This is a genomic window from Sinorhizobium mexicanum (assembly GCF_013488225.1).
Lineage (GTDB): Bacteria > Pseudomonadota > Alphaproteobacteria > Rhizobiales > Rhizobiaceae > Sinorhizobium > Sinorhizobium mexicanum.
In genome coordinates, this window is record NZ_CP041239.1 from 171,738 (window position 1) to 228,938 (window position 57,201).

Below are 57,201 nucleotides of genomic sequence, written 5' to 3' on the forward strand. Positions count from 1 at the left end.
AGCCGATTTGTCCCCGTTCGTCAGGTCCGCGATGCGCCGGAGCAGCGCATCGACCTTTTCGTCCGACAGGTCTGCGCGGCCCGCACCCGGGAACCAGACCGCCCCGGGAATAGAGCGGTGTGTTGGCTTCCAGATCGTCGAAGGGGGGAGGCCGTTCGGCTTCCGGTCTGCGGGACCTACGTCCACCAGCAGTGGTTTTTGCCGCAACAATGCCTCCAGCGTGGGGACGTCGATCACACGTGCGCCTTCGAGTGTTGCTGGCGTGTCACTCACCATCGGGCCGGTCCAGAGCCCCGGTGGCTCCGGGACGGCAGCTTTGTCTTGCGCGGCCGCAACGGGAAAGATCATTAGGACCGCCAAGATCGCGGCCGGCAATGCCCGGATTCCGGCGCGGATCATTCGTCCATCCTCACGGGCGCCCCAACCGATCCCTTCCAGCTGACACCTTTCGTATCGCTCGCGTGAACGGTGAATTCGCCGTTCTCGGACTGATCGTACGTAAACCCGATCACTGGGTCCGACGAGAGCGAGATATCGCCCGTAAGTTCGAAAACGGTCTGCTCGCCGTAGCTAACCCTGATCCGGTCGAGGTACCGGGCCGGCGTGTGAAGTCGGGTTACCTGGTTTATCTGCATGCCGCTGAAGTTTGGATGGCGGATCATCAACGTTGCCTCGTTCGGATGGTCGCCGCCGCCGAACTTCATCTTCATGCGACCGACGTTTTGCAGAGCTTCCGCGTCACTCACTCCGATGGGAGCCGTGCAGCCGCCCGACGCCTTCACGAACGTCCTCGTCTGATAGAGCTCTCCATCGCTGGTCTCGGCAACCGCATGCACGTTCGTATAGTCGTTGACCCTCACTCTGAGCTTGATCTCGCTTGGATCCCCCGCCGGGCCGAAGCTGATCTTCGCTGCGTATGGTGACGGATTGTCGTCAATCACGAGATGGACGGCCCGCACCTCATCCTTTCTCAAAACCCTTACAGTGATCGGAACGAGGGCCGGATCCTGAGCACGGGCTGGCGCCTCGATCGTGATCAGGTCGTCTCCCGCCTCGATCGGGCGATCGCCGAAAATATACGCGCTTATTTCCTGCCAACGTGCCTGCCGTTCGGGCTCGCGGCCGTCGATCGCCGAAACGCCGGCCGACACCGCAGCAGGGTATGTTGCGGCAATGCAAGCAGCCGTTATGAGGTCTCGCAGAAGCTTCATTTCAAGCTCTCCAATCGCGGATCTCGTCTTCTATTCCCACTCAAGTTCCTTGTAGGCTTGGGTGACGTTGCGGCCATTGTAATCGTCAAACAGCGCCCATCGGCCGCGTTCCGATTGTGCCACGGTTTCGATCGCCTCCTCGATCGTCACGCCGGCCTTGATCGCCTTGCGGGTCTCGTCCCTGAGCGTCTCCAGATATCGTTCCAGGTTGGCAAATGCGGTTGCGGAGTCCACCACAGCAGGGCCGTGCCCCGGCACCGCCCTCGTTGCGCCAAGGGACTGCAGCCTCTGCATCTCGTCGAGCCAGCCGTGCAGGCTACCATCCAGCGAAGGCACGCGTCCCACAAAAAGCAGATCGCCGGCAAACAGAAGACCGGTGGCCGAATCGAGCAGGGAAAGGTCGCAATCGGTATGCGCTGTTTTGTGGGCCGTGACTCGGATGATTCGGCTCCCCAGTTCTATCTCGGCGCCATCGCCGTCAATCTCCTGTGTTGGCAGCACAACATGCCCCACTTCCTGTGGGCCGAGCACCTCGACGAGACGCTGGCGGTAGAATCCGCCTCTCGCCTGAAGTGCGGAGCCCAGCCTGTGATGGCCAACAATGGCCGGCATGTCCTCTTTGAACGCGGCCGCGCCGAAACAATGGTCGGGGTGCACGTGCGTCACCACCACATGCCTGATCGGCCTTTCGGTTCGTTTCCTGATCTCCGTGCGCAGCCATCGCCCGTCGGCAAGACTGCCGCCGGGATCGGTTACAAGTACTGCGTCCCGTCCGATGACGAATCCGACATTTGCAATGCCATTGTGGTTGCCTGGGGTTACTTCCACGTCAGGACCACGCCGGACGAAGACACCGTCGGCAATCTCCTCCACGCCCACTGCTTCAGCGGCAAACCCGATTTGCGGCATGCAGCAGACGCAGAAGCCTGCAAGCAGGTCGCGCCGCGATATCGAGGGCGGGCGGGGCCCGTCTATCGGCGAATGCGATGGCTCCTTCATGGCGCCTCCCACAATGCAGGGCTGTGTCAACTGTCAAGCTGCAGGCAAATAGACGTGATTGTCAATGTACAGTGGCGCGAGCACCGACCCCGCGAGGATGCGGGCTCCTTGATGATGTTGGGCAAGACACCGAATGTGGCAGTGCCAACGAAGGCGATCCGCAGACGGCCTGCAACCCCTTCGCCGATGCGCCTTACCTCGCGCTCGGTCTGGTCGACACACTCCAGTATTTCCCTTGCCCGCTCCTGAAGCAGTTCGCTGGCTTGTGAGCCTGATCTGGCTGCGGCTGCGATCGAACAGGACCGCGCCAATCTCCTTTTCAAACTGAGCTATGGCGACTGACCGGAGGTTGGGCAGTACCGAGCCGCGCAAACGCCCGGGCGGCCCTTCTTTCAGGGACGTCGCGAGTTAGTTGCTGCCCTGGCTTCATCCAGCTACTACAGCTTGTAGCCGATCTTTCGCAGCAGGTCTTTCCGCCACGCAATGTCTGTGTCGGTTTCGACACCTAGCGGTGAGGCGCCATCCACCACGCCGAGCACGCCGCGGCCCAGTTCCGTTTGCGCGACGATCACCTGTGTCGGGTTGGCCGTCGCGCAGTAAATGCGGCAGACCTCTGGTACTGCACGTACCGCAGACAGCACGTTGACGGGAAAAAATCCGTCGCCCAGAAAGATCAGGAAAGTGTGGCCAGCGCCAATGGCCAACGCGTTGTCGCGGGCGAGGGCGATCACGGCTTCGTCATTACCGGACCAGCGCACGAGCCGCTTTCCGGAGGCCTCGCAGAAGGCCAGCCCGAAGCGAATGCCTGGAACCGCGCCCACCAGCGCTTCGTGGAGGTCTTCCACAGTCTTGATGAAATGCGACTGGCCAAAAATGAAGTTGGAGGTGTCCGGCTTGACGATGGGCACCACGGTAAGCTCCATGGCTGCGCTCCTTCAAGGTAGGCAACGCAATGGTAGGTAGGCGGACGAGAGGCGATTTCAAGCCGCCACAGGCGGACCCGGCGCGGCCACCCTCGCTTCCTCGCTGCGGAAGGAGGGGCGCTGCCAGCTGGTCGACTCCGAAGAACAGGGAGGGGTGCTGAGCCGACCCTGCTTCGAAGAACATCGCCTCGGATAGGAGCGATAGCGCCAAACGCAGGGCTCCTCCGATTGTTCCGATAAATCAGGCCATCTTTGGCACTTTCTTTCGAGGGGCGCTGCCATCTGCGCCACCATCGCCGTCGTCATCCCGCCACCAGCCTGATACTCGGGCTTGGCGACGGTTCAGCTCGGCCTGAGGCGGCCACAGCGGCAGCTTCCAACCTCTATTCGGCAAGCTCGAGGTGCCCGGATAAGGCGCGGGTGTGTGCGACAAGTCACAGTCCGGGATGCTAAGGGGTGCCCCTGCGGGCGGGGGTCATACCACTAAACAGGAGACTTCTCGATGAGCAGAACTGTCACTAATGCCTCGGGCGAGCCGCTGTCCTATAGCGGCGGTTCTACGGCATGGTTTTCCGCCAGCGGGTCCGGATCGGTCCTCTACGGAACCGCCGGCAACGATTCGATGTGGGGCGACAGTTCCGTCAATGTCACCATGATCGGGGGCAGGGGGGACGATATCTATTATCTCTATTCAGGGGACAACCAGGCCTCTGAGGCGCCCGGCGAGGGTGTTGATACTATCAGCACCTGGATGAGCTATGCGCTGCCGGAGAATTTCGAGAACCTGACGGTCACCGGCGACGACCGTTTTGCCTTCGGAAACAGTGCTGACAACATCATCACCGGCGGCGCGGGCAGCCAGACGCTCGACGGCGGCGCCGGCGACGATGTCCTTACTGGCGCGGGTGGTCAGGATACGTTCGCTTTCAAGAACGGCAACGGCAGCGATCTGATCAGCGACTTGGGTGCCGACGATATCGTCAGGCTCGAGGGCTACGGCTTCACGTCTTTCGAGCAGATCCTGTCAAACTTGGCCCAGGAAGGCGCCAATCTCAAACTGAGCCTCGCCGATGGAGAAAGCCTCGTCTTTGCGAACACCACCGCCGATCAACTGCAGGCGAGCCAGTTCAGCCTGGCGCTGGACCGATCCGTTCTGACGCAGACCTTCTCGGACGACTTCAACACGCTTCAGCTCAACGACGGCACAAGCGGTGTGTGGGACCCGAAGTTCTGGTGGGCACCGGAGAAGGGATCGACTCTCACCGGAAACGACGAATTGCAATGGTACATCAATCCTGACTATCAGCCGACCGCCGCGGCCAATCCTTTCTCGGTCACGGACGGAGTTCTGACGATCACCGCCAAGCCGGCGTCAGAGGCGATTCAGGCCGAGACCGACGGCTATGATTACACCTCCGGCATGCTGACGACCTACTCTTCGTTTGCCCAGACCTATGGCTATTTCGAGATGCGCGCCGACATGCCGGACGACCAGGGGGCATGGCCAGCCTTTTGGCTTCTGCCGGCCGACGGTTCCTGGCCGCCGGAACTGGACGTCGTGGAAATGCGCGGCCAGGATCCGAATACTGTCATCACCACCGTGCATTCCAACGAGACCGGCTCGCAGACCAGCATCGCGAGCGCGGCCCAGGTCACCGATACAAGCGGCTTCCATAAGTATGGTGTACTTTGGACGGAAGAGGAAATCGTCTGGTACTTCGATGATGCGGCGATCGCCCGCGCCGACACCCCCTCGGACATGCACGATCCGATGTATATGCTCGTCAATCTCGCCGTCGGGGGCATGGCAGGTTCGCCGACCGACGGGCTCGTCGACGGCGCCGAAATGAAGGTCGACTATATCAAGGCCTATTCGCTCGACGCCGACTGGCAGATCTGAGCGGCGAACGGAGCGACCGGGCCGGGCTTTCCCTGATCGACCTGAAAGGCAAGTGCCCGCGCGGGGGACCAGCGCGGGCACTCATAACAGGCTGAGACCTGACGCCGCTGAGGGACGGCGCGACACGTGGGAGACGTCGCTTCCTTTGCCAGCTTCATCTCATGGAACCGACCTGGATCGCGCCGAGCGGCTCGAAGCCGTAGCGTCTGTAGAACGGAATGTTGCGCGGGTTCGAGGATTCCAAATAGGCTGGCGCGTGATCGCGATCGCACCGTGCGAGTGCGTGCGCCATCAGGGCGTCGCCGTGACCTTTGCCTTGATGTGCCGGGTCGACGCCGATCAGGGGCAGGTACCAATGTGGTTCGGTTGGGTGGTACGTGGCCATCTGCTCGAATATGGCCGTGGTTTCGGGGGGCAAGAGAGCGCGCAACCGTGCTCTCGAGCACCGCACCAAGCCCTTCCTCGTCCGAATGCACACCGGGCGATAGCCACAGCGCCGTCCCGGCGTAGCCGTCGGTGCTAAGGCGCTTCCGTTAGGGAATGCGCTGCTCCCCTCGTGACACCGTCCAATCGGTCTGGACTAGGCATCGCACGATTTGACGATCGGCAGGCAGAGCGGTGTGCCGTCGACCGGATTCGATACGACTACTGCGTGGATGCCGAAGACCGCCTTGATTAGATCGGGTGTCAGGAGTTCGGTCGGGCGTCCGGCGGCATGGACGCCGCCGTTCGCGACGGCGACGATATGATCGGCATATTGTGCGGCGTGGTTCAGATCGTGCACGACCATGACGATCGTGCGGCCTTGCTTCCGGTTCAGGTTCTTCAACAATTCCAGCACTTCGAGCTGGTGGGCAATGTCCAGATACGTCGTCGGCTCATCGAGCAGCAGGATCGGTGTTTCCTGGGCGAGCGCCATGGCGATCCAGGCGCGCTGCCGTTGGCCACCCGAGAGCCGCTCGAGCGGTCGTTCGGTGAGGTCGGCAAGACCGGTTGCGGCGAGCGCTTGTTCGACGACTTCTTCATCGTGCCTTGTTGCGCGTGACAGCATGCCCTTGTGCGGGTGACGGCCGAAACGGCAGAGTTGCCGCACCGTCAGCCCGTCCGGCGAGACGGGGCCTTGTGGCAGAAGCGCCAGAGTGCGGGCGATATCACGGCTCGACCAGCCGGCGATAGTCTTTCCGTCGAGGAACACGGTCCCGTCGATCGGCTGGAGAATTCGGCCGAGTGTTTTCAGGAGGGTCGACTTGCCACTGCCGTTTGCGCCGATCAAGGCTGTAATCTTGCCGTTCGGAATGGCGATGTCGACATGCTCGAGGATCTTCGCCGTCGCGTAGCCAAGGCTCAGATCCTTGGAGGAAAGGCGGGATGGGCCAGAATCGGCTGAGGGCAAGTCACTCATGACGGCCGGCCTCCTTGATGAGCAGGAAGATGAGGTAGGGACCGCCGATCACTGCTGCGATGATGCCGGCAGGGATTTCGTTCGGCAGGGCGACGATGCGGCCGACGAGATCGGCAGCAGAAAGCGTGAGCGCGCCGATCAGCGCGCTGACCAGAACGAGATGGCGGGCGCGGGCGCCGACCAGAAGACGGGCGGCATGCGGCGCAAGCAGGCCAAGGAAACCCATGCTGCCGACGCTCGCCACTGCACCGGCAGTGAGCAGTACGGAAACGACGATCAGGCCGCCGCGTAAAAGACCGGGCGAGATGCCGAGGCTGATCAGCGTATCGTCGCCGAACCCGCCGGTATCGAGCTTCAGGCTTGCGGCGACGATCAGCGGCAGGCAGAGGGCAAGCCAGATCGTCAATGCGATCACTTTGACGCTGGTGCTGCCGTAGACGCTGCCGGCAAGCCAGACCATGGATTGATCGGCACGGGTCGGGAAGAGAACCATGACATATTGCATCAAAGCCTGCGCAAAGAGACCGAGCGCGACACCGACCAGCGCCAGCGCACCGATGCCGCCGCCGAAACTGCGGCCTATCGAAAGCAGGATGAGCGCGCCGATCATCGCGCCGGCGACCACGCCGGCCGGGATCGACCAGATCGCCCAAGCGGGCGGAGTGAAGAGGCCCGCGAGGAAAGCGCCGAGACCGGCGGACTTGCTGATGCCGACGACATCGGGCGAGGCGAGCGGGTTGCGCAGCGCCCCCTGCAGGAAGACGCCTGCCACGCCGAAGGCGGCGCCGGCAAGGATGGAGATCACCACGCGCGGCGCGCGGTATTGTGTGACGATGAAGGCGTTCTTGCCGCCGACCAGTCCATCGAGAACCTGGCCGATCGATAGCATGACGGCGCCGATGGTCATGCCGAGCACTGCGACGGCGAGGATCAGGCTGAAGAGGACGAGGCTGGTCGTCAGCATGCGAAGGTCGGCCCGGTTCGTAACGGTGGCGCTCATTTCGCCCTCTGCTTCCAAAGGATGATCAGGAATGCCGGCGCGCCGATCAGTGCGGTGACGATGCCGACCGGGGTTTCGGCGGGGAAGGCTGCAACGCGGCCCAGCAGATCGGCACAGTTCAGCAGGAGGGGACCACAGATGACGCTGAGTGCCAGCACAGTCAGGTGGTCGCCGCCGGCCAGCCGCCGGACGATATGCGGTACCAGCAGACCGATGAAGCCGATCGGGCCGCTGACGGCGACCGCCGAACCGGCGAGAATAACGATCAGAGTGGCCGCGAGCCCGCCGACACGCTTCGCGTTCTGGCCGAGCGAGATACCGGTCGTTTCGTCGAGCGCCAGGACGTCGAAATGCCGTGCGCCGATTAACGCCACCGCTCCGCCAGCCAGACTGAAAGGCAGGATGATCCAGACCTTCGACCATTGGGCGCCGTTCACCGAGCCGGCGAGCCAGTAGACGATGTCCTGCGCCGCGTTGTTGGCGATAAGGATTGCTTGAACTACGGCAGCGAGCACGAGCTGTATCGAGATTCCGGCAAGGGCCAGCTCCATGCCGCCCATCGTGCCGGAGGCGGAAAGCGCCCACATGACAAGACCGATCGCGGCAGCGCCGGCAAAGGCCGGCCAAACCATGCCGGCGCCACGGATGTCCGGCCATGCGATCAAAGCGATAACGATGATGAGCGAGGCACCGGCATTGATGCCGAAAGTTTGAGGCGAGGCTAGCGGATTGCGGGTCAGTGTCTGGATCAGCACGCCGGCGATGGCAAGATTGGCGCCGACCGCGACTGCAAGTGCTGCGCGGGGCAGGCGGACGTCCCAGACGAGCGCGCTCGCGGCCGAGCGGTCCGGAGAAAACAGCAATTGCAAAGCGCGGTTGATGGGTAGATCGGAGACGCCGAAGCCGATGCCGGCGACGATCGCGATGGAAAGCAGGACAAGAAACACGGCCCCGATCGCAAAGGAATTTGTGGGGCGCTGCTGTGTCTCGGCCTTCGTGACAGTTACGTCCACGGCTTACTCGACCTTGTAGACCTTGGCGAGGATTTCCTGGACCATTAGTTCAGCCGTCTTCAGACCGCGGAAGCGCGAGAACTGGTTGCGGTCGACCTCGAACACCATGCCGTTTTTTACGGCTGAAATGTTCTGCCAGGCGGCATTGCACTTCCATTGGTCGAACACCGTTCCAGGCTTGTCGGTCGCGACCAGAAGCACGTCGGGGTTGACCGCGACGAGCCGCTCGAGACCTGCGCCGCTTTCGACTGCATCCTTGGAGTCGACCGCTGGTATCAGCCCGATGGCCTGGAAAACGGAGCCCGAGAAGGAGGCGGAGGTGTGCAGGCTCATGGTGTCCGGGTTGGCGACGGCAAGCAGGAAGCGGCGCTTCTCCCCGGGCGGGATCTTGTCGATCAGTGCCCTGATGCGGGCCTCATGTGCCGCGATGATCTCATCGCCCGTTGTCTTTTCGCCCAGCGCATCGGCAATGGTTACGACCGCTTCCTTGATCGTCTGGTAATTGCCCTCCCAGCTGTTCAGCACGATGGTCGGCGCCAGTTGGCTGAGCTGCGAATAGAGCGCGGCGTGCCGGATGTCGTCGGCGATGATCAGGTCGGGCGAAAGCGTGCTGACCAGTTCGAGATTGGGCTCCAGGCGCGTGCCGACGGATGAGTAGTCGATCTTCCGGCCGACGAGCTGTTCGATGCGCTTCGGCTGGTTGTCGTCGGCGATGCCAACCGGAGTGACGCCCAGCACGTCGAGTGCCTGCACGAAGGAGAACTCCATCGCGATAACCCGGGTAGGGTGGCCGGCAACCTGCGTTTTGCCATGTACATGGTCGATCGTACGGGTTTCCTCAGCCCGGGCGGACTGCGACGTGTGGGCTACTGCCGTGGCCAATGCCAATACGAGAGCAAAACCAAAATTGCGTCGGGTCGTATTCATCTCAAACCGTTTCCTTCAGTGGTCTCGCGTCCGGCCCTGGCCGGCCGCAATCTCGTGGAAATCTGCCTAGAAGGCAATCGAAGCATTGACGAAAAAGGTTCTCGGCTGGCCGACGAACTTGCCGCCATTGTTATCGGTCGAGCGCGTGAAATACTGCTTGTCGAACAGGTTTTTCACGCCGAACGCCAGTTTGGGCGCGTTCTTGTTGTCTTCCGGCTGGTATGCGACGCGAAGATTGACGACACCGTAACCGGGGATATCGCCCAGGCGACCCGTAGGATCTTCGTCGGTCACATAAGTGCCACTATCGGAATTGCCCGGGGAGTGCTGGCCGGACTGCGCGAAGATGTTTGCGTCGAAGCCCCAATCCTCGTAGCGGTAGTTGGCGCCGATCGTTCCGACGTGATGGGAATAGAACGGCAAATCCCGCCCCTTGAAGCCGCCGGCCTCGTAGGTCGCCTCGGTGTAGGTGTAAGTCGCATAGAGCGACAGGCCGTCCAGCCATGGCGCGACGCCGCCCATGTCATAGCGCGCCGCCGCCTCGATCCCCTGGTGCCTGGTTGCGCCAAGGTTCGTCCAGATCCCTTCACCGACGATGTTTCGACCAAGATACAGCTCTTCATCGAAATCGATGTAGAAGGCTGTCAGTTCGCCGCTCAAGTTGTCACCCTGATAGTGGGTTCCGATCTCGTATGTCGTCGCCTTTTCCGGATGCAAGCCGTCGGTCGTCGAGGCGAGATGGCTGTATTGCTGGGGGCCGAAGGAAACGCCGACGTTGGCGAATACAGTCCAGACGTCGTTGACCTCATAAGCGGCCGAAACTGTAGGCAGAACTTCCCGGGCGTCGATTGCGGGATTGGAGGCGCTCGTTGCTACTCCGCCGGTAAAATTCGTCACGTCATTATGTGTGCTGATGATTTCGTAGCGGACGCCCGGCGTGATCGTCCAATTGCCGATCTCGATCTTGTCGTCGATGTAGAAGGCGTGAGCGGTCGTGCCGCCGCTGCTCGTCTGATAGGTGTTCATCGGCAGGCTGTCGGGATTGATGCCAGTCGCGCGATCGTAGAAAGTGGTGCGCGCGGCGACCTCCGAGCTTTCCTCCCAAAGGAAGCGATAGCCGACGGTCAATTCATGGTTCGTATCGCCCAGTTCGAAAAGGCGGGAGTATCGCGGCTCGATGCCGAAGTATTCATAGTTGCGTGGTGCGGACGTCAGACGGTAAAGGCCGGCGTTTGCACCCGTCCCCTGCTGCTCCACATGGCTACCGCGGAATGAGTTCACATAGTAGGAGAGGACCTCGAAGTTGTTCTCACCGTCATTATGTTGATAACGCAACGAGATGTCGTTGCGACGTCCGGTGAAGTCGTCCCACCGGCGCGTCGACTGATAAGGGTCGTCTGCATATTCGGCGGTTGTCAAGCCGCCCGGCATCTCGCCTTCACCGCTATAGTGGTGGAACTGAATGCCGAGCGTATCCGTATCCGAAAGCTCATACTTGCCCTTCAGGAAGAGATCGTCGATATCGGAGCGATCGTTGCTGTCTCGATATCCTTCTCCGTGGATGCCAGAGTAGAGAAGGGCTCCACCTAGGCCATCGTCGTTGGTGCCACCGACAAGGAACGTGGGCGTTGCTTTGAGGTGACCGTTGTTACCGGCGACTTCCGCACCGGACCCCAGCCGCACGGTGAAGTCATCCGGGATGGGATGCGTCACGAAATTGATGATCCCGCCGACATTTTGTGGCCCGTAACGCACCGATCCCGCACCACGAACGACGTCGATTGTGTCGACGTTACCAAGAGTCAGTGGAAACAGCGACAGCTGCGGCTGGCCGTAAGGCGCATAGGATAGCGGAATTCCATCCATGAGAATCGTGGAGCGCGGCGAGAGCCGCGAAGTCAGACCGCGTACGCCGACGTTGAGCGACACGTCGCTGCCGCCGGTGCCGTTGCTCTCCTGCACCTGAACGCCGGGGATTTGATTGAGTGCGTCACGGATATCCTGGGCGCCGCGCTCCTCGAAATCCTTTCTTTCAAGGATGGTGCGCGCGCCGGGATGTTTGAGGACCTTTTCCTCGTTAGGTGATCCAGCCAATTGCCCGTAACGACGAGTGGCGACAGCGTTGTTTCGGCTTCCTGAGCGAAGCCGTGGGCGGGTGAGAAAAAGACGGCTGCAAGCAGTGCCGTTTTGAAAGCCCCGTTTCGATTGAGCATCGATATCCCCCGATATCAGTTGAACGCATAGGACATCCGCCCGCGCTACGGCTTCGCGCGGATCGATCTGGCGAAAGATGGTTGAGAGGTTCAGTCGCTGTTCGGACGGTTGGCGTCCATCCCGGCGACTTGATTTTAAAAGCCTGGCGGCGGATGGAGGCGATTCATGGCTACCTGCAGTTCGCTGGCGATCGGATCAATTGGATTGTCGGATCTACTACAGGAATGAAGTCCGCACTTCAATAAAAGATTACTGTGTCAGTCATGTTTTTTTGTTGAATGCCTCAATCTGCAATGCCCACGCGACTCCTGAGGTCGGCAAGCCTTTTCTTCGCTGCAAGCGCCTGCTCGCGGTTTCGTACCGCCACGCTATAGGCGAGGATATCCGCGATCGCGATCGCGCTCAGATTCCAGCTGGCAAGCTTGGAACGAACACCGAGGCAGGTCAGCACAGCGGACACTTTTCCTCGATAAGCCTCTCGCAGTTGAACACCGCAGACGAGGATGACTTTGCACCCTATCGCACTGATTTGATCAACGATGAGCTTGAGTTCGGCCACATCCCGCAGCGCATGAAACAGTACGACGACGTCTTTCTGACGCAGATCGATGAGTTCGTTGGCAAGAGTGAACCCCGATGCGCCGGAACAACGTGTCCTCATTCCCACTCTCCTCAACGCTGTCGCACAATGCCTTGCCGGAGTTTCGGATGTACCCATGCCCAGGCACCAGACCGTATCGGACTCTTCGATGATCCCGACTGCGCAATAGAGGGACTGTTCATCGATCTCGTCCTTAGTCGAGGTCAGAGCCTCACAGGCTTCGGAGAATATCTGACCAGCAACTCTCACAAGATCATCACCAGTGGCGCGGAAACGTTGTTCCAGCCGGTTCACCGCGGGAGTGGTTTTTGCCATCACGCGGCTGCAAATACGCTTCAGTTGCGGCAACCCGCTGAACCCGAGCCGCTTTGCAGTTCTGATTACGGTGGCGTCGCTCGTTCCGGTTTCGACCGCAATTTCCTCGGCGCTTCGGAAGATCAGAACATCGATTGGCATCGTGAGAAGGTGCTCGGCGACCGCGAGCTCCGACCGGCTGAGGCTCGAACGATGACGGTCGAAGTGCTCCTTGAGCACTTGGGATGTTCGGTCCGTGGCTTCCATCGGTGCAGTCACTCCGTTTTTGAATCTACGCCCATACCGTATCAGAGGACACGAGGAAACAACGCCCACATGCATTGTATATAGAGAACGGGTCTTCAGGTGTGCCGGCAAGGGTTTGCTGCCCGGGGAAAACTTCGTCTTCGTGAAAGCTGCAGCGTGACCGAGCCGGCCGTGGCCAACGCAGCGAGACGAGGCCGCCCCGGCGGGGAGGCGGCCTCGGTGGACCAACTGTCCGCGCTGCTTCGGCGGGGAGGGGGAAAACACCGAAGCCAGCAACGCGCCGTGGCGCGTAGTCCGCTTAGTCGAGGGGAACGACTTCGCTGCCGACGAGAGAAAGCTACCATCGACCGCCGCCACTTTGAATTATACTCGAGTTTGACGGAGGGATACTTTCGTCAGGGTTCACGACGCAGCCTATACCCGTCCGCGATACCGAGGGGGCTCTGTTGTGTCCGAATTGAAGAACCCGAGGTCAATCTATCCATCAGGCCCTTCAATTCGTGATGAAGGACGTCGACGACCGTGGATCGGTTGAAGACGATGGAGGTTTTCGTAAGGTGGTCGGCTGGAAGCATTTCTAAGGCCGCCGCGACGCTTTCTGCGCCGAGCTCTTCGGTCACATGGCGCTCAACCGGCTCGAAAAGCACCGATCCTCATGCTGCTCCAGCGAACGACAAGAAAACCTCGGCCTAACGGCAGATGGCGAGGCATACTATGAAGAATGCCGTCGCGTCTTGCACGACATCGATGCCGTTGAGGCAAACCTCCGAAGGGACTCAAAATCCTTGGAGGGACGGATTCGAGTCGATGTGCCAGTGCCGATCGGGACGTCGGTCATCTTACCTGTTGGAAGCTCATCTACTCGCCGCCTCAGCGGCGAGTTCGATCAACAGTTGGCGCATCAGAGCAGCGGCTTGGCGAGCTTCGGGACCAAGACCGTGGCGTTCGGCAATCGTGACCGGATCGATATGCGTGATCCAGATCTCGCCGCGGCTATCCTGATAGACGAGCACCTTCAGGGGCAGATCGAGCGCGCTCGTCTGGACATCCTGCAGGAGATGGGTGCCTATCGTCGGGTTGCCGAAGATTATTATAGCGGTCGGCCGCAAATCCATGCCAACGCTTCCGGCGTCGGCGGCGAAATCGATAGTAGCGAAAATTTTGAGATGCCGCCGTGTTATGCCATGGAGAAGTCGCGCCAAGGTTTGCTCGAACGACAGGTGGCTAGCGATCCCGTTTTCGAGGTCACTTGGTACCATCGGGGTTCTCCACTCTCTTGGCGTCTACCTTCGCCGGGATGCAAACTGCACGCATTTCTACGTCCGCCATCGCAAGCGCAAGCTCACTCGGATCGAGGATGCCCTTATCGAGAAGGACGTCCGAAATGGCGGAAATAGAACGTTCGTATTGACTTAGCCCATCGGCCCTCCGAGCAATGGATGTGTTTACGCGCTGGTTCAATTCTTTGGTGGTCACGATCTGATGGAGATCTAGGAGGCCTATCAAAGCGTGGCAGCGCTGCTCCCATGGCCGGAGGGCAGGGATAAAGCTGTTGCCCGCATCGCCGAGCCGGGAGATGGAATCCTGCCGACCAATGATCGCGATTTCGGCCTGAATTTTGAGCGGGACAAGATTGGTAAGCGTCTTGTTTGCCAGCAGTTCGCGAATTGCCGTCTCCTTCACCTCGTAGAAACAGGGGACGTGGGCGGCGGATACGCGCTTGTCGCCGACGAGGGGCTCGCCATCGATTTCGACGCGGTGCGGGACGGCGGGCGCATGGCATACCGCGCTTACCGGTTTACCTTCGTTGTAGGATTCTTCGATCAGCTTGATGGACTTCGCATCTTCGGCGAGGTTCAACATCGGTCCATGACCGCCGGGGCGGAAGATCGCGGCGAAGTCGCGAGAGTTGACATCGGAAAGACGCAAGGTGTTGGCAAGAGCCTTCTGGGCGGCCGGATCAGCCTCGAACCGCTCAATTAGAGGCATCTTGCCTTCCGGAGTGTCGCTCTTCGGATTGATCGGCGGCTGGCCTCCCTTCGGCGACGCCAGGGTGATTTCCGCCCCGGCGTCGAGGAAGGCGTAGTAGGGAGCTGCAAACTCCTCGAGCCATAACCCGGTCTTCTTGCCAGTATCGCTCAGCGTATCGTGCGACGTCAGGACCATCAGAATTCTCATGACCGTTTCCTCTTTGCATTTTCTCTTTGGAAGGCGCGGTGAAGCTCTTCGTGTCAGGCAACGGTGACTTTGATTGAAGTGTCACTCGAGTTGGACGTGTGCGGATCGTGCCTTGGCTATCGCAAACGCTTTTGAACGCGCCGACGATCTCTTGAACCGCCCGACGGGGCTTCAGCCGGACCCTTCAATGGTTTCCAATTCGTTCAATACACGGGCGATAGACAGTCGGAAGGTCGCTTGCGAGCCTACTTGGCGACGAGATAAAAGGTGTCCCCCATGAAGCCCTTGGCAGCTGTCGCCCGCATTGGGGCGTCGTCGATGTTAAGGCGCCGGGCGAGTTCTGCTCCATAGGCTGCGTACTGATGTCCGTCTCCTTTCGCCCTCATATTTGCCGGGGCAGACAGGTCGATGTCCATTATACCGGCGTACATGGCGGCCGGGATAACGTTCATTTGCGCGTGTGCAACGTCTGTACGATCAAGGGGTGGCCCCGTGTAACGTTGGAGCTTTACCGGAAGCGGCAACTGCAGATCGTCCGCTTTTATTCGAACGTCAGTTCTCGCTAATATCATTACGTTCCAGGGAGGTAAGCGGGATTGACGCGGTGGAAGAGATTCTTCCCGATGCCGGCGCTGACTACGAGCTCTGTGGCGTTTAGGCGCCCACCTTGTCTGAGATAGAGCGCGAAGCGCACCGTAAATGCCGCCCAACTTGATGCAAGACGGTTGAGTGAAATGCCGCCTCTAACAGCGGCCTCGCGTGCGCGGGCTCGCGTTTCACCTGTAAAATCCTGACATCGGATGTAGGGCGGATTGCCGACGAAAGCGTCGAACGCCGGTTCAGGCTCAACGACAAAAAAATCGGATTGCCTGATAAAGGCGTCGTCACCGGCTTCACGACCCTTTTCGGCAACATCTGCGCTGTGTGGGCATGGATCTCTACGCCATGAATGCTCGGACGTGAACCCGCATCCGGTGCGAGTTCGCGAAGGTGCCACCGCAGCGACAAGAAACGCAGCGTCGCCGGCAGTGGGTTCCACTACTTGATCGCCGGTCGCGCGAATGACCCATCTGGTCAAGAACCGGGCGAGGCGAAGTGTCGCATATGGCGGAAGCTGCCCAATATGCACCAGGCATTTGAACCTATGCTCTCGAGCTAGCTTGCCCCTCCGGGGCATACGCGATCAAAGCGATCCGAAAACACCAAGCCGTCGCGCGACATTGCCGGATTGGGCCCGCGCGACGATGCCCAGAAAAGTCGCCCCGGCCCTTGTCGGAAAGAAGTCACCGACATACGTCCGCAGATTGTATGCGGACGGATCGCCGAAAAAGCGAAACCAATGGACTTGCCGCAAGCTCAACGCCCTATGTCTCTGTAGGTGCATTCCAAGATTGGAGTGATCGCAATGACAGTTTCAAGGTCCGGGGATGGCAGAAAGCGACCGCGCTCTGCCTCGTCGGAAGATTTACGTGCTCTAAGGGATGTGCTGAATATCATCCCGCTACCAGTTTTTATTAAAGATACGAATTCCCGTTTTCTCGCGCTGAACGAGAGCATGTGTGAGTTCATGGGCCGATCCCATGAGCAGCTTGTTGGCAAGTCCGACTATGACTTCGTTTCCAAGGAGCTTGCGGACGGATTCAGGCACATTGATCGCCAAGTGCTGCTGAGCGGCGAAGTCGATGAAAGCGAAGAGTTACTGCCACGCGACGGCAAAATCCGCTCCATCGTGACCCGAAAGAAGCGCGCCCGCTTGCCGGATGGCACCCCCACTATCGTCGCGTGCATCTCGGACGTCACCGAACTGCAGCAGCGGAAGACATGGTGGAAGCTGATCTTCGATCAGAATCCCATTCCCATGTGGGTCTTCGACAGAAAAAGCCTGCAGTTCCTCGCGGTGAACCAAGAGGCAATCAACCATTACGGCTACAGCCATGAACAATTCATGTCGATGACTCTCGTGGATATCAGGCCACCGGAAGACGCCGCGGCATTTCGTGAGGCGGTCGGCGCGAATCGCGGTTCCTATCAGGGAAGCCGAGTTTGGCGTCACATAAAGGCGGACGGAGCCCTAATTCATGTGATCCCCTATTCACGATCATTCGAACTTGAAGATCGTGAAGCGGTGCTCGTCGCACTGCACGACGTAAGTGACCTGAAGCGCGCAGAAGACCACATCTTGCATTTGACGACGCATGATGGGTTGACCGATCTACCGAATCGCGTGGCTTTCGATGAGTATCTGAGATTTGAACTGGAGCGGACTTCGGTCACCCGCGAACCCTTTGCGGTCTTGTGTCTCGATCTCATCCGCTTCAACGACGTCAATGATCTGTTTGGCTACACTGTGGGTGACCAGCTGCTACAGGAGGTGGCCATTCGTCTCAACCGTGCAGCGGAAGGCGCATTTCTAGCGCGGATCGGAGGGGATGAATTTGCAATAGTGGTGAACGGTGAACTCCCGAGTTTGGCAGCTAACGTCGCAGATCGCCTGTTATCAGACCTGGCGGAGGAGGTGGAGTTAGATGGTCGGAGGCTGAGTGCCGAAGCATGCATCGGCATTGCCTTCTACCCCAACGACGGCCGCGATGCGGCCACGCTGCTTGCAAACGCAGAGGCAGCCCTTTCTAGGGCCAAAGCTGACGGCTCGGGGGTGTTTCGGGCATTCGAGACAAATGTCGATCGCGGGCTGCGCGATCGCCGCGTCCTCAAGCAGGACCTGCGCGCGGCCATCGAGCGAAATGAATTGAAGCTATTCTACCAGCCACAGGCAGATGCAAGCGGTGAAATCCATGGCTTTGAGGTCTTGCTCCGATGGCAGCATCCCGAGCGCGGGCTTGTGCCGCCTGCAGTTTTTGTCCCTTTGGCTGAGGAAAGCAAACAGATCGACGCGATAGGCGAGTGGGTCCTCACACGAGCCAGCCAAGAGGCGGCACGCTGGCCAAAACCGATGCAAATTGCTGTTAACCTCTCGCCAGTCCAACTGCAGAATGACGGTCTGCCCACGTTTGTAGCTCAGATACTTCGGGAGACTGGACTTGCCCCCGAGCGGCTGGAGCTGGAGGTCACCGAGACCGCGCTGTTTGATGACTTTGCCCGAGCGAACTCGACACTCCAGCGATTGCGCATCCTAGGCGTAAAGATCGCCATCGACGATTTCGGAACCGGATACTCTTCTCTGGCGTATCTCCAGGAGTTTCCGATCGATAAGATCAAGATCGACAGGTCATTCATTTCACGCGTGCAGGAAAACAACAGATCCGCGGCGATCGTTCGTGCCATCATCCAGCTAGGCCTGACGCTCGGGATGAAAGTCACCGCCGAAGGCGTGGAAAATGAGGATCAACTCAACTTTCTTCGTGGTGAAGGCTGCCCCTCGGTTCAAGGATACCTAATTGGCAAGCCGTTACCGATCGGCGAGTACGCGCATCTGGTGGGCGGCTCAAGAGCGTGAGCCGATCGGACGGCGGTGCCGTGATGCGCGGAACACCATGGACGTTTTTGGGCTCATTCGCGGTTGTACCCGGGCCCCTCGATCATCGCCCAACTCTCAATTTGGCGTCTGCAGTGACGCTCGGGTACGGGGGGCTTCCTGCAAAACGAAATCGCTCTGAACCGGAGTTTATCGTTCCCGAACTGCGTTGTCGCGACAACAGCGCAGAGGCGACGACCCGACGAACGACGTACCTCCTCCTCGGATCCCTCAATCCATACCCAATCTCTTGCGCAACTCGGCATTCTCCGCGCGCAGTCTGTCGGCCAGGATCTTTCGAAGCCGCTTATTTTCCTCTTCGAGTTCAACGAGGTCCTTGAGATCGTCGATTTGCCGCTCCGCCGCATCCTTAGAAGTGGGCTCCGCGGCTTTCTTCCAGTTGTAGTAGGTTTGCTCCGTGATGCCGGCCTGCTTCAATGCGTCCTTGAGGGTCCCCTTGCCGGCGGAAAGCAGGCTCTTGATTAGGACGAGCTTCTCCGCCCGCTCGCCTTCGGAGTATTTCCTTATCTTATGCGTCGGTGCTTTCGCGGCAGGAGCACTTGGCGTTGCCTTGGCCGCCGCCTTCGTCTTCTTGCGTTGAGCCGCAGGCTTTGCGTTTACCTTCTTGGGTTCCGTTCCTGCCTCTTGCGCCTCGGTTTTCACGGCATTTTCCTCTGCCATATGTCTTTCTCCCAGTTAGAGTTTTCGCAGTTTTTAGCGAGCAGCGGTAAGAGTCAACTCAAGCGTTTTGAGGACCCTTAATCGATGATTGCATCCTCTAACTGAACGGCGGCACCTGGGCGTGGATGCCAAGCAGAAACCCATGAACGCTGAGTCAGTATGCTCAGCCTGTTGAAAGATGGCCGCGAGAAGGCTAGGGAAAACGGACGCTGGTCAGCAGTTCTGACTTCCGGATCGATCGCACCTGGTCTGCATTTCAATGTTCACACGAAGGGTTCTATGAAAAGGCCACAAAGGAACTTCCAGGTTGAATACAAGACAAGCCGTCGGCAAACAAAGCCACGGGCGAATTCCATTTGGGGGGACGTCGACCTCAAGGCCATGGCCAGTGGGCTAGAGGATCAATCGCACCCAATCTTCACCAGTGGTCGGTCTTTGGATGTGACGGTCGGTGGCGGCGAAACTGAGCCGGTAAATAGCGATGATCCCCGTAAACTCTATGTTGACGGGCGCGCGACAGTCTCATCATCGTCATCGATTGGCGACAATGCGTTCGAAGCACAGGAGAGGCAGGAGTCGGAAGATCTGGCCAACCCTGTATTGACTGTCGTGCAACATGTTAGGCGAACCAGCAGGCAGGCTGCAAAGGCATCCAATAAGCCGCGCCCGGAGCGCGGCGAGCCCGTTGTCCCCGGATCACGTGAGATCGACGAGCTTGGCTTGCTTGAGGCAGAAAACAACCGCCTGAAGAGATTATTGGTCGAGCGACTCCGCACGGAGAACGCGCAGCTGAGGAAAATGCTTGAGCGTTTTTGATCTGGTCCCCGGATTGCAGTTTGCCTTGGCTCAGCTCCGGAGAACGCCAGTTAGCCGGCGGTTTCTCCTGCGCGCGCACTAGCCGGTAGCCGTCGGGATGCCGCCGCCTGGGTGCTGGCGTTCATAGCGCCGGATCGGTTCGGCGGGCTCCAGGGCGCTGAGCTTGTTCAAGCCCAACCGACGGAGAACCCGGCTGACCGTGGCCGGGGAGACACCGGTTTCGGCAGCGATCTGCTTGCCCGTCCAGCGCTGGCGCCGCAGCCGCTCGATTTCCGCGACAACCGTCTGCGGCGTCGGCCGACGCAAGCGATGCGGCCGGGAAGAGCGATCCCGCAATCCCGCCAGTCCTTCGCATCGATAGCGATCAACCCATTTTCGCGCCGTGCGCGGGCAGACGCCTGCGGCTTCGGCAACGGCCTGCGGCGACTGCCCCTCTCGACCTGCATGACATTGCGCTCTCGACCACGCGGCGTCAGACGGGCATTCTTATGGATGTTCATCCGGTCCCCAAGGAATCACTGAAGCTTCGACAACCGCAGCTTTCCCGGTCCGGACCGGATGGACAACCTGCTGCCCCGTCAGCCGTCGGCCCGCGATGTTCTCAGTTAGTCGCCGCCAATTGGCAGATCTTCAAAGCAACTTCCAACGACCTTTCGAAGGCCGGTACCGGCAGAAACTCGTAGCGTGAATGGAAGTTGTAGGCGCCGGTGAAGAAGTTCGGTGTCGGTATTCCTCTGGCCGAGAGGACCGCGCCATCGGTGCCGCCGCGCATCGGGATCACTTTCTTCTCGATCCCGAGTTCCTCCATGGCCTTGAATAGAAGAGCGACGGCACGATCATCACGAGCGAGGCTCGTGGAGATGTTTCGATAGGTGTCGGTGACCTGGTACCGGACGTTCCCGGTGGGATAACGGAATCGCATTCGTTCCGCGACCTCGGCGATCCGGCGCTTGCGCAGATTGAAGCCGTCGGTGTCGAAATCCCGCATCAGCGCGGTCAATCTCGCTTCGCTGTCGTTGGCGATGAGATCCTTGAACCAGAAAAATCCTTCGCGATCCTCCGTGCATTCGGGCGTCTCCTTGCGGTCGAAGTGAGAGATGAAGTCCATTGCCATCAGCAACGGATTGACGAGCGTTCCCTTCGCGGCCATTGGATGCGCACTGACGCCGTTAAAGACGATCTCGCAGGATGCGGCGTTGAATGTCTCCAGGACCACCTCGCCAAGTTCGCAGCAGTCGATCGTGTAAGCAAAATCACAAGGGAAGCGGGAGAGATCCATCGCCTTGGCTCCTCGCAATCCGATTTCCTCGTCCGGCACGAAGGCGATGAAGACATCTCCGTGGCCGACCTGCTGATCGAGCTGGGTAAGCAGCGTCATTGTGACCGCGATGGCGGCCTTGTTATCCGCACCGAGCACGCTTGTGCCGTCGCCGACGATGATGTCTTCCCCCATCCATTCAAGAATTTCAGGATGTTCGGCGACCCGCAGCCAGATGTCCGCTTGGTGGTTGAGGCAAAGGTCCTCGCCTTCGAAGCGGAGGATTTGTGGGCGGACGAAGGGCGAGAGGCCGACATCGACCGTGTCGAGATGCGCGATGAAGCCGATCGCTGGTACCTCCGGCCTGTTGCCACGTTTGACTCCCGTCACGATGGCATGCTCGTCGATGATGACGTCCGCCAGGCCGAGCGCGCGCATCTCGTCGACGAGCAAGGCGGCAAGAGCAGCTTGCCCGGACGAGGACGGCAAGGATTGGGAGCGGCCGTTGCTTTGGCTTTCCACCGCAGCATAGCGAAAAAACCGGCTGATGAGTTCTTTCTGCACGTCCATGTTCCATCATCCTCGCGCTGAAGAAGTTTCGGCCCTTGTATGCCGCGTTTTTTTAGCTGAGATGGGCCGGCCCATCACCGCTTCCCGCAGTCGTGATGAACTGCGAGCTAGCCAGTGAGCGCCTTGGTGCGGCGCGCTGCAGACTAAAACCGGATGACACCGACATCGCCGGAAAGCTCGATGTTGACGCCGAATCTCGCCGATTGTTCCGAAAATCGGCGCAATATCCGTTCGGCGCTCTCGCCCACTGCGAGATGTGGCGCCAGGCGACGTTCCAGCACCCCGTCCGTAAGCGACGCGTCGCCGCCGATGATGACGGGATGAAGCGTGATCTCTATGAGGCGGTGGTCGGTGCCGAACGAGCAGACACTGACGACGCTCTCCCAGACTTCCGGTGCCGTCCAGGTCGACTTCTCCGAACGCACATGGAAAATGAAATTCCCGAGGCTGTAGAAGATCGGCCGGCGGCGATAGATCTCGATCGGCTGGAGGACCGGTGCACCGTGGCTCACGAACATATGAGCACCGGCATCGATGCATCGTTTGGCAACGCCACTCACCCAGCCGGGGACCTGGTACCAGTCGGACGCCCAATGGTGATGGTGGAGATAGGCGACCACCAGAGATCCGTCCTCAGCCGCAGCCGCGATCGAGGCGAGGTTCCTGGCGAGATCGGCCTCATCGATCTTGACGCTCCGCCCGAACCGTTCCGATCGCCTGAATACCGCACGAGAGATGCCGATCTCGGATTCCGGGGCGAGGCGCGGCGGATCGTCTGGCTGGCTGTCATTGGTGAGATCGATCGCCGTGTAACCGACTTTGTCGCGAATGGCTTGGATTTGATCGAATGCGGTTTCGTCGACCTCGATGACCTGGGACAGGCGAAGCCGGTTGACACCCGGGCGTCCCGGGCGATTGTCGTCGGCATCGGCGGCATACATGAAATCCGGACCGGGGCCCCCGTCCATCGCGACGATCGCGACCCGCCGGCCGCGGATCGTTGCGGTCCTTGCCCGTGATGCCTCGGTGTGGTCACGGCCGAGGCCAGCATGGAGGAAGTCGCGCTTCTCCACCTCCTCGAGCGTCGAGAGCACGCCAGAGGGGCCTAGATCGAACGCATGGTTATTCGATAGCGATAGCGCCCGAAATCCGATGGCCTGAAGGGTGTCGAGAACGGCTGCATCGCTGCAGCCAAAGAAGGACCCCTTGAGTGGCCACCCGCCGTGGGTCCCAAGGATGGTCCCCTCGAAGTTGGTGAACGAGAGATCCGCCTCACGAAGGAGAGATTGAACCTCACGGAAGGCCGGGGCAGGGATGTCGCGGATATCATGCTTGATGAGCGATTGGCCCGTCACGGCCAATGTGAACCTGTCATTCATGGAGTCACCTTCTGTGGCGATGCGTGCCACGCGTTTCGAGAAACTGGCGGTTCGGTGTTGGGGCCGGTCGGTGCGACGCGCAGCACAGCTCAGCATATGAAACGGTGAGGTCGGGCGTTGATGAGTGTGCGCGTGTAGGGATTGTCGGATCGCGAGAAGATGAACTCCGTAGGCCCGCAATCCTCGACCCTGCCATCCTTGAAGATGTAGACGGTGCTACACATCTCCTGGACGATGGCGAGGTCGTGGGAGATGAAGACCATCGTCATTCCCTTGTCAGTGATGGTGTCCTTCAGGAGTTGGACGATCTCGGCCTGCACCGACACGTCGAGCGCAGATGTCGGTTCGTCCGCCACGATAATCTCGGGACGCGCGAGGAGGGCCCGGGCGATGCAGACGCGCTGCTTCTGACCGCCGGAGAGCTGGTGCGGGTAGCGCTCGAGCAGGCTGCGAGCAAGTCCCAGCCGATCCATCATCGCTGCCGCGTCCGCCGGCTCTTCACTGGAGCCGATCTTTGCGCCGAAGCGGATGCTTTCTTCGAGCGTCTCGGCGATGGTCATCCGGGGGTTCAACGACACGGACGGGTCCTGGAAGATCATCTGCACCCGGCCGAGGAGGCCGGTGCGGCGACCGCTTCTCGAAGCGTCGAATTCGCTGGCACCGATCCGGATCCTGCCCGCAAGCGCCGTATCGAGGCCGGCGATGATGCGGCCGAAGGTCGTCTTGCCGCTTCCGCTCTCGCCGACAATGCCGGTGATCGTGCCGCGAGGCAGTCGAAGGCCGACGTCATTCAAGCCGAACTTCGGTTTGCGCCGGCCAATACCCCAGGCGAAGCCTAGCGGCCCAAACTGTTTCGAAACATTGTCGGCGACGAGGTACATCGGCGTCGGGTCGCCACCGATCGCGTGGACAGTCCGACCGCTTTCCTCACCGGCACTGGTGGTCGCAGCTGGGATCCTCAGCCTGGGAACGGCGGCGAGTAGCTTCTTCGTGTATTCGTGATTTGGCCGATCGAGGATGGCAGCTGTGAAATTCGTTTCGACCACTAGGCCCTTGCGCATGACGAGAACCCGGTCGGTGATCTCGGAGATCACACCCATGTCGTGCGTGACAAGGATGACGGAGACACCGGTTTCGTCGACAAGAGTCCTGAGAAGTTCAAGCACCTGCTTCTGCACCGTCGCATCAAGCGCCGAGGTCGGCTCGTCGGCGATGATGATGTCGGGCGAGCCTGCAAGCGCAATGGCGATGACGATGCGCTGCCTTTGGCCTCCGGAGAACTGGTGCGGGTAGTTGCGGTACCGCCGCTCGGGTTCGGGAATGCCGACACGCGCAAGCAGATCGATCGCGCGGGCGCGGGCTTCGCGTCTCGAAAGGGACCTGTCGACCGCAAGGCAGGTTTCCTGAACTTGCGCACCGACGCTCATCAACGGATCGAGCGAGGCGGTGTGATCCTGGAAGATCGCCGATATCCGCCGCCCGCGAAGGGCTTCTCGCTCGCCGACCGTCATGGCGTCCAACGCCTTGCCGTCGAAGGTGATCGTTCCGGACGTCTGGTGGAACTCAGGCGAAAGCAGGCCAAGGATGGCATTGCCGACGGTCGACTTTCCAGCTCCAGACTCGCCGATAATGCCGAGGATCTCGCCGCGTCCGAGTTCAAAACTCACGTCCGACAGGATTGTCGTCGGGCCGTCTCCCGAAACATGGCGAAGGCCAAGGTTCTGCACCCGCAGCAGGGGTCTGTTCATCTGTTCCACTGTCATCGCGAATGGTTCCTTGGATCGAGGCTGCGTCGAACGTCTTCGCCGACGAGATTGATGCTTGCGATCAGGCCGAAGAGGGCGAGGCCCGGGAACAGGCTGATCCAGTATTGGCCGGTCAGAAGGTACTGGAACCCGCTCGCGACCGCGGAGCCGAGCGAGGGCTTGTCGATCGGAACGCCCAAACCCAGGAAGGAGAGAGTGGCCTCGAGTGCAACGGCATGGCCGACCTCGATCGGGATCAAGGTAACGGCGGGCGCGATGCTGTTCGGAAGCAAGTGCCGAAAGATGATCCGGGATGTCGGCAGCCGCATCAATCGGGCGGCATCCGTGTAGGGCTTGTTGGCCTCGCTCAAGGCCACACCGCGCGCGATCCGCGCATAGGTCGCCCATTGGGCGATGATCAACGCCAGGATGATCCGGTCTATGCCCGGCCCGAGCGTGACGATCGCGATGAGCGCAATCAGGATCGTCGGCAGGCTGAGCTGCAGGTCGACGAGGCGCATGATCGCGACATCGACCCACTTCCCGAAATACGCCGCGCTGACACCGGCCGTCAGACCGATCAATGCGGCGATCGCCGCACTCGTCACCGACACCACCAGGCTGATGCGCAGACCATAGAGGATGGTGCTGACGATATCCCGGCCGAGCCCGTCCGTTCCGAGCAGGTAGAGATAACCGCCGCTGCCGGGCGTGCCGGGCCGAGAGGATGCTTCCCAGCCATAGATCTGCAGCGGATCGTAGGGGTTTTGAGGTGCGATGACGGGGGCTGCAATGGCAAGCAGAATGTAGCTCGCGAGCAGGACCTTGGACGCAGTCAGGGCCGGTCCATGCGGACGCTTTTGAAGCGCCCTCAAAATCTGGGCTTTCATGACGGGGTCACCTTTCATGAAGACAGGCGCACGCGCGGATCGAGCACGGCATACAAGAGGTCGACGAGGGCATTCAGCGCGACGAACGCGACCGAGATGAAGGTCAGTGTCGCCATTACCACCGGCCGGTCGAGAAGCTGGATGGAGTCGATCAAGAGCTTGCCGACGCCTGGCCATGAGAAGATCGATTCCACGACTACGGCAAAGGCGAGCATGCCGCCGAACTGCAGGCCGATGATCGTCACGATCGGCACGCTGATGTTCGGAAGGGTGTGCCGGAACAGGATCCTTTCCGGGGAAAGCCCCTTGGCGCGGCAAAACCGCGTATAGTCCAGGCTCTCGACTTCGATCGTGCCCGATCGCGAAAGACGGGCGATGAGCGCGATGTTCGGTATCGCCAGCGCCAGTGCGGGAAGCACGAGGTGCCACAGCCCGTTGCCGGTGAAGACACTCCATTCCTGCCCCAGGAAACTTGCGGTCGAGCCTCTGCCACCGGACGGGAACCAGCCAGTCAGGATGGCGCCGACGAGGATCAGCATCATCGCCAGCCAGAAGGAGGGAATGCTCAGCGCCGACACGCTCGCCTTGAGCACGGTCCGATCGAACAGGGTTCCGTTCCGTCGGCCGGCAACGAGGCCAAGTCCCGTTCCAAGTGGCGCCGCTATCAGCATGGCGACAGAGGCCAGTTCCAGCGTCGCCGGCAGCCTGGCTATAACCAGCTCGAAGGCCGGCAGATGATAGATGTAGGAGGTACCGAAGTTTCCCCTGATGACGTTGCCGACGAAGAGGAGATACTGCCGCCAGATCGGCTGATCCAGTCCGAGCGCGATTGTCGCCTGCCGGATATCTTCTGGCGTGGCGGTTTCGATGTTGACGACGTTGAAGACCGGATTGCCGACGCTGTGGATGCCGATAAAGCCGATCAACGACATGGCGATGAGTAGAGGCAAGGCTTGCGACAGCCTTCCGAGTGCAACTGAAATCAGTCCCATGACCGCTTACTCCATCGCCGCAAGCGTCTGCATCGCGGTCGTCCAGCCGCGGGGATGCATCACATAGGAGCCGATCCGCGGGCCGTAACCGACGATGTGATGAAAATGGTAGAGCGGTATGATCGGCTGGTCTGCCATCACGAGTTCCGTCGCTTGCGCCAGCGCCTGATTCCGGTCCGGCCCCACCTCAATGCTTTCCGCCTTTGCGAGCATCGCGTCGAAGCCTTCGTTGCGATACTTCCCGAAGTTCAGGGCACCGGTTCCGCGCTCGGGGTTGGGCGATGCCAGCAGGGTATGGAGGATGATGTCGGCCGCCTCGCCGGATGTGCCGCCGTACCAGACGGCGTAGTCGCCGGCGGCCCGTTTGGTATTGAAGACCGAGAACGGGGCGGCTGATGGCTGGGCGTTTACGCCAATGCGGGCCCAGCTTTGCGCGACGGCTTGGAGGCTCTCGGCGTCACCGGGGTAGCGTCCGGCAGGCCCGGCAAGAACGAGGTTGAATCCATCGGGGAAGCCGGCCTTCGAAAGAAGCGATTTTGCCTCGTCATAGTTGGGCGTCCCGGGCACCAGATTTGCCGAGGTGCCCGGAAGGCCGTTCGGAAAGACCTGAGCCGCGGCCGTGCCATAACCCGCGAGGATCTTGTCGACGAGAATGCCCCGATCCGTCGCCATCGCAAGTGCACGGCGAACCAGACGGTCTTTGAAAGGATTGCCGATCGGTTGGCCCGACTTGTCCGTCACGCCCGGAAGTGTCTCGCGCGACACGTCGAATTGCACGAAGTTGACGCGTGCCGCACCAACGCTCGCGATTCTGGCGCCGCGCTCTTTCAACGAGGCGACGTCGCGCGCCGGAATGGCATCCGCCACATCGACCTCTCCTGTGCTAAGCGCCGCAACCCGGGCGGCGGGGCTCTCGATGACCCGGAAAGCAACTTTCGACCAGGCGGGCTTGCCGCCCCAGTAGGCGTCGTTCCGTGCGAGTTCCAGGTTCTCGCCGGAACTCCAGCTCTCGAACCGATAAGGTCCGGTACCGACGGGAGAGCGACCGGCGTTGAGGTCCTCCGTCGTCTCGAATCCCTCAGAGGGCCGGTTCATCACAAAAATGGAGGAGAAGAATAGTGGCAGATTGGGGACGGCACCGTTGGTCTCGATGACGACGGTGAGGGGATCGGACGCCGAGACCGACTTGATGCCACTCACATAGGAGCGAAAGCCGCCGCTTGGTGGTTTGAGGAAATCGCGGATGCGCTCGATCGTGTAGACGACGTCGTCCGCGGTGAACGCTGAACCGTCATGAAAGCGGACGTTGTCGCGGAGCTTGAACTCCCATTGCGCGTCGGACAGTGGCCGCCAGGAGGTGGCAAGGCCGGGCTTCAACTCGAGATTTTCGTCCTGATAAACGAGGCGCTCGTAGATATGGGAGAGCAACGAAGTGTTTTCATTGAGGTTGGCGTATTGGGGATCGAGCGTCATCAGCTTGTACGACGTGGCGATACGCAACTCGCCTCGTTCCTGTGCCTGCGCAGAATCTGCGGCACCCCAGAACGAGGCTGAAATCAAGAATGTGGACAGCAGGCATGCGCGAAATGGGTTTCCCAGTTTCATTTGAAGTTCCTTTTTCTAAGTTCTTGGTAGAGTCGAAACGCCGCGGCGGAGTGGTCTCCGACGCGCGGCTTCCCAGATGAAATGCGTGCTATGGCGCGGTCGCGCGTGAGTGCGAGCCCGGAATCCTGCGTGCTCTACCGTTGCCTGTTCAGCCGCTAAACCTCGGATTGGATTTCGGGCGTCGACAGGCAATTCGGTCCGCTCGCGACTGAGGCGATATCGATCTTCAGAAGGTCGGCGATGACGAAGCGGATTTGCGGCCAAGGCTCCCCTTGGCTTGTGGGGGAGGGTTGCCATTTGGTAATGGCGGCATGGAGTTTGGCGGCAGCGCCTGCGGCCGACATCGCCGGTGTCTCCCACAAGGTTTCCGCGGCCTGCTCCTCCGCGATGGATGCACGGTCTTCAGCTTCGATGGCCTCGCTGTAGGTTCGCGAACCTGCGGCTTCCTCAAGCGGTGGTGGCAAAACAACCGGAAAGAGCGCTCTTTCGAGCCGCTGCTGGCGCAAGCTCGCTTCGCTTAAACATTGCCAGGTGTCGCACCATTGATGCCAAACCGCGAGCGCGGGATCGTCGTTGCACGCATCGGAAGGTAGGTTCTTCGTCGCGGCAAGTTCTTGATATGTGGGTAAAGATGCCGCCACGAAGGAATGAAAATCTCCCCGGGTGACCGTAGACAAAGTTCTGCTATTGTCGGAATCAGCCATGATCCGAGCTCCCTACAGCTTGGTTTGTGGTGAGATCGAGCAGGTGTTCCCGCACCTGTTCGATCGTCGGGTGCAATTGTTCCTACAAAATGTCGGAAGTCAATCAGAAAGTTTGCCTTGAATAACGATATTCTTACGATGGAGCAGTGCCGTGGGGCGCGAGCTATGTTGGGTTGGAGCCAAGCAGCGCTCGCCAAAGCGGCCAGCGTGTCTCGCCAGACTGTTGCGGATTTTGAACGGGGAGCCCACGTGCCCATTAGCAATAATCTTGCGAGCATCGTCGCTGCGTTCAAAAAGGCAGGAATCGAGTTCATCCCTGAAAATGGCGGCGGCGTAGGCGTTCGTTTCAAGAAGTAGTGGCAGGCTGGGCTACTCCGAACTGGTCACCGTTCTTCGCAGTCCCAGCACGCCGGCAGCACCCTAGGTGCCTTGATCAGCAAATTGGCTCCATCCGGCGCGCGGTTTTCCTGATCCGTCCGCCGGGCATATTTTGTCGTGCACAATTGCGTGAGTGGGCTATGAATTTCCATAGCCCCTGTCATCAATACCGCGTCTGTGAAGTCGAACGCTCAGACGCCGGGCCTCTTCTTGCACAAGTGAGGGGAGGCCCTTTTCAATTCGAACAAGATCGAGCGCTGCATGTGTCGGGTGCCGCTTGGAGTCAACTTGTGGTGAAAACCTGCTGCTTAGGACCCGCCACAGACTCCTGCTTTGGGTGGAGGGCGGAAGTTCACTGCGATGGCGATGAGCGTCTGCGGTGCGGACTACGCGGTCGTCGCCAAGCCGATTGCCGAATGACGTGTTCGGGGCCGATGGCCGACCGTCCGCTGCCAGGACACCCAACACGAAAAGCGGACATCTGAGCTCTTGCCGCCGAGGTCTGGCATTGGCCGATACTGTTCTCTAATGGGGCAAGGGCGGCGGCTCGGTTATGAGCGTGTCGACGTTTTCGTGAAATGCGCGGGTATCAAGCAGGATTGCGGAGCGGCCATGGACGATGTCCGTGACCGCTCCATCTTCGGTCGTCATGACTGTGCAATGTCAGTCGACGTCGAGACGGCCCTCCATTCGGTGAGGATGGCAGCATCGGCCGCGTGCTTCGCCTCAATGGCCATGACGGTGTCGCTGCCGAGCGGGAGGCGCACCGGTGGATTGGGAGCATCGGCAAATTCCACGATAACCCGCGCCAACTTGTCAGGATCGCCCGGCTGCGCGTGATTGAGGCTTGTTGCGCGCGTTCTAACAGTGCCCGCCGTTTCCGCATAGTCGGCGATCACGTTCGCGCTCACTGACAGCGAGCTGGAATCGAGGAAGTCCGTGCGGAAATACCCCGGCTCGATCACGGTCACATGGATCCCGAGCGGAGCGAGTTCGGCGTGCAGAGACTCCGACAGTCCTTCGACAGCGAATTTCGTGGAGCAGTAGACGCCGAACCCTGGGCCGCTGCGATATCCGCCGATGGACGAGATATTGAGAATGCGCCCCGAGCGCTGTGCCCGCATATGCGGCAGAACCGCCCGTGTCACCGCGAGAAGTCCGAAGACGTTTGTGCGATAGAGCCGCTCGACTTCCGCCGCGGTCGCTTCCTCGACAGCACCGAGCAGCCCGAAACCGGCATTGTTGAGCAGAACGTCAATCCGCCCGAAACGTTCGACGGCGGCATTGGCAGCGGCCTTCGCCTGCTCCCCATCAGTCACGTCGAGCACAATGGGGAGAAGATTGGGATGGTCACCCAGCCGTTCCGTCACCGTCCTGGGATTGCGTGCTGTCGCGACAACGTTGTCGCCCTGCGCGAGCGCGAGTTCGGCAATGCGCGCGCCAAACCCGCGCGATGCGCCAGTGATGAACCAGGTTTTCATGGATCTTTCCTTTCCGTCAGTTTGTCCCGGTCGCTGGTGCGACACGAGTCCAGAGTTCGTTGAATTCGATTGCGTCGAAGAAGGCTGATGCGCGGATGATCTGCCCGGCTCGCATGTCGAGGAACCAGGCATAGGTGTTGACGTAGGGCCTGCCATCACGGGCCACGCCTCGCGCGTCGAAGAAGGCGACGACCGTGTCGCCATCGGCGTAGAGGCTGCGGATCGTAGGCTTCAGGGGAGACTGCATCCGCGCGTTGAATGGCCGGATGACCTCGCGCATGAAATCCTCCTTGGTCGGATAGGTCTTCGAGGCGATCGAAAGACCCTCGATCGTCCAGCGTGCGTCGACGGCGAGCAGATCGTACGGACTGCCCGTGCCGGCGCGCCAGGCATCGAAACTCGACTGGATGGCCGCCTTGTTTCTGCCCTCTGTTTCCGATGACCCCTGCGCGTTCGCCTCGGGCTGGATCGCGACGAGCGCCAGTGCGGTTGCCGCGACGCCCAATGCCGCGCCAAATACCTGGCGGGTCCGGGATTTAAGGTTGGCAAGCATGGTGGGGTTCCTTTGAAGAGCACCGGAAGGGCGGCATCCCTTGTGGGTGCCGCCGGCCGAAGAAGGGGTCAGATTCGGTTTTCCCAGGCTTGGAGCTGGTGCTGCTTCAGCATATCCTCGATGACCTTCGGCACGACATTGCGGAACTTGCCTTCGTCGGACGGCACGATCTCGATCATGCGCTCGATCATCTCGGTCGGGTCCATCTTGCCCTCGGGCGTGGCGAAGAAGTCGTCGAAGCCCTTGCGCAATTCGGCACGCTTGGTGAAGTTGACCTCGTCATCGAGCCAGCGGAAAGGATTATCCGCCATCGTCTCGTTGTAGCCGGTGTAATAGGCACCCGGATTGATGGTCTGGACCTTGATCCCGTAGGCGGCCAGTTCCTGCTGCATCGCCTCTGCGAAGGCTTCCAGCGCATGCTTGGTCGAGACATAGGTGCCCCAGTTGGCCGGGGTGAACAGACCGCCCATGGACGAGGTGAAGACGACCTTGCCCTTTACGCCATCGCGCACCCAGCGCTGGACAACACCCTGCGTCAGTTGCAGCGGCAGGAAGACGTTGACCTCGTAGTTCTTGCGGACGAGATCGAGCGGGATCTCCCAGACCGGTCCGGCTTCGCCCATGCCGGCGTTGTTCCACAGGACATCGAAGTCCCACTTTTGTGCCTGCTTGATGTCATAGGGATCGGTGAGATCGAGCCGCTCGACGCGGATCTTGTCCGAGAGGCCGAGGGCGGCGACTTCCTCGCGCAGAGGCGTCACCTGCGAGGAGACGTGTGCGGTGGCGATGATGTTGTGGCCGTTCTTCGCCATGCCGATAGCAGCGGCCTTGCCGAAGCCAGAGCCAGCGCCGGTGATGAGGATGGTCTTGGTGGTCATGATAGGATTCCTTTCGAGGTTTCTAGGTGGATGTTCGTTGATGTGATGAGGATTGGAGGTCAGTTGCCGAGTGCTGCCGCGGCAGCTTCGGCGACGTCGAGGTCCTGAGCGACCGCGCCGCCCGAGATGCCGACCGCGCCGATCAACTTGCCCTCGGCGTTCCGGATCGGGATGCCGCCAGCGAAGACGACGAGGCCGCCGTTGCTGTTCTCAAGGCTGGGCGAGGTGCCGCCAGGCTTGCAGAACTCGCCGATGTCTTCGGTCCGCATGCCGAACAGGGCTGCGGTGCGGGCCTTGCCGATGGCGATGTCAATAGAGCCCAGAACCGCGCCGTCCATCCGGCTGAACGCCTTCAGCTGAGCTGCGGTATCGAACACCGCGATGTTCATGGAAACGCCGATCTGCGTGGCCCGAGCCTCGCTGGCGGCGATGACCGCGTGGGCCTGGTCGTTGGTTATCATTGTCGTGTCTCCTGCCTTTGAGCATCGAACCGGAAGCAATCTCCCGTTTCGATAAGACAGGTATAGACGGTCGCAGTGCGGGGTTATTTCCACTTCTTGCGGGGTGATGCGCAGATCTTGCGCTGTTGCAAATCCTGCGTCGCAGAGGCCTCGAAAAGCGTGATCAGCGTCGGTGCAGTTCCCGGTACTGGCCGGGGGTCACTCCGGTGACCTTGCGGAAGACGCGGATAAAGTTCGCCTGCGATCCGAAGCCGGTATCGAGTGCGATTTCGACCAGCGAGGAGTGATCGAGCGCCAGTTTTTCCCGCGCCGCCTGGACGCGGCGATCGGTGACATAGCGGTTCGGCGTCAGCCCGGTCGCGTCGCGGAAGAGACGCGAGAAGTGAAAGGGACTGAGGCAGGCTTCGGCGGCGAGATCGTCAAGCGAGATGTCAGCCCCGATCCGGGCCTCGATGAAATCCAGCACGCGCTTCAGCCGTTTCGGATCGAGCGACGGCGCTTTCGGCGGCGGCTGCCAGCGGTCGACTGCATAATTGCCCAGAAGATGCGCCGCCAGCGCGGTCTGCATGCCGTCGACGAACAATCGGTCGGTCGGCTGCATGCCCCGTCCAAGCAGGCTGCGAAACGCCGAGCCGATCTGGTGCAGCATGGGATCGGCAAGTCCGCCCGCATAGGCGAGTTCCGCTTTGGCCGGATCGATCTCGTAGTCCGCCAGCGCGCTCCGCTCGATCAACGTGGGCGGCAGATAGAGATGCAGGCATTCCATTGATCCGCTGAGCTCGATTTTGCTTTCCTCGGTCCCGATCGGGACGATCCAGCTCATTCCGGGCTGTGCAAGCACGTCCTGCGTCTGACCGTTACCGGTGCGGCTGACGCCTGCGCGACCGGAGAGCATCAGCACGACCTCCGTGCATTCAGGTGTGAGCGCGTTCTGCGGACCAGTCTTGAGGAGACGATGTTCGACACGCAAGCCGGGCCACTCGGCTGCATCGCTGAGGCGCTGGCTTGTCTGGTATTTCAGGTCCCCGTGCGCATGCAGCGTCATGATGTCGAACCTCCCGCACTTTCTAATGCGGCAACAATCAGAGCATTGCAAGATTACTGCCGCCTGGTGGAGAAGCACGAGGTTCCGGGCATCTCGACTGGATCCGGTCATCTTGGCATCTGGAGCGGGCTTGCGTTCGGCCAGGCATAGGTATCCGATCTCGATTTCAGGGTGAATCCCACCAGCATATTTCAGTCTCCGTCAGTTGGAGGTTGGAAGCTTCGACGAAGCACAGGGCGTATCGACGCTCGAGCGGCTCGGCGAAGATCGGTAGAAGACAAGCATTTACCAACTCGCCAGACAGTCAGGCCGAGGCCCGCGACCTGGAAAAGCTCCACCCATCCGGAAATCATTTCCGCTTTTTGGCCCTTTCCGGACGCGGCCGCTGGCGAAGCAGACCGACGGTTCTCGACCGAAACGGGGCCCCAGACAGTCGCCCAGGTTAACTGCGGCGAAGGCCGGCTCGGACGCCAATCCGGTCCTTCAAGTTGTCGCCGTCAGCGGCACAGGTGGGTGGAAAAGCGTCATTGCCAGCAGACAAGATCAATGGCACAAGCGCATCGGTTTCCGGATGTTCACGCCGCTTCTCCGCAGCGGTTGTCGGTGCGGCTACCAGGGTCTGGTCTTCACCGCCATCCAATTCCGTGTCCCAATATGCGCCGCGGCCATGCTTGGGCACGGGCGGACGGATTTGTCCGGCCAGCGCTAGGCATTGAAGACGAAGCGGGTTCCCGTGAACGACCGCAGCAACTTTTCTGGCATCTCAGCCTTAAATATCTCGTAGAACGGTTCGCCGGTACAATGCAGGGGGATCACGTAGTCTGGATCGATCTCCTTCAGAGCGGCAACGCTTTGGCGCACGTACTCCACCGGGTAGGGTGCAAGGTGGAAACCGCCAATCACAGCGTGGACCTTGCTGATGCCCGAGACCGCCTGGGCGCGCTTGATCGCATTGACGACCCCGCGATGACTGCACGAGGTCAACACGACTAGGCCGCGACCCCTCAGCTTGAAGCCAGTCGTCAGCTCGTGGCGGAACTGGTCGGGGATGACGCCCTGCTGACGCTCGGCTTCGCTGAACTGTTCCGGGTAGCACCCAATGCCGGTCTGCACGCCGATCTTCATGACGCTCGGCGACAGCACTCTTTCGAAACTCGCGAGGTTGATTTGACCAGTGGTAAAGGCTTGGTCGGCGACAAGCGTCGGCACTTCGGCGAAGATCACCGTCACGTCCGCCCCCGCAAGCGCTTTACGGTCGAGAGCGCCGAAATTGCCTTTCAAGGGTGGCGCGGTCCACGTGCGGGCACAGAAGCACTCTTCGCCGCCTACATAGAGCGGCAGTTTCGGTTTCAGCTTCCCCCTGTTCTGGTGCACGAAGCCGACCAGCCCGCCGAAGTGGTCGTAGTGGCCGTGGCTCAACGCCAGGGCGTCGAGAGCGGCAGGATCAACGCCTAACAGCTCTGAATTGTTGAGCAGGGTCTCGGACGTGAAGCCGAAGTCCACGAGCACGTTTCGGACTTCGCTACCGCGCTGCGATTCCGCGTGCAAAGACAGGCCGAATTCGCTGATGATCGCCTTCTGCGGCGGCTGATCGCTTAGAGGCCATCCAAAGCGCTGAATTTCGACGCTGTCGGCCTTCAGGCTCGGCGCGACCGCGATTTGGTAGCTGTCGACAACAACCCGGACCGCTACGCGGTCGACTTCCGGAATCGGGCCGTTGATTCCTTGCGCCCATGTTGGTCTCGCGTCGCCGAGCAATGAAACCAACAGCGCATTGAACATGACCGCGCCGCCACCGCAAACCACATCCCGCCGATGCACAATTGTGCCGTCCTGGTCGTTGGTCATCGCGCCAAACCCCCCTATGACTGCATCCGAAGAACGGTGTGCATCCAGGCGAATCAGGTCACGAGGAGCTCTCGACGCGTTAATCTGGGCAGGTATCGCTCCGGTACGCGAAATTCCGCGATAGGAAGGCGCGGGGGCTGCAGCGCTCACCCCTTCAACTCTCGCTTGAGCTCGTCAAGGAACCGCCAGTCAGTGCCCTCAGCGATGAGCCGCTTCGGCTCGGATTTGATCATGCCAGCCTCGTGCAGCCGGAGCGCGTAGAACCGCATCGTGTCCTCGGGGTCGTACTCGCGCCAAGCCCGGTACTGGATCTCACTGAGCGTCTGCAGCGCGTAGTCGAAACGAGAGAACCCCATGCCGGCAAGCTGCCGTGCGACGAGGCTCGGCTCCTCGGCGCAGTAATCAGCAGCCTTGAGGAGGGCGCGCAAATAGCGTTTGGTGGCGACGGGATGGCTCTGAACGAAATCCCTGCCGCCATAAAGCGCGCAGCAAAGATACTGTGACCATGGCTTGTCCCGGAGCGTGCTGATGATCACTCGACCGAGCTTGCGGGCTCTCAGCTCCTGAGGTTCCGGTGGGAATGCGAGGAAAGCATCGACCTTTTCCTCGGCGAAGAGCTTCATTGGGTTGCCCTCGGGGCTCGTGACCCAGGTGAAATCCCTTTGCGGGTCAAGCCCGACATACGCAGCCATGATCGCCAGATAGTGGTGCCCGTCAGAGTTCAGCTCCTGGATGGCGACACTCCTGCCGCGCAAGTCGCTAATGGTCCGGACAGGTTCATGAGCGAATAGTTCGTAGCAGCCAGAGTGGATACCGGCCAACGCTGTGATCGGCAAACCGCTGTCCAGGTAGTAAGCCAGCGTTCCCGCGAACGTGCTGGCGAAATGCACTTCGCCACGGGCCACGAGTTGTGGGACGGTAAAGGACTCGGAGGTCCGCACGTACTGGATTTCGTTGAACCCCTCCGCGCGTAGTAGTTCCCGGGCTACCAAAGTCGGCGCGAGGCAGATGTTCGAGTAATAGGCGAGCCGGATTGTCGTGGTCTCGGGCGGCCCCTCATCGGCGAAGCCCGGCCGGCCGATCAGCCCGACGGCAGCGGCGGCGGCCGCAGATGCCATGAAGCGCCGTCTATCTAATATGATACCCGACATTGTCCCCCCTTTCGTGTGGGGACAGACTCTGCGATTCTTTGGACGGCCCTCACAAGAACGCCCCTGCATTCGCCGGTCGCGTGCAAGAGACTTATCCGTGCACGCGACCTCAATTATTTAAGCACTTTCGTGGCCATTTTTGAAGACGTAAGCCTTGATTACTCACCGGCCATGGTCCACTTTCTGAGTTCGGACGAACGTTGCAAGTTACTGCGAACAGTCCTGCATGTTGCTTGGCAGTCAATCAAGAGCATGACTCCAACGATTTCTAAAAGTTATACGTGTACTTAATTTGAGAATGTACACTTAATTTGTTATGCGTACTTAACCTGAAAACGGCGGCTATGGCGGTTACATTCTGATCACGGCTTGCGCCATTGCTCTGAATGCTCGTCAATTGCATCACGCATCGCCACGGCCATCGAAAGAGCACTCTCGGTGTGGCCGGCGCCCGCCTTCGGTCCAACGGTGAACTCCGCGCGAGAGCGATCGGATCGTGTCCCGACAAGCGGGTGTAGGTCGGCGGTAGCGAGCCGCTCGCGGTGCGAGCGATCGCGCCTCCACCGCTCGCGAGCTATCTCGATGGCGCGGAGAGAGCGTTCTTTCGCTTCCGTGCACCGAGCCGCAGGCTTCAGCCTCGCGCGCCAATCCGCGGCACTATGTGTTATCATTCGCCATCCATTTAAACCGCTTGAGGCTGTACCCGTTCTGCAAGGTCAGAGGCGTCCATGGGTACGTTCTCGGTGCCACGTTGGCCAGCATTTGGAAGGGAGGGACCCATGCATACCCTATGCCCTGGACGGTTCAGCAGACGGAGGTTCCTGAGTGGGATGACGCTGGCGGGGACTGCGGGGCTCCTGGGCTGGTACCCCAGGCGAGCCGCTGCGGAGCCACCGCCTGAGACGACCCGGATCCGGCTCGTCAGGATCCCCAGCATCTGTCAGGCTCCCCAGTATGTAGCCGAAGAGCTGCTGCGCAGCGAAGGGTTCACCGATGTGCAGTACCTCCAAAGAGGGGGGACCGCAGACATCGCGCCGGCCCTCGCCTCCGGTGAAGCCGACATCAATGGGCATTTCGCCGCCCCGCTCCTTCTCCGCCTGGAGGCGGGGGATCCCATCGTCATCCTGGCAGGACTCCACGTCGGCTGCTTTGAGCTGTTCGGGACCGATCGCGTCCAGGCGATCCGCGACCTCAAGGGCAAGACCGTGGCCGTACCAACGCTGGATTCCAGCCGTTTCGTCTTTCTCGCCACCATCACGGCTTATGTGGGCCTGGACCTCCACAAGGACATACACTTCGTCACGTATCCGGGACCCGAGTCCATCCGGCTCCTAAGTGAGGGGAAGATCGATGCCTACCTAGGCTTTCCCCCCGAACCGCAGGAGATGCGGGAGCAGCGGATCGGCCATGTGGTGATTAGCAGCATCGTGGACCGACCCTGGTCGCAATACTTCTGCTGCATGATGGCTGGGAACCGGGAGTTCGTCCGCACGAATCCGGTGGCCACCAAACGCGCCCTCCGCGCCATCTTGAAAGCGGCGGATTTCTGCGCCAGCGAGCCCGAGCAATCCGCGCAGTTCATGGTGGACCAGGGCTATACTGAGCGCTATGACCATGCCCTCCAGGTCGTGAAGGCGCTTCCCTATCAGTGGCGTGAGTATAGCGCTGAGGACACCCTGCGCTTCTACGCCCTGCGCCTCCACGAAGTCGGGATGCTCAAGAGCACACCCCAGAAGCTCCTGGCTGAGGGCACCGACTGGCGTTTCCTCAACGAACTGAAGAGGGAGTTGAAGGGATAGGAGTTCGTCGTGCTCTGCCGCCAGGTGGGCCTCCTTGCCGGCGGCACTGCCGAAGGCACGACCGCAGCTACCAGCCATTGGTCGTTCGATCTGACTTATGCCGCGATAGGTGAGCGGCCTGGGCTCATGATCGTCATCATGACGGTCCAAGCCACCGGACAATTTCGTAAGCTGGCATCGGGCGGTGGAAGCCCTTCAGGGTCAAGTCGCCAACAGGACTGGATTCGACCAATGGCTCGACGGCGCCGAAGACGCGTTGGCTGACGAGAATCTGACGAGGTTTGGCCTCCTCGCACAGTCGGGCCGCATGGTTCGGGACGGAACCGATGACCGCATAATCCGAGCGCTGGTCGAAGCCAATCTTTCCGATGGTTGCATGACCCCGCGCAATGCCGATTCCGAAACCGAGCAAATAGCCCCGCTTGCGCCATCGCTCTGAATGCTCGTCAATTGCGTCACGCATCGCCACGGCCATTGAAACAGCTCTCTCGGTATGGCCGGCGCAGGGCAGGGGGTCGTTGAAAATCACAACGATGCCATCGCCCACGAACCGCTCCAACGTCCCTCCGTGGCGGGTGATTTGTTCACCGAGACAGGAATGGTACTCGCCAAGAACGGTCATCACCTCTTCAGGCTCGGCAGTCTCGGCAAATGCTGTAAAGCCGCGCAGATCGCAGAAAACGACCGTAACCTCGCGGCGGTGGCTTTGGAGGAGCGCGTCGCCATTGCCGGCCGCAACAATGAGATCGGCAACCTGAGCAGGCAGATACCGTCGGAGCCGAGCCATCCGCTCGATCTCAGTGACCTGCTCCGCCACTTTCTGTTCAAGGGATTGGTTCCATGCTGCCAATTGGGTCGCCTGGTCTTGAAGGCTCCGCGCCTGGGCTTCGACGGTGTCGTGAAGCGCCTTCTGCCGCAGCATCGATCGGACGCGCGCCAGCAGCGCCTTGTGCTCGAACGGCTTGGTCAGATAGTCGTCGCCGCCAGCGTCCAACCCCTCGACGACATCTCGCGTATCGGCTTTCGCAGTCACGAGAATGACCGGGATCGATCGCAGCGAAATGTCCTGCTTGAGCAGGCGCACGACGCTGATGCCGTCCAGCTTCGGCATCATGATGTCGAGAAGGATGAGATCAGGCTTGAGGTCGCGTGCTTTTGCAAGACCCTCTTCGCCGTCCGCGGCGGTCACCACTTCATAGCCATTCGCCTCGAGGCGCATGCGCAGGATTTCGAGATTTTCCGGCGTGTCGTCGACGGCGAGAATGCGGGGCGGATCGTGCATGGCGCAGCCTCCCTCAGGCCAGGAGTTCCCGGACCTTTGCCAGCAGTTGGCGCGGGCTGAATGGCTTGGCGATGTAGCCGTCACATCCTGCAGCCAGGGCTTTCGCCTCATCCCCCGACAACGCGTAGGAGGTGACGGCAATGATCGGAATGTGCCGGAGCGCCGGGTCGGACTTTATGTGGCGAGTCGCTTCATACCCATCCATCACCGGTAGCTGGATGTCCATAAGGATCAAGTCCGGCTTCTGCGCCGCCGCAACCGCCACGCCGGCGGCACCATCCGTGGCCTCGATCAGTTCATATTCGGTGGTCGCGATGAGATCGCGCACGATCTGGCGATTGTCTTCGGTGTCTTCCACCATCAGGATTCTTTTGCTCATGCCGCTTGAACGTGCTCCTCTGCGTCGATTGGTATCGTCATTCGGAACGTCGCACCGGAACCGGGCACCGACTCCACGGTTATTGTTCCGCCGTGCATTTCGACAAAGCGTTTCGAGATAGCCAGACCGAGACCCGTGCCGCCTTTCTGCCGGGTGCTGCTGTTGTCAACCTGCTGGAATTCCTCGAAGATGAGCGCCTGGTCTTTAGGCTCGATGCCTGGGCCGGTGTCCCGCACTACGATCTCGAAGTGGCCGTCGGCCGCGTTGGCCAGAATGTCGACAGAGCCCGATTCCGTGAACTTGATGGCGTTGCCGGCGATATTGAGCAGGACCTGGGTTAGACGGCGCTCGTCGCCGCGGCCGGTCGGAAGGTCGTTCGCAACTGTCGTAGTGAACGCCAGGCCCTTTTCCCGCGCCAGCGGTTCGACCGCGGCGGCGGTAGTTCGAACGATCTGCCCAAGGGAATAATCCTCAAAGGCCAGTGTCAGCTGGCCGGATTCGATCTTCGAAAGATCCAGCACGTCGTTAATGAGACCCAGAAGATGACGGCCGTTGGCCTGCACGCGCGCCACCGTCGCTTTTGCCCTGTCCGGAAGCTCACCGTAAATACCGTCGACCAGAAGCTCGGTGAAGCCCAGAACCGAATTAAGTGGCGTCCTCAACTCGTGGCTCATATTCGCGAGGAACTGAGACTTGTGGCGGCTAGCGGCCTCAAGCTCCTGGCCCTTTTCCTCAATCTCGCGGAACAGCTTGGCGTTTTGAATGGCGAGCACCGACTGGGCGGCAAAGGTTTCCATCAGGTGAACAACCCGCTCGTCGAATTCTCCGGGTTTGCGGCGCCTGACGACGAGTGCGCCGACAATCTTGTTGGGCCTGAGCAATGGAACTATCAGGACGCCGCGATATCCAGCGTCCCGGATGATTTTCTGAACGGGAGTCGGCGTTCCTTCACCGAGTTCGGGCACTTGCACAGGTTCGCGGCGCCGTGCGGCATCACCGATCCCTGGATCATTCAGGGAGATGGGCTGTCCAGAGACGGCGGCAACGAGCTCGTCGCTCATTCCATAAGTTGCACGCGGTCGGAACTGTTGCCTGGTGCTGCTGAACACATAGATAGTACCCGCATCCGTGTCCGAGAGTTGCACGGCCTTTGCTACGATCGTCTGCAATACTGTGTCGAGATCAAGCGTCGAATTGACCGCCTTGGTGACTTCTCCGAGCGCTTCCAATTCGGCGACGGAGCGCGCGAGTTCGGCCGTGCGCGCCTGGACTTCCTGGAACAGACGCACATTCTCAATCGCGATCACCGCCTGGTCGGCAAAGGTCGTGAGCAGTTCAATCTGCTTGCGGTCGAATGGCCGAACCTCGACTCGACGGATTATCAGACTTCCGATGGCTTCGTCTTCCCGCAGAAGTGGGACAGCAAGGGTCGTCCGATGGCCAAGCCGCATGGCCATTTGTCGGCCCGCGGAGAAATCATCGCCTGCGGCGCTGAGATCGCTTACGTGCACAGTCTCCCGGTCTACAAAGGCGCGACCGGCAACCCAGTCACGGCTGATCGGCCATTTCACGAAATCAATCGGGATCGGGCCGTGGTGCGCTCTGATTGCCAGCGACTCACCGTCTTTTAGGAGTATGGCCGCATCGTAAGCGTCGCAGAGCTTTGCCGCGCTCTCGGCAACGGCATTCAGGACGGGTTGAATGTCGGTCGGGGAAGCGGCAATCGTGCGCAGGATCGCGCTCGTCGCCATCTGCTGCTCAAGCGTTTCGGTCAGTTCTCGGTTGCGGGTCTCGATTTCCCGGTACAGCCGTCCGAGTTGCGTTGAGGTCTGGTTGACATTGTCGGCAAGCGCTCCAAGCTCGTCCCGGTTGCCGACTGCAACCTGTTGGGCAAAGTCGCCGGCCGCTATCTGACGCAAACGCGCCTCGATCTTCTTGACGGGGTCGACCAGCGACCAGGAGATGACGTAGCCAAGACCCAGCGCCAACAGGATGCTGCCCACGGCGAAGGACACTACGATCAGCCGCGAGGTATCGTAGGCTCCCTCCGTCACCTCGATTGCCGTCACCATGTCAGCTTCGGCCATATTGACCAGCTGGTTCGTCAGCCGTTCGAGCCGGTCGGCCGACGGCATGATCTCATTGAGCTGGACTTTACGTGCTTCCTCTGTGCGGCCGGAGCGGACGAGCTCCGCGACGCGCATCACGCCAGCCGTAAACCGGTCATACTCGAGCCGTACCTGACCGAGCACGCCCACCTCGCTTGTGGCGACGAACTCCATGCGGTCGAGGTCGTAACCGAACTGGCTGAGCTGGCGTAGCGCCGCATCCAGCATTCGCTCGTCTTGCAGCAACAGTGCCGTGGAGATGCTGTAGAGCTGGTTGGTCGTGTCGTGCTGGACCTGGCGATAGGCTGCGATCCTGCGTTGCAGCTTGATCAGCTCGGTTGTCTGATCGTTGACCCCGCTCAGCACCTGCAACCCGACCGCCCCTAGCACGATCAGCAGTCCGACGATCGATAGGAATGCGATCAAGAGCTTGGTCTGGACGCGCACCGGCAGACGCGCAATCCCACCAATCAGCCGGCTCGCGAAACTACCGGGCTTCATCCACGAGGCTGAGAAGATCACTCCGGAACTCCTCCAAGTCGAAACTTGCGCCGATATACTGAACGCGCAAGCTGCCGCTACGATCCACGAGCGACGTCAGCAGGGTATGATCGACGTCGCCGCTCGCCGTCTTCCGCGCTATGACGCCATACCTCCGCCCCACATCATGAACGACTGCCGGATCGCCGGTAAGAAACACCCAACCCTTCACATCGGCGGCGAAAGTCTGCGCGTATTGCTTCAGCACTTCGGGCGTATCCCGCTCCGGGTCGACGGTGATCGAAACGAAGCTGATCTGCGGGCCGAATAAAGGGCCTAGCGCGTCCTTCACACGCGCCATGTTGTCGGTCAGCATCGGGCAAATGTCGGTACAGGAAGCAAAGATGAAGGCGACGGCGACCACTTTGCCGCGAAAGTCGCGGAGTGACACAGACACGCCGTCCTGCGACGTCAGGGTAAAGTCCGGCGCCGCTCCAATAGTCGGCAAGCGCTGGGCTTGCGATGCATCATGGGCTGAAATCGGCGCCGCCGGAGCCAGTAGTGCGAGGGCCAGTGCCAGCGTATGCACAGGCCAAGCGCTCATGTCTTCAACTCCCGTTTGAGCTCTTCGACGAAGCGCCAGTTTGTGCCATTGGCGATGATTTCCTTGGGACTCGACTTGATCATGCCCGTCTCCTGCATGCGCAGTGTGTAGAACCGCAGGGAGTCTTCAGGATCAAATTCCCGCCACCGGTCGTACCGGATATCCTTCAGCGTCTGGACCGCGTAGTCATACGACGGGACGAAATCGCGATCGACCATCTGCCGGGCCACCCACTGCGGATCCGACACGCAGAGGTCGGCGGCCTTGAGGATGGATCGCAAGACCCGCTTGGTCGCCACCGGGTACCTGTTCACGTAGTCCGTGGTCGCGGAGATCATGCAGCAGAAATACTGTGACCATGGGCGGTCGACGGCATTGTTGAGGATCGTGTGGCCGATCTTTTTGGCGCGCAGCTGCTGCGGCTGGGGCGGCGTGCCGAGGAATGCGTCGATCTTCCCTTGGATGAAGAGTTCCGTCGGGGTGGCGCCTTCAGTCAGGACCCACTGGATATCGTTGACGGGATCGAGCCCGACATAAGCGGACATGAGGGTCAGCCACACGTGTCGCGAATTATTGAAACCATCCACGCCAACCCTCTTGCCCCGCAGATCCGTGACGCTGCGGATGCTCTCCTTGGCGATCAGTTCGAGGCATCCCGAGTGCAACCCGGTTAGCACCTTGATCGGCACGCCGGCGTCGATCGACGCGATTTGATTCGGCGGAAAGTTCACAGAGAAATCAGTCTCACCGCGTGCGATCCACTCCGATTGGTCGACGCTTCTGTCGGCTTCTACGTAGCGAACGTCGGTGAAGCCCTCTGCGCGCATCAGTTCTCCGGCGATGTACGCGCCTGCCCAGCAGTAGGAACCACCAACCCACCGCGGCAGACGAACCGTGGTCGTTTCCAGCGGTTCCGCAGCCGCATTGGACGGGCGGACCTTGAACAACCCTGCACTTGCGGCCGCCGTCACACCGGCCAGAAAAGTGCGACGATTTTGAATGATCTGCATTGCGACCCCTCCTTCCCTTCGACGAGCGCGCCGACCACCCGCTTACGTCTTCAGCTCGCGTTTCAACTCGTTGAGGAAGCGCCAGTCCGTACCCTCGGCAATGATTTGCTGGGGGCTCGATTTGATCATGCCCGTCTCCTGCATGCGCAACGCGTAGAAGCGCACCGAGTCCTCGGCGTCGTATTCGCGCCACCTATCGTGGCCGGTCTCTTGCAGCGTTGTTAGTGCGATGTCGTAGCTCGACAGGAAGCCTCGTTCGACCAGCGCGTGCGCCGCTCCAGCGGGGTCTGACGCGCAGAAGTCCACGGACTTCAGAATGGCGCGCAGGATGCGCTTGGTCGCGGCAGGATACCTGTTAATGTAATCCGTCCTGCCCGCGACCATGCAGCAGTAATATTGCGACCAAGGTCGATCGACTCCGTTGTCGGCGATCGTGTGGCCAATCCTTTCCGCCCGGATTTTCGGGAACTCGGTGGTGCCGGCAAGGAAAGCATCGACTTTGCCGTCGATGAAATCCTGCATCGGAGAGGCGCCCAGCACCCATTCGATCTCGCGAACCGGATCGAGCCCCACATAGTTAATCATAAGGCTGAGGAAAACGTGTGGGTGGTCGTCGAAGGCCCAAATCCCGACCCGCTTGCCCCTCAGGTCGGCAATGCTGTTGACGCGGTCATTGCCCCGCAGCTCCCAGCAACCAGTGTGCACACCGGTGAGCATCTTGATGGGCGCGCCGGACTCGATGCTGCGGATATGCATCGAGGGCATATTGAAATCGAAGTCCGTGACGGCGGAGGTGAGCCACTCGGTGTTGTCGACGGTCGAGTCGCCCGACACGTATCGGACATCGGTTATCCCGTCGGCGCGCATCAGCTCGCCCGCGAGGAAGAGCGCTGCCCAGCAGTAAGGGCCATCGGTGAACCGGCCCAGACGAACGGTGGTCGTTTCCGGGGCCGGTTCCGCAGCGGCGCTGGACGGCCGGACTTTGAGCAGCTCTGCACTTACGGCCGCCGTCACACCGGCCAGAAAAGTGCGACGATTTTGAATGATCTGCATTGGGGACCTCCTTCCTTTCGAAAGAGCGCGGCGGCCACCGCTTACGTCTTCAGCTCGCGTTTCACCTCGTTGAGGAAGCGCCAATCGGTACCGTTGGCAATGATTTCTTGCGGGCTCGACTTGACCATGCCGGACTCGTGCAGCCGCAGGGCGTAAAACCGAATCGTGTCCTCGGGATCGTAGTCGCGCCATTTGCCGTAAGGCACCTCGCTCATCGTCTGCAGCGCATAATCATAGTTGTCGGTGAATCCGCCATCGACGATCTGGCGCGCGACGCGCCGCGGCTCGGCGACGCAGAGGTCTGCCGCCCTGAGAATGGCGCGCAACACGTGCTTGGTGGCGACAGGGTTGTTCCGAACGAAGTCCGCATTGCCAGCCAGCATGCAACAGAAGTACTGAGACCAGGGACGATCGATGGCACTGTTTACGACCACGTGGCCGATGTTGCGGGCGCGCAGTTCCTGGGGTTCGGGTGGAAAACCGAGGAACGCGTCGACTTTTCCTTTGATGAAAAGCTCCATGGGCCTGACGGAAGGATCGGTCACCCAGCGGATGTCCTTTTGTGGGTCAAGCCCGACATAGGCCGCCATGCTGGTCACGAACACGTGCGGCGTTGAGCCCAGGCCTTGTATGCCTACAGTTTTGCCCTTCAGGTCTGTGATGCCGCGAATGCTTTCGTCTCCGAACAGCTCGAAGCAGCCCGGATGCACGCCCGCCAGAAGGGTGATCGGGTCACCCGCATCGATCGCAAGGGCAAGTGGTGCAGCGAAGTTCAAGCTGAAATCCACATCACCGCGCGCGATCTTCTCGGATTGCTCGTAGCCTGCTTCCGCCATCACGTAGCGGATGTCAGTGAACCCCTCCAAACGCAGCAGCTCCTCGGCGACGTACTGGGGGGCGATGCAGATGCCCCTGATCTTTGCCAATCGGATGGTGCTGGTTTCCAATGGCGCCCCGGCCGCAAACGATGCTGCGCCGGTCAGACCAGCGGCGCCAGCTGCCGCTACGCTGGCCAGAAAAGAGCGGCGGCTCTGGATGATCTGCATCGGAACGCTCCCTCTCCAATAAGAAGGAAGATACCCGTCAGAATCGCGCGAAAGACTATTTCAACAGGAAGCCCACGCCGGTGAGCGGCCCAAGCTATTACGAATGTAGAGTCCGCCTGACCTCAAGCCAAAGGTCTGTATCGCTTGATCTGAAGTGCCCGCAACAATCAACAACTATACGCCTTGTCCGTACCGCTAGCGAGGGAAAAGCTCTGCCTTACTGCGAACACCAAGCGGCCAACTCGATGTTTGCAGGCGTGGCCTCGCCTTCGGTCCGACGGTGAATTCCGCGCGACGGCGATTGCGAGGAGTTCAGTATCCCGAGGGCTCAGCCGCCGCATCCGATTCAGACCTAGGTCAGAGGAAATGAAAAATGTGAATGACGGCTTCGGGTCGTTCTGTCAGGTTCAGATACCGTCGCAGTCGGGTGGAACGTTCGCGTTGACGCGCCTGGGCCTGAATGGACCAGAAGCGCCAACAACGGACGTCCAGCTTGGCGCTTTGGGGCGGATTGCGGCTGTCTCGATCCTACTTGAACTCGAACAACTCTACGATGTTGCCCGACGGATCTTCAAGCAGGATAGCACGACCGGCACCGCCGTCACTTACCTCGCCCCGGAAACTTGCACCAGCCCGGCGCAATCGCTCAATCAGCGCATCGAGTTCGCTCGTGATGATCATAAACCGGTTCCACCCGCCCGGCTTCGGATTGCCGCCGGCCTGGCCTCCGCTTCCTGCACCTGGGGCGCTGAGATAAAGCGTTAGTTCGTCGCGCACGAGCGCGGCAAATTTGCCCGGATTGTGCTTGTCGAGCTTGAAATCGAGGTTGTCTCGATAGAACGCGACCGCGTCGTCAACGCCGACGACGATATATCGGACGGAGACCATTAGGGCTGTCCCTGTCTGCTGGCGACAAAAGAGTGTGTCTCCTCCCTAATATATACCAAAAGCCGAGAAGCCGACAGTGGCGCGGCAGCATTGCATGACCGCTTAGGGCCGGCACCGGAAATTCCGGGTACTACAGCGCATGGCCGCACTGGGTCGAACTTTCCTCTTCAGACTAGGTCGTAGCAGGTTGGAAGGCCGTCCCTATCGTGGCTGGCAAGAGGCGCAGGAACCGAATACTAGTCCTGCAGCTTAAACCCTGCAATGAACTCGGCGCCGTCAGGATGAAGCGTCAATTTGGACGTGCCGTCCAGCGAGTGGCTGAACAGTTCCGCCAGAACCCGCGATCCGTAACCCTTACGAGCGGGAGCTGTATCGATCTTGCGGCCAATCTCTCGCCAGCGAAAACTAACAAGTGTCGCATTGCCTTCGCGGTGCGCTGTCCAAGTTACCTTCACCCGGCCCTCGGGGGAGGCCCAGGCACCGTGCTTTACAGCATTGGTGGTCAGCTCATGGATCGCCATGGCAAAAGCTTGCGTGGCCTCACGCGACAGGGTGACGTCTGGGCCGTCAAGTTGGACGTTTTCTCCCTCATGACCGCCCTGGGCCACCAACTCCAGGCGCACAACCTCAGCCATTAGGACGCCGCGTTCAGGTGCGCGCATCAGCAGGTCCTGGGTCCTGGAGAAGGCGCCTAAGCGACTTGCAAATCTGTCGCGAAACTCATCCAGAGATTGACTTTCTTTTAGGCTGCGATTTGCCAGCGCGCTCACGCTCGCCAAGACGTTCTTTACCCGGTGATGCAGTTCGCCCATCAACGTTCGTTGCTGCGCCTCTAACAGGCGTTGTTGGGTGACGTCGCGTATCGCCAGCAGGATTAGGTCGAGATGATCGAGACGGCGGCCATTGAGGATCATGATGCGCCGTCCTATCGTTTCGAACTCGTGCTCCACCTCGACATCATCGAAAGCATTGTTGTCGGGAAGAACATCTTCCAAGAGCTGCCTCAGTCTCGGAATGTCCCATTGCCGGTTGCCAAGTTCGTACACCAGCCGGCCCTCGGTGTGGGAAGGAGAGACCTGAAACAAGTCATAGAACGTCTGGTTCGCCCGGACGACTTTCAGATCCCAGTCAAGCACCAGGAGTCCCTCGCGAACGCTATCAATCAGCTTTTCCTGGAACTCTCGATGCCCTTCGAGCTCGAACCGGGCTTGCTCGGCTTCCGTCCGATCAGAGACCGTGAGCAGGATCAGTTCCGCCCGCCCGTTATCGGCCGCTATTCTGCGGGCGTTCAGGATCATGACCCGCTTGCCGATATCGGCGAACTTGTGCTCGATCCGGTAGCCTTTCACCGTCGTGCGCTCGGACAGGATCTGCTCGAGGAGCCGGCGAAGCTCGGGAATGTGCCATTGTCCATTGCCCAGCCTGTAAATCGGCTGACCGCGCGTCTCCTCGGCGGTGACGCCGAACGTTTCGCAGTATGCGGAGTTGACGTCCATGACGGTGAGGTTGACATCGAGGATCAGCAGCGGCTGATCGAGCGTCTCGACGATCGCTTCGGCAAGCCCAGCCAAACCAAAGCGCTGGCTTGCGCCGCCTGCACTCCCGCTGTGGTTTTCACCGCCCATATTTCCATAATGTGCACCGATACCGAGAGAGTCCAGTAATTCGTGGAAGCGTTGAGCGATCTCGCGGGATCGCACTCGCGTAAGACCGCAGGGGTTGACCCTTGCCGGTTCAGATCCGCAGCGGGGTGGAATGCGCGCCCGGTCAACTCGGCTGCGACGGCCGTGGTGCGCCCTGTGCTGCCCGGCAGCTTCTAGCCTCGCGACCAAGATACCGGACGTTTTTCAGCACGGCAGCGGCATTGTAGCTAAATCGAACGGCTGTCATATGCCCAATGCAGCAGAGCCTGGCGCTGACGCGGCCGGCACCAGCAATCCCCAGGCTCGCAGGCTCGGCGAAGCTGAGCGAGATGGCGGCGAATAGCTCTCCAACGGGCGATCTGTCGCTCGTCCTCGCCGGGCATGCGACGACCTTGGTGGTCGGGCTCTGTCAGGTGCTTGGCGACATTCGCGTGATGATGACGGCGCTCGCTGGTGGCACGCAGGCTCTCGTCATCGCCGCGGTGATCGCCTGCGTGATCGTCCTGCTGCGCGTCCACAGGCGTCGTTTCGCCGTGCTCAGGGCGCTCGGAGCGCCCAAGGCCTATGTGTTCGCCTGCATCTGGCTCTACGTCGTGACCATCGTCGCCACTGGCGCGACTGCCGGCCTCATAGTCGGATTCGGGGGCTCCTACCTAGCTGGGCTGTTTGTTGCAAGTCAGACTGGCGTGGCACTCTCACCCTCGATTGGTCTCCAAGAAGTGTCGCTGGCAGCGGGACTCGTTGCGATCGGATGCGTTTTTGCGGTCGTTCCCGCCGCCGCACTTTACAGAGACCGTTTGGATCGTGCGTTGCAGACCATCTCATAGCGGCGCGTTGTCTGCCTTAACGCCTCCCGCTCAGCGGCTGAATTCGGACCGGTTGCAGGTCTCGCGCGATCAGACATATTCGGTTCAAGAAGGTAATCTAGGAGATGACCCGTGGGTGCCTCTCTCTACGAGCCGATCAACGTCTACAAGCCGATGGGCCTGAATATCGGGATAGTCGATGGACCATTCGAATACCTGACCGTGGGTGGCGTCAGGCTGCCGCTGCCTTTCACGACCCGGATGACCGTTGTGCGTCTTTCGGACGGTAGTCTATTCCTGCACTCGCCGATCAAGTTCGCGGAGGCGTTGGCAGGCGAGCTGCAACGGATGGGCGCAATCCGTCATCTCGTCTCTCCCAACCAATTTCACTATGCTCATATCGGGGAGTGGTCCAAGGTCTTTCCCGATGCGATCACCTGGGCTTCGCCGCGTGTGCGCCAAAGGGCGCGCGCCCGGCGCAACGATGTCACGTTTGCGCGGGACCTCGAATTAAATCCGCCCGAGGAATGGCGGCAAGACATCGACCAGACGCTGTTTCCGGGCGGATATTTCAAGGAGTTCATCTTCTATCACAGGGCGTCGAGAACGCTGATCCTGACAGACACGATCATCAACATCGAGTTGGACAAGATGCCCGAGCCTTGGCGAACGGCAACAAAACTGAGTGGAATGTACCATCCCCGCGGGCAAATATTCTTCGGCATGCGGCTGCCCCTGTTATTGCAACGGCGAAGGGCCGAGGCGGCGTTCGCGAAAATCCGTTCCTGGCGGCCGGAGCGCATTGTGCTCAGCCATGGCCGGTGCTTCGATTCCGATGGCGGTGATGTCATCAGGAGGTTACTTGGCGGGCCGCCGTCTTGAAAATAAGACTCAGTCGACCGCCCCAAGCGCCAATTTGTTGGTGCTTCATCGCACTTGCCGGGGTTGCCGCCGAAACGGGCGTGGTCACGCTGAACCACCTCGACTAGGCCCTGAGGAGGACTGCGGAGACGAGAAATACAGTAATTCGCCACTCGTTCTTCTAGTGAGCCTGTCATTCACCATTTGGGCTATTCTTCTTGCGGAGGCTGCCTGACAACTCGGCCAAGACGCGCGTTGCCGACCGTCGATTCACGGGCGAACGACTGCTTCGGGCTCACCGCGGCCGTTCACCGCTCTAGCTGGCAGTGGCCGCTTCGAGTCGACAGTGGTCATGAGTGACGAGCTTGTTGTTGTCACGGCACTTGTCGACGCCGAGGTTGCGCCTCCAGTGGTCGTCAGCCTTCGTGCAATTGCTTGCGACTGACATATGAAGGAATGGCGGCTTCCGGGATTCTCGACAACGGCCATGAACGGCGCGATTGAGGGCGCACAGCGGTCATTCAAAAGGCGTGGCGAGAACGACTGGATCGGGGCCGAATCCAGACGTTCTCGACGCACTATGAACAATCGCTTGATGCCGACACGCCGACTAAGGTCCGTACTCAATCAGGGCTATGGTTTTGTGTTCGTAGTGAGGTGACGGGCGACCGCGCGGTCGGGTGGGCGAGCGACCAGAAGTCTTCATTGCGAACGATGTCATCCTCGGGCCAGTGGAGCGGCCTGCCGGGGCGAGTCGATCCCGGTTCCCGGCCTTCGCCTCGAGCCTCGACGTAGGCTCGCCAACCAGCGGCTTGCGCTGCGCCTGTAATGACCCAGGCGGCCAACGTGACCACGGCACTGTAACGCGCTCCTGTGGCCGTCCAGACTTATCCAATCGGTCGGCCTCTCTGCGTGCGCGCAACCTTCGCCGACCTGTATCCGGGCTTCCTCCCCTAAATTTCGCTATCTGATCCCCTAATTTTCACTGTTTCAATGGCGCTCTCTCGGCGACATAATAATAGACACGGGAAATGTTCTGCCCGTATCGCCCGCGTCGCGCCCGGCCCCTCCCGAAAGCGCGACTGCAGGGCGAGATCTTAGAGAAGCCCCGGCTTCCCCCCTCTGGCTGGGGCTTTTTTGATGCTTGGTGGGATATCGGCGCGGGGCAAACCGCTACATGGTTTTGCCTCGGTCCAGCTAAAGCCCGGTATCGAGAATTGCTTGCTTGCGGGAAACTTGGGGAGGCGGTCCTCTAGCCTTGGCCGCCCGCCCTTTGCCTCGGCGGGTTCGATATCACGCGTCAACGCGCGATTTGCCGCCTTATGCGCGAGCTTCATTAATTTCGCAGCCCTTTGATGCGTTGCAAACCCAAGCACGGCGGCATTGCCGGCCAGTCATGGCACACGCGCTTTCCAGCTCCTTGCGCGGCAATGTGCAAAGCGGGGCGCGAACGTTCCGCAACCGAAGCAAGTGAACGGCACGTTGCCTGTGATGTAACGTGGCCTGTTGCAAACCAATGGGTTAGCCGCTGACGTTACCTAGGCAACACATAGAAATTATCCTGTATCGCTACCCAACCGTGAGTTTTCAGCCGGCCCGGCTTTGACGATATTGGTGCGTCCCGGGCAGCAGCGTGAACTTCACGAGTTCCTCACGTTCGGCCGAGTTCGAAGCATCGCGCGTCAGCGTCAGGACGACCAGCGCGTCCTGGTACCATTCTGGAGACCATAGCCCCGTTTGCTTGCGGGGCATTGAGGAGCGGTCCGATAGTGTGCATGGTTGTCAGATGGCATGGTCGCATTTGAAGGATTGAGGACTGCAACATGTATGTTACGAGAAGCATCGCTCAGGACGACAAAGGCTCCTTCTATCGCGAGCTCGCAACCCAGCTGCGCGGCCTTCTCGAAGGAGAGCGTGACGCGATCGCCAACGCTGCCAACCTCTCCGCGTTGGTTTTCGACCTGGTACCCGACCTGAACTGGGCAGGATTCTATTTCCTGAAATCCGAAAACGAGCTGGTGCTCGGCCCGTTTCAGGGGAGAGTCGCCTGTGTGCGCATAGCTGTGGGCAAGGGCGTTTGCGGCACTGCCGTCGCGCAAGCACGCGCGATGCTGGTTCCAGACGTTCATGAATTTCCCGGACATATCGCCTGTGACGCTGCCTCCCGTTCGGAGTTGGTGGTGCCGCTGATCAAGTACGGCAGAGTTTTCGGCGTGCTCGATCTCGACAGTCCGATACCCGGCCGTTTCGCTGCCGAGGATCAAGCTGGGTTTGAGGCGCTCGCCGCGATCTACGCAGAAGCGAGCGATCTGCAATAGGTCAGCTGGGCGTGGTTCCCCGAAGGGCTTAATGGCGCCCGGTACCGGACATTCTGCTAATGCGCGTCGCGTTCAAACGTGTCCATGCGACGCGTTAGATCTCTCTTTTTGTGCATGTCGTTGCCCAATGCCTGCGGCGCCCTTTTGGGCGACAAGCATTAATGGTTCAGCCTCGAGCCCTTGCAGTCGTGCTCGCATGATCGGGCGTGCAGGTGCCCCCAGGCGCCGCTGGGAAGAGAAGGTTCGATCAACCACGGCGCAAGTGTCTGGAAGCGCGCCGAAGGCACGGGGACCGGATCCGAGTAGCCGAATGCGGCCCAGCCGGCTCGAAGGAAATCCGCTCCTGTTGCACCTCCGGTTGCTTCTCCATGTCGCGCCTTTGCCATGCAGGACGAGGTCACGGCCAAGGTCATTGAAGGCGCTCGACGTGTAGCTGGCGAGCGGCGAGAAATGGCTGCTCCACAGCACGATAAGCAAATCTTGAAGCGCCAGATCCCCTTTACCGCGGACTCAGCCCCTTCTACGCCGGAATGCGAGCCGACAATGCCGCAGCGCGGGTTCGAAGCGGTTTGCCGCCCCCAGCCCGATGCGCCGGAGGGTCCCGCGAATCTGTGCTTCAGCTACTGGGTGGACGCGTTCAAGGGTGGGCGGCGTTTGGGATCAAGCCCGAGGCTCGACACCCACCTTTCGACAACCCTGCTGCATCGCCGCGTCGACAGATGCGGCAAATTTGTGCACGCGGCACGGAAATAGGTAATCCCGTTCACCGAGCCTGCGACTTCCAATGTATGCAGCGACAGCCTCCCGTGTTCGATCGGTCAGTTCGAACTGCACTGGTCGGCCGGTTTTTAGCATGAGTGATGATCGCGCGGTCGCGAACCCTTCCGGAAACATCAGCAATTGAGATCGCGACCAGGTCACTCGCAATTTGGCGTCGATCGCCAGATTGAACAGGGCCCAGGTCGCGCACTGCACCCAATATCTGGAGGCGGGTCCGGATGGCCCAGACGTCCTTCGGCTTCATGACCAAGGTCTTGCCATTGAACCGAACTTGACAATGAGTGCGGCCAGCGTCGCGACGAATAGCACGTATGCGAGCGCCGCCTGCCAGGCCCCGGTCGGGAAACCAATCAGCAGCAGCGTGTCGTTTCCACCGGGAATGAGGAGCGCCCCCAATCCCATGAGAATGCCCGCAAGCGTTCTCCGGACGATGGTCGCCATTGTCGGCCATTCCAGTAAAAATCCATGCCTTCTAAGTCTCGCCGAGACAAGACTGCCGCCGAACATGCAGACTGAAATCAAGGCGCTCGCGACCGGTATCGAAGCGATCGGTCCAACGGATGCACTGATCGAGAACCCAGGCGCAAGGATCGTCAGGATCGCCGAGGTGATGCCGATCGCCCCCATCACCAGCGTCAACTGCCGGAAATTTGACTCGGATCTCCGTGAAATGGCGAGCCTTAGAGCCACGATGGCCAACAATGCAAGCGCGAGCAGCGCCAATTCGAACGATGGGGGAGCACTTGTCGGCGGCTGATGCGGAAGCAGATCAAGCAGGGCTTCGCAGTATACGACCGCATACATGCCGAGAAACGTGAATGCGAATCCGAGTTCGCCGTTTCCGATATGCCCAACAGACCCGAACACACAAGCGCCGTTCACATAGGTGCCGAGCCCAAGAAAAATGGCCGCAGGAACCAGGTAGCCGAGTGGCGACCAACCCTCCTGCGTCTTCGGTGCCGTTTCGACGATTGCGTAGACAAGGGCCGCCCAGGCGGCGCATTCGATCAAAGCGATGAATCGCGCCGGCCTCCTCTCCGATACCAACTCCCTCGTGGCGGTGACGGTGCAGATCGATCCCCGGTTCATCGCGAAACCCAGAACAAATCCCAGCGCCGCGATCAAAGCCATACTCGCCCTGGTCTCCAAGCTGGCGGCGACAGGACCCATGTCTGATATGTTGATGAGAAATTCGCTCATTCGGCAAACGGCCTCGCGCACCGCTCCAGTTTCAGACACACGTCCAAGGATTTTTATTGATCGCCGCCACTGCGATTTCAACGGCTGCTGGGGAGCCTGCGGACGCGTGAGGACCGGCGTGGCTGCCATTTTATTCTTCGAGCGCAGCCTGTGGCGGTCTGGCAATGGTTGTTTCTGTCAACGCAAAAACGGGATGAGAGCGGAGCCAGTGGGCTCCGCTCTCGTCTTCGGTCAACCATTGGTGGAGCGGAGTGCCGCTAACGAGTCGCCGGCAATCCAAAAGGAGAGGGCGAACAGGCCGACGTCCTTGAGCAGGAACTGCCCGGGAGCGACCGAGATGGCCGGAAGGCCGAGTTCTGGCACGAACACTCCGGGGGTCGTCGCCATGAAGCTGAGCGTGGTCACGAACAGCCCGGCCGAGAGCAAGCCGCCGACGAGCGAGTACACGGGGTTGACGAGTCGTGCCGCGATCAGCGCGCCGATGCTGAGCTCGAGCACGCCGAGAAGGCTTGAGAAGTCTCCTACGCTGAAAAGGGAATAGGTCCAGCTCAACAACGGGCTGTTGCCGACAAGGCCGATCAGACCTTCCGCTTCATAAGCGGTGAACTTCATGCCCCCGAACCAGCCATAGATCACGACCAGCGAAAGATAGAGGCCCGCCGCCGTGACGGTCCGACCGTGGTGTTCGACGAGATCGAGGGAAGCGGCTCGAGCCTGGCTGCGTGGATACGCCGCGGTGCTGTGGATAGGAACACGAGGCATTGTCTTCTCCTTGGGTTGTCCGTAGTGGGCCATCCGCCCGGATGACGCGAAATAAACGATACCGATCTGTATCGACAGAAAGAGAAATATACCGATCTGTATCGTTTGGCAAGGGCGATTTTTGAAAGACTTCCGGCTCTCTTCAAAAGTGCCCCTCCTCTGGCGCTATCGCGAGCGGACGGGGCGATTCACGGCGAAGAGAAGCCAAGAGTCTCAGGAAATGCCTCGGAAAGCTCCTTGCATTGGCTTCGCATCGCCGCTAGATTAAATACAGGTCTGTACGTTTCGAGAACAATATGCGCCGTTCAGAAATCCGCGGTCACCTGCTCGACACCGCGCTCCGGCTGTTCAACGAGCATGGCTATCACGCGACCGGCATCGACCTGATCATCGCCGAGGCGGGGGTGGCCAAGACGACGCTGTACCGGCACTTTGAAACCAAGGAAGACCTGATCCTGACAGCACTCGAACGGCGCGACGAGGAGGATCGCATGGCCATGCGCACCTTTGTCGAGCGGAACGCGAGCGATCCCGTCGACCGTCTTCTGGCGACGTTCGATTTTCTCGAAACCACGGTCCGCGATAAACAATTCCGCGGCTGCATGTTCATGAGCGCGGCGGGCGAACACAAGGACAGCGTCGGTCCGGTCTTCCGCGCCGCCTTGATGCATAAGCGCCTGGTGCTTGCCTATTTCGAGGAACTCGCCCATGCGGTGCGCTTGGCCGAGCCGAAGCGGATCGCAGCCGAGATCAATCTAATGCATGAGGGGGCGGTCGCCGTCGCACAGATGACCCGCACCGCCGAGCCGGTCCGGCTGTCCAAACGCATGGCGGGCCAGTTGCTTGCGGCGGAAGGGCGGTCTCCGTCAGCCCGGGGAGAGGACGCAGGCCGGCGAACGGAGGCTTCCTGAAATCTCCCTCCGGTGCTGCATTGCCAAGTGGCGTAGTGGATTAAGAGAGCCTGCGCCACTGCCACGCCGCCCCATCCGACATTCACATCGGACTGTGGTTGAAGGGCCATTCGGGGAAGTTCAGTCTTCCGACGGCTCCACGGTCGTATCCGATTCTGACCTGTCGAGAGGAATAAGAAATGCCCAGTATTCGGGCAGCACCGGAAATTCCGGGGCCGCGCTGCGAATGGCCGGGTTGGATCGAAACCAGTGTTTCGGCCCCGGCACCAAGCGTCAGATTTTCACCACTAGTGAGGTGGCGGGCGACCGCGCGGTCGGGTGGCGAGGCGCCAGAACTCTTGATTGCGAGAAAATACCATCCTCACTCGGAGCGGCTTGCCGGGGCTGGTCGGTCCCGGTTCCCCGCCTTCGAGCGGCGCGATGCTGAGCCTCCTG

48 protein-coding genes and 3 pseudogenes (1 of these 51 cut by a window edge) are annotated in these 57,201 nt (G+C 60.4%); 9 read left to right on the forward strand and 42 right to left on the reverse strand.

Translation table 11 applies throughout. The features are described 5' to 3' along the window. The 4 genes from FKV68_RS20900 to FKV68_RS20915 all read right to left on the reverse strand — a co-directional run. Positions 1–399, reverse strand: the 5' portion of a protein-coding gene (locus FKV68_RS20900) for a rhodanese-like domain-containing protein (protein WP_342454822.1). It extends 198 nt beyond the left edge of the window; 399 of the gene's 597 nt are visible here — the first part of the coding sequence; the start codon lies at positions 397–399; the stop codon falls past the left edge of the window. Beyond that, positions 396–1,211, reverse strand: coding sequence for a quinoprotein dehydrogenase-associated SoxYZ-like carrier (locus FKV68_RS20905; protein ID WP_180941891.1), 816 nt, complete (start codon positions 1,209–1,211; stop codon positions 396–398). Before FKV68_RS20905 ends, FKV68_RS20900 begins: the two co-directional genes overlap by 4 nt. Positions 1,212–1,241: 30 nt before the next feature. Next, entirely contained in the window at positions 1,242–2,210 is a 969-nt protein-coding gene (locus FKV68_RS20910; protein ID WP_180941892.1) for a quinoprotein relay system zinc metallohydrolase 2, read from the reverse strand. A gap of 437 nt (positions 2,211–2,647) precedes the next feature. Next, positions 2,648–3,133: an adenosine-specific kinase gene (locus FKV68_RS20915; RefSeq protein ID WP_180941893.1), complete on the reverse strand. Its 486-nt coding sequence runs from the start codon at positions 3,131–3,133 to the stop codon at positions 2,648–2,650. Positions 3,134–3,635: 502 nt separating this feature from the next. Between FKV68_RS20915 and eglC the strand changes: the two genes are divergently transcribed. Further along, positions 3,636–5,033, forward strand: coding sequence for an endo-1,3-1,4-beta-glycanase EglC (eglC, locus tag FKV68_RS20920; RefSeq protein WP_180941894.1), 1,398 nt, complete (start codon positions 3,636–3,638; stop codon positions 5,031–5,033). Between the two features lie 154 nt (positions 5,034–5,187). On the opposite strand, the pseudogene FKV68_RS20925 reads toward eglC, so the two are convergent. The 10 genes and pseudogenes from FKV68_RS20925 to FKV68_RS20970 form a co-directional block, all read right to left on the reverse strand. Next, a pseudogene (locus FKV68_RS20925) lies at positions 5,188–5,586 on the reverse strand (GNAT family N-acetyltransferase); the annotation flags it as partial. A 27-nt stretch (positions 5,587–5,613) separates the two neighbouring features. Further along, entirely contained in the window at positions 5,614–6,435 is an 822-nt protein-coding gene (locus tag FKV68_RS20930) for an ABC transporter ATP-binding protein (RefSeq protein ID WP_180941895.1), read from the reverse strand. After that, positions 6,428–7,435 carry a FecCD family ABC transporter permease gene (locus tag FKV68_RS20935; protein WP_180941896.1) on the reverse strand — a complete coding sequence of 336 codons (1,008 nt, stop codon included), beginning with the start codon at positions 7,433–7,435 and terminating at the stop codon, positions 6,428–6,430. The genes FKV68_RS20930 and FKV68_RS20935 overlap by 8 nt, the downstream gene beginning before the upstream one ends. Next, positions 7,432–8,448 carry a FecCD family ABC transporter permease gene (locus tag FKV68_RS20940; RefSeq protein WP_246452663.1) on the reverse strand — a complete coding sequence of 339 codons (1,017 nt, stop codon included), beginning with the start codon at positions 8,446–8,448 and terminating at the stop codon, positions 7,432–7,434. The genes FKV68_RS20935 and FKV68_RS20940 overlap by 4 nt, the downstream gene beginning before the upstream one ends. A 3-nt stretch (positions 8,449–8,451) precedes the next feature. Continuing rightward, on the reverse strand, positions 8,452–9,375 hold the full coding sequence (locus FKV68_RS20945; protein ID WP_180941897.1) for an ABC transporter substrate-binding protein: 924 nt from the start codon (positions 9,373–9,375) through the stop codon (positions 8,452–8,454). A gap of 66 nt (positions 9,376–9,441) precedes the next feature. Further along, a pseudogene (locus FKV68_RS20950) lies at positions 9,442–11,588 on the reverse strand (TonB-dependent receptor family protein). Between the two features lie 284 nt (positions 11,589–11,872). Beyond that, positions 11,873–12,751, reverse strand: a complete 879-nt coding sequence (locus FKV68_RS20955) for a MurR/RpiR family transcriptional regulator (protein ID WP_180941898.1) — start codon at positions 12,749–12,751, stop codon at positions 11,873–11,875. Positions 12,752–13,605: 854 nt separating this feature from the next. After that, positions 13,606–14,010, reverse strand: coding sequence for a DUF302 domain-containing protein (locus tag FKV68_RS20960; RefSeq protein WP_180941899.1), 405 nt, complete (start codon positions 14,008–14,010; stop codon positions 13,606–13,608). Continuing rightward, on the reverse strand, positions 13,997–14,929 hold the full coding sequence (locus tag FKV68_RS20965; RefSeq protein ID WP_180941900.1) for a type 1 glutamine amidotransferase domain-containing protein: 933 nt from the start codon (positions 14,927–14,929) through the stop codon (positions 13,997–13,999). The genes FKV68_RS20960 and FKV68_RS20965 overlap by 14 nt, the downstream gene beginning before the upstream one ends. Before the next feature lie 245 nt (positions 14,930–15,174). Then, the gene (locus FKV68_RS20970) at positions 15,175–15,381 is read right to left on the reverse strand and encodes a hypothetical protein (RefSeq protein ID WP_180941901.1); all 207 of its coding nucleotides are present in this window, start codon (positions 15,379–15,381) and stop codon (positions 15,175–15,177) included. 953 nt (positions 15,382–16,334) lie between these two features. Between FKV68_RS20970 and FKV68_RS20975 the strand changes: the two genes are divergently transcribed. After that, on the forward strand, positions 16,335–18,383 hold the full coding sequence (locus FKV68_RS20975; RefSeq protein ID WP_180941902.1) for a sensor domain-containing protein: 2,049 nt from the start codon (positions 16,335–16,337) through the stop codon (positions 18,381–18,383). A 249-nt stretch (positions 18,384–18,632) separates the two neighbouring features. Here FKV68_RS20975 and FKV68_RS20980 read toward each other — a convergent pair whose 3' ends face one another. Further along, positions 18,633–19,082, reverse strand: coding sequence for a transposase (locus tag FKV68_RS20980; protein WP_180941903.1), 450 nt, complete (start codon positions 19,080–19,082; stop codon positions 18,633–18,635). A 279-nt stretch (positions 19,083–19,361) separates the two neighbouring features. Between FKV68_RS20980 and FKV68_RS20985 the strand changes: the two genes are divergently transcribed. Continuing rightward, positions 19,362–19,898 (forward strand): hypothetical protein, encoded by a 537-nt coding sequence (locus FKV68_RS20985; RefSeq protein WP_425347624.1) that lies wholly within the window; start codon positions 19,362–19,364, stop codon positions 19,896–19,898. Positions 19,899–20,003: 105 nt separating this feature from the next. On the opposite strand, the pseudogene FKV68_RS20990 reads toward FKV68_RS20985, so the two are convergent. From FKV68_RS20990 to FKV68_RS21025, 8 genes and pseudogenes are all read right to left on the reverse strand, one after another. Beyond that, positions 20,004–20,398, reverse strand: a pseudogene (locus FKV68_RS20990) (helix-turn-helix domain-containing protein); the annotation flags it as partial. Positions 20,399–20,499: 101 nt separating this feature from the next. Continuing rightward, a complete protein-coding gene (pepT, locus tag FKV68_RS20995; RefSeq protein ID WP_180941905.1) occupies positions 20,500–21,726 on the reverse strand; it encodes a peptidase T in 1,227 nt (408 codons plus the stop codon). Between the two features lie 143 nt (positions 21,727–21,869). After that, the gene (locus FKV68_RS21000) at positions 21,870–23,105 is read right to left on the reverse strand and encodes a CapA family protein (protein WP_180941906.1); all 1,236 of its coding nucleotides are present in this window, start codon (positions 23,103–23,105) and stop codon (positions 21,870–21,872) included. A gap of 89 nt (positions 23,106–23,194) precedes the next feature. Then, the gene (locus tag FKV68_RS21005) at positions 23,195–24,868 is read right to left on the reverse strand and encodes a dipeptide ABC transporter ATP-binding protein (RefSeq protein WP_180941907.1); all 1,674 of its coding nucleotides are present in this window, start codon (positions 24,866–24,868) and stop codon (positions 23,195–23,197) included. After that, positions 24,865–25,740, reverse strand: a complete 876-nt coding sequence (locus FKV68_RS21010) for an ABC transporter permease (protein ID WP_180941908.1) — start codon at positions 25,738–25,740, stop codon at positions 24,865–24,867. The genes FKV68_RS21005 and FKV68_RS21010 overlap by 4 nt, the downstream gene beginning before the upstream one ends. A gap of 14 nt (positions 25,741–25,754) precedes the next feature. Then, positions 25,755–26,732, reverse strand: a complete 978-nt coding sequence (locus FKV68_RS21015) for an ABC transporter permease (protein WP_180941909.1) — start codon at positions 26,730–26,732, stop codon at positions 25,755–25,757. A gap of 6 nt (positions 26,733–26,738) precedes the next feature. Further along, on the reverse strand, positions 26,739–28,337 hold the full coding sequence (locus tag FKV68_RS21020) for an ABC transporter substrate-binding protein (RefSeq protein ID WP_180941910.1): 1,599 nt from the start codon (positions 28,335–28,337) through the stop codon (positions 26,739–26,741). A gap of 155 nt (positions 28,338–28,492) precedes the next feature. Further along, entirely contained in the window at positions 28,493–29,041 is a 549-nt protein-coding gene (locus FKV68_RS21025; RefSeq protein WP_180941911.1) for a hypothetical protein, read from the reverse strand. 138 nt (positions 29,042–29,179) lie between these two features. Here FKV68_RS21025 and FKV68_RS21030 point away from each other — a divergent pair, with 138 nt between their 5' ends. Continuing rightward, positions 29,180–29,398 carry a helix-turn-helix transcriptional regulator gene (locus FKV68_RS21030; protein WP_180941944.1) on the forward strand — a complete coding sequence of 73 codons (219 nt, stop codon included), beginning with the start codon at positions 29,180–29,182 and terminating at the stop codon, positions 29,396–29,398. A gap of 668 nt (positions 29,399–30,066) precedes the next feature. Here FKV68_RS21030 and FKV68_RS21035 read toward each other — a convergent pair. The 7 genes from FKV68_RS21035 to FKV68_RS21065 all read right to left on the reverse strand — a co-directional run bounded on the left by FKV68_RS21035 (position 30,067) and on the right by FKV68_RS21065 (position 36,803). Further along, positions 30,067–30,900, reverse strand: a complete 834-nt coding sequence (locus FKV68_RS21035) for an oxidoreductase (protein WP_180941912.1) — start codon at positions 30,898–30,900, stop codon at positions 30,067–30,069. A 16-nt stretch (positions 30,901–30,916) separates the two neighbouring features. Next, positions 30,917–31,453, reverse strand: a complete 537-nt coding sequence (locus tag FKV68_RS21040; RefSeq protein WP_180941913.1) for a nuclear transport factor 2 family protein — start codon at positions 31,451–31,453, stop codon at positions 30,917–30,919. Positions 31,454–31,521: 68 nt separating this feature from the next. After that, on the reverse strand, positions 31,522–32,331 hold the full coding sequence (locus FKV68_RS21045) for an SDR family oxidoreductase (RefSeq protein WP_180941914.1): 810 nt from the start codon (positions 32,329–32,331) through the stop codon (positions 31,522–31,524). Positions 32,332–32,390: 59 nt separating this feature from the next. Continuing rightward, entirely contained in the window at positions 32,391–32,792 is a 402-nt protein-coding gene (locus tag FKV68_RS21050; protein WP_180941915.1) for a GlcG/HbpS family heme-binding protein, read from the reverse strand. A 163-nt stretch (positions 32,793–32,955) separates the two neighbouring features. Continuing rightward, complete coding sequence (locus FKV68_RS21055) at positions 32,956–33,837, reverse strand: AraC family transcriptional regulator (RefSeq protein ID WP_180941916.1); 882 nt, start codon at positions 33,835–33,837, stop codon at positions 32,956–32,958. A 705-nt stretch (positions 33,838–34,542) separates the two neighbouring features. Next, positions 34,543–35,685, reverse strand: coding sequence for an MBL fold metallo-hydrolase (locus tag FKV68_RS21060; protein ID WP_180941917.1), 1,143 nt, complete (start codon positions 35,683–35,685; stop codon positions 34,543–34,545). A gap of 146 nt (positions 35,686–35,831) precedes the next feature. Further along, complete coding sequence (locus FKV68_RS21065; RefSeq protein ID WP_245181764.1) at positions 35,832–36,803, reverse strand: ABC transporter substrate-binding protein; 972 nt, start codon at positions 36,801–36,803, stop codon at positions 35,832–35,834. 863 nt (positions 36,804–37,666) lie between these two features. Here FKV68_RS21065 and FKV68_RS21070 point away from each other — a divergent pair. Continuing rightward, entirely contained in the window at positions 37,667–38,635 is a 969-nt protein-coding gene (locus tag FKV68_RS21070) for an ABC transporter substrate-binding protein (protein WP_245181763.1), read from the forward strand. Between the two features lie 136 nt (positions 38,636–38,771). On the opposite strand, the gene FKV68_RS21075 is transcribed toward FKV68_RS21070, so the two are convergent. From FKV68_RS21075 to FKV68_RS21115, 9 genes are all read right to left on the reverse strand, one after another. Next, positions 38,772–39,917: a response regulator gene (locus FKV68_RS21075; RefSeq protein WP_180941919.1), complete on the reverse strand. Its 1,146-nt coding sequence runs from the start codon at positions 39,915–39,917 to the stop codon at positions 38,772–38,774. Positions 39,918–39,930: 13 nt separating this feature from the next. After that, entirely contained in the window at positions 39,931–40,296 is a 366-nt protein-coding gene (locus FKV68_RS21080; RefSeq protein WP_180941920.1) for a response regulator, read from the reverse strand. Further along, entirely contained in the window at positions 40,293–42,926 is a 2,634-nt protein-coding gene (locus tag FKV68_RS21085) for a GAF domain-containing protein (protein ID WP_180941921.1), read from the reverse strand. The genes FKV68_RS21080 and FKV68_RS21085 overlap by 4 nt, the downstream gene beginning before the upstream one ends. Then, positions 42,892–43,488 (reverse strand): SCO family protein, encoded by a 597-nt coding sequence (locus FKV68_RS21090; RefSeq protein ID WP_180941922.1) that lies wholly within the window; start codon positions 43,486–43,488, stop codon positions 42,892–42,894. Before FKV68_RS21090 ends, FKV68_RS21085 begins: the two co-directional genes overlap by 35 nt. Continuing rightward, positions 43,485–44,498 carry an ABC transporter substrate-binding protein gene (locus tag FKV68_RS21095; protein WP_180941923.1) on the reverse strand — a complete coding sequence of 338 codons (1,014 nt, stop codon included), beginning with the start codon at positions 44,496–44,498 and terminating at the stop codon, positions 43,485–43,487. Before FKV68_RS21095 ends, FKV68_RS21090 begins: the two co-directional genes overlap by 4 nt. A 42-nt stretch (positions 44,499–44,540) precedes the next feature. Further along, positions 44,541–45,551 carry an ABC transporter substrate-binding protein gene (locus FKV68_RS21100; RefSeq protein ID WP_180941924.1) on the reverse strand — a complete coding sequence of 337 codons (1,011 nt, stop codon included), beginning with the start codon at positions 45,549–45,551 and terminating at the stop codon, positions 44,541–44,543. A gap of 41 nt (positions 45,552–45,592) precedes the next feature. Further along, complete coding sequence (locus FKV68_RS21105) at positions 45,593–46,597, reverse strand: ABC transporter substrate-binding protein (RefSeq protein ID WP_180941925.1); 1,005 nt, start codon at positions 46,595–46,597, stop codon at positions 45,593–45,595. A gap of 528 nt (positions 46,598–47,125) precedes the next feature. Then, positions 47,126–47,485 (reverse strand): VOC family protein, encoded by a 360-nt coding sequence (locus FKV68_RS21110; protein WP_180941597.1) that lies wholly within the window; start codon positions 47,483–47,485, stop codon positions 47,126–47,128. Positions 47,486–47,721: 236 nt separating this feature from the next. Next, entirely contained in the window at positions 47,722–49,110 is a 1,389-nt protein-coding gene (locus FKV68_RS21115; RefSeq protein WP_180941598.1) for a sensor histidine kinase, read from the reverse strand. A gap of 455 nt (positions 49,111–49,565) precedes the next feature. On the opposite strand from FKV68_RS21115, the gene FKV68_RS21120 reads away from it, so the two are divergent. Beyond that, positions 49,566–49,955: an FtsX-like permease family protein gene (locus tag FKV68_RS21120; protein ID WP_245181762.1), complete on the forward strand. Its 390-nt coding sequence runs from the start codon at positions 49,566–49,568 to the stop codon at positions 49,953–49,955. Positions 49,956–50,066: 111 nt separating this feature from the next. Continuing rightward, positions 50,067–50,816 (forward strand): DUF4336 domain-containing protein, encoded by a 750-nt coding sequence (locus FKV68_RS21125; protein ID WP_180941600.1) that lies wholly within the window; start codon positions 50,067–50,069, stop codon positions 50,814–50,816. Positions 50,817–52,382: 1,566 nt separating this feature from the next. Here the strand turns inward: FKV68_RS21125 and FKV68_RS21130 are convergent. After that, positions 52,383–52,547 carry a hypothetical protein gene (locus FKV68_RS21130; RefSeq protein WP_180941601.1) on the reverse strand — a complete coding sequence of 55 codons (165 nt, stop codon included), beginning with the start codon at positions 52,545–52,547 and terminating at the stop codon, positions 52,383–52,385. 71 nt (positions 52,548–52,618) lie between these two features. Here FKV68_RS21130 and FKV68_RS21135 point away from each other — a divergent pair, with 71 nt between their 5' ends. Next, positions 52,619–53,113, forward strand: a complete 495-nt coding sequence (locus FKV68_RS21135; RefSeq protein WP_180941602.1) for a GAF domain-containing protein — start codon at positions 52,619–52,621, stop codon at positions 53,111–53,113. Positions 53,114–54,133: 1,020 nt separating this feature from the next. Here FKV68_RS21135 and FKV68_RS21140 read toward each other — a convergent pair. After that, the gene (locus tag FKV68_RS21140; RefSeq protein WP_245181761.1) at positions 54,134–55,024 is read right to left on the reverse strand and encodes a YeeE/YedE thiosulfate transporter family protein; all 891 of its coding nucleotides are present in this window, start codon (positions 55,022–55,024) and stop codon (positions 54,134–54,136) included. A gap of 300 nt (positions 55,025–55,324) precedes the next feature. Beyond that, complete coding sequence (locus tag FKV68_RS21145; protein WP_180941604.1) at positions 55,325–55,855, reverse strand: YkgB family protein; 531 nt, start codon at positions 55,853–55,855, stop codon at positions 55,325–55,327. 296 nt (positions 55,856–56,151) lie between these two features. Between FKV68_RS21145 and FKV68_RS21150 the strand changes: the two genes are divergently transcribed. Then, positions 56,152–56,766: a TetR/AcrR family transcriptional regulator gene (locus FKV68_RS21150; protein WP_180941605.1), complete on the forward strand. Its 615-nt coding sequence runs from the start codon at positions 56,152–56,154 to the stop codon at positions 56,764–56,766. The last annotated feature ends 435 nt before the right edge of the window (positions 56,767–57,201 follow it).

What these genes read in the sequence shown, in the direction of transcription:
- FKV68_RS20905 (WP_180941891.1), bottom strand. Translation starts at nt 1,211, where the DNA reads ATGAAGCTTCTGCGAGACCTCATAACGGCTGCTTGCATTGCCGCAACA.
- FKV68_RS20910 (WP_180941892.1), bottom strand. Translation starts at nt 2,210, where the DNA reads ATGAAGGAGCCATCGCATTCGCCGATAGACGGGCCCCGCCCGCCCTCG.
- FKV68_RS20915 (WP_180941893.1), bottom strand. Translation starts at nt 3,133, where the DNA reads ATGGAGCTTACCGTGGTGCCCATCGTCAAGCCGGACACCTCCAACTTC.
- eglC (WP_180941894.1), top strand. Translation starts at nt 3,636, where the DNA reads ATGAGCAGAACTGTCACTAATGCCTCGGGCGAGCCGCTGTCCTATAGC.
- FKV68_RS20930 (WP_180941895.1), bottom strand. Translation starts at nt 6,435, where the DNA reads ATGAGTGACTTGCCCTCAGCCGATTCTGGCCCATCCCGCCTTTCCTCC.
- FKV68_RS20935 (WP_180941896.1), bottom strand. Translation starts at nt 7,435, where the DNA reads ATGAGCGCCACCGTTACGAACCGGGCCGACCTTCGCATGCTGACGACC.
- FKV68_RS20945 (WP_180941897.1), bottom strand. Translation starts at nt 9,375, where the DNA reads ATGAATACGACCCGACGCAATTTTGGTTTTGCTCTCGTATTGGCATTG.
- FKV68_RS20955 (WP_180941898.1), bottom strand. Translation starts at nt 12,751, where the DNA reads ATGGAAGCCACGGACCGAACATCCCAAGTGCTCAAGGAGCACTTCGAC.
- FKV68_RS20960 (WP_180941899.1), bottom strand. Translation starts at nt 14,010, where the DNA reads ATGGTACCAAGTGACCTCGAAAACGGGATCGCTAGCCACCTGTCGTTC.
- FKV68_RS20965 (WP_180941900.1), bottom strand. Translation starts at nt 14,929, where the DNA reads ATGAGAATTCTGATGGTCCTGACGTCGCACGATACGCTGAGCGATACT.
- FKV68_RS20970 (WP_180941901.1), bottom strand. Translation starts at nt 15,381, where the DNA reads ATGAACGTTATCCCGGCCGCCATGTACGCCGGTATAATGGACATCGAC.
- FKV68_RS20975 (WP_180941902.1), top strand. Translation starts at nt 16,335, where the DNA reads ATGACAGTTTCAAGGTCCGGGGATGGCAGAAAGCGACCGCGCTCTGCC.
- FKV68_RS20980 (WP_180941903.1), bottom strand. Translation starts at nt 19,082, where the DNA reads ATGGCAGAGGAAAATGCCGTGAAAACCGAGGCGCAAGAGGCAGGAACG.
- FKV68_RS20985 (WP_425347624.1), top strand. Translation starts at nt 19,362, where the DNA reads ATGAAAAGGCCACAAAGGAACTTCCAGGTTGAATACAAGACAAGCCGT.
- pepT (WP_180941905.1), bottom strand. Translation starts at nt 21,726, where the DNA reads ATGGACGTGCAGAAAGAACTCATCAGCCGGTTTTTTCGCTATGCTGCG.
- FKV68_RS21000 (WP_180941906.1), bottom strand. Translation starts at nt 23,105, where the DNA reads ATGAATGACAGGTTCACATTGGCCGTGACGGGCCAATCGCTCATCAAG.
- FKV68_RS21005 (WP_180941907.1), bottom strand. Translation starts at nt 24,868, where the DNA reads ATGACAGTGGAACAGATGAACAGACCCCTGCTGCGGGTGCAGAACCTT.
- FKV68_RS21010 (WP_180941908.1), bottom strand. Translation starts at nt 25,740, where the DNA reads ATGAAAGCCCAGATTTTGAGGGCGCTTCAAAAGCGTCCGCATGGACCG.
- FKV68_RS21015 (WP_180941909.1), bottom strand. Translation starts at nt 26,732, where the DNA reads ATGGGACTGATTTCAGTTGCACTCGGAAGGCTGTCGCAAGCCTTGCCT.
- FKV68_RS21020 (WP_180941910.1), bottom strand. Translation starts at nt 28,337, where the DNA reads ATGAAACTGGGAAACCCATTTCGCGCATGCCTGCTGTCCACATTCTTG.
- FKV68_RS21025 (WP_180941911.1), bottom strand. Translation starts at nt 29,041, where the DNA reads ATGGCTGATTCCGACAATAGCAGAACTTTGTCTACGGTCACCCGGGGA.
- FKV68_RS21030 (WP_180941944.1), top strand. Translation starts at nt 29,180, where the DNA reads ATGGAGCAGTGCCGTGGGGCGCGAGCTATGTTGGGTTGGAGCCAAGCA.
- FKV68_RS21035 (WP_180941912.1), bottom strand. Translation starts at nt 30,900, where the DNA reads ATGAAAACCTGGTTCATCACTGGCGCATCGCGCGGGTTTGGCGCGCGC.
- FKV68_RS21040 (WP_180941913.1), bottom strand. Translation starts at nt 31,453, where the DNA reads ATGCTTGCCAACCTTAAATCCCGGACCCGCCAGGTATTTGGCGCGGCA.
- FKV68_RS21045 (WP_180941914.1), bottom strand. Translation starts at nt 32,331, where the DNA reads ATGACCACCAAGACCATCCTCATCACCGGCGCTGGCTCTGGCTTCGGC.
- FKV68_RS21050 (WP_180941915.1), bottom strand. Translation starts at nt 32,792, where the DNA reads ATGATAACCAACGACCAGGCCCACGCGGTCATCGCCGCCAGCGAGGCT.
- FKV68_RS21055 (WP_180941916.1), bottom strand. Translation starts at nt 33,837, where the DNA reads ATGACGCTGCATGCGCACGGGGACCTGAAATACCAGACAAGCCAGCGC.
- FKV68_RS21060 (WP_180941917.1), bottom strand. Translation starts at nt 35,685, where the DNA reads ATGACCAACGACCAGGACGGCACAATTGTGCATCGGCGGGATGTGGTT.
- FKV68_RS21065 (WP_245181764.1), bottom strand. Translation starts at nt 36,803, where the DNA reads ATGGCATCTGCGGCCGCCGCCGCTGCCGTCGGGCTGATCGGCCGGCCG.
- FKV68_RS21070 (WP_245181763.1), top strand. Translation starts at nt 37,667, where the DNA reads ATGACGCTGGCGGGGACTGCGGGGCTCCTGGGCTGGTACCCCAGGCGA.
- FKV68_RS21075 (WP_180941919.1), bottom strand. Translation starts at nt 39,917, where the DNA reads ATGCACGATCCGCCCCGCATTCTCGCCGTCGACGACACGCCGGAAAAT.
- FKV68_RS21080 (WP_180941920.1), bottom strand. Translation starts at nt 40,296, where the DNA reads ATGAGCAAAAGAATCCTGATGGTGGAAGACACCGAAGACAATCGCCAG.
- FKV68_RS21090 (WP_180941922.1), bottom strand. Translation starts at nt 43,488, where the DNA reads ATGAGCGCTTGGCCTGTGCATACGCTGGCACTGGCCCTCGCACTACTG.
- FKV68_RS21095 (WP_180941923.1), bottom strand. Translation starts at nt 44,498, where the DNA reads ATGCAGATCATTCAAAATCGTCGCACTTTTCTGGCCGGTGTGACGGCG.
- FKV68_RS21100 (WP_180941924.1), bottom strand. Translation starts at nt 45,551, where the DNA reads ATGCAGATCATTCAAAATCGTCGCACTTTTCTGGCCGGTGTGACGGCG.
- FKV68_RS21105 (WP_180941925.1), bottom strand. Translation starts at nt 46,597, where the DNA reads ATGCAGATCATCCAGAGCCGCCGCTCTTTTCTGGCCAGCGTAGCGGCA.
- FKV68_RS21110 (WP_180941597.1), bottom strand. Translation starts at nt 47,485, where the DNA reads ATGGTCTCCGTCCGATATATCGTCGTCGGCGTTGACGACGCGGTCGCG.
- FKV68_RS21115 (WP_180941598.1), bottom strand. Translation starts at nt 49,110, where the DNA reads ATGGGCGGTGAAAACCACAGCGGGAGTGCAGGCGGCGCAAGCCAGCGC.
- FKV68_RS21120 (WP_245181762.1), top strand. Translation starts at nt 49,566, where the DNA reads ATGACGGCGCTCGCTGGTGGCACGCAGGCTCTCGTCATCGCCGCGGTG.
- FKV68_RS21130 (WP_180941601.1), bottom strand. Translation starts at nt 52,547, where the DNA reads ATGCCCCGCAAGCAAACGGGGCTATGGTCTCCAGAATGGTACCAGGAC.
- FKV68_RS21135 (WP_180941602.1), top strand. Translation starts at nt 52,619, where the DNA reads ATGTATGTTACGAGAAGCATCGCTCAGGACGACAAAGGCTCCTTCTAT.
- FKV68_RS21140 (WP_245181761.1), bottom strand. Translation starts at nt 55,024, where the DNA reads ATGGCTTTGATCGCGGCGCTGGGATTTGTTCTGGGTTTCGCGATGAAC.
- FKV68_RS21145 (WP_180941604.1), bottom strand. Translation starts at nt 55,855, where the DNA reads ATGCCTCGTGTTCCTATCCACAGCACCGCGGCGTATCCACGCAGCCAG.
- FKV68_RS21150 (WP_180941605.1), top strand. Translation starts at nt 56,152, where the DNA reads ATGCGCCGTTCAGAAATCCGCGGTCACCTGCTCGACACCGCGCTCCGG.